The organism is Salinarimonas chemoclinalis (assembly GCF_041514305.1).
Lineage (GTDB): Bacteria > Pseudomonadota > Alphaproteobacteria > Rhizobiales > Beijerinckiaceae > Salinarimonas > Salinarimonas chemoclinalis.
Window position 1 is genome coordinate 1 of the sequence record NZ_JBGMWH010000022.1, and the last position, 52,778, is coordinate 52,778.

39 protein-coding genes are annotated in these 52,778 nt (G+C 71.4%); 17 read left to right on the forward strand and 22 right to left on the reverse strand.

The genetic code is table 11. From position 1 onward, the window contains the following. From AB9M23_RS20515 to scpB, 4 genes are all read left to right on the forward strand, one after another. Positions 1–276, forward strand: a 276-nt coding sequence (locus tag AB9M23_RS20515) for an SPOR domain-containing protein (protein ID WP_372426492.1), incomplete at its 5' end; no start/stop codon positions are given. 194 nt (positions 277–470) lie between these two features. Beyond that, positions 471–1,490 (forward strand): beta-N-acetylhexosaminidase, encoded by a 1,020-nt coding sequence (gene nagZ, locus AB9M23_RS20520; protein ID WP_372426534.1) that lies wholly within the window; start codon positions 471–473, stop codon positions 1,488–1,490. 27 nt (positions 1,491–1,517) lie between these two features. Then, positions 1,518–2,342, forward strand: a complete 825-nt coding sequence (locus AB9M23_RS20525; RefSeq protein ID WP_372426494.1) for a segregation and condensation protein A — start codon at positions 1,518–1,520, stop codon at positions 2,340–2,342. Next, positions 2,339–3,064, forward strand: coding sequence for an SMC-Scp complex subunit ScpB (gene scpB, locus AB9M23_RS20530; RefSeq protein WP_372426495.1), 726 nt, complete (start codon positions 2,339–2,341; stop codon positions 3,062–3,064). The genes AB9M23_RS20525 and scpB overlap by 4 nt, the downstream gene beginning before the upstream one ends. Before the next feature lie 59 nt (positions 3,065–3,123). On the opposite strand, the gene AB9M23_RS20535 is transcribed toward scpB, so the two are convergent. The 8 genes from AB9M23_RS20535 to miaA all read right to left on the reverse strand — a co-directional run bounded on the left by AB9M23_RS20535 (position 3,124) and on the right by miaA (position 12,488). After that, positions 3,124–4,929, reverse strand: coding sequence for an IlvD/Edd family dehydratase (locus AB9M23_RS20535; RefSeq protein WP_372426496.1), 1,806 nt, complete (start codon positions 4,927–4,929; stop codon positions 3,124–3,126). A 290-nt stretch (positions 4,930–5,219) separates the two neighbouring features. Further along, the gene (locus AB9M23_RS20540) at positions 5,220–6,635 is read right to left on the reverse strand and encodes a Do family serine endopeptidase (RefSeq protein ID WP_372426497.1); all 1,416 of its coding nucleotides are present in this window, start codon (positions 6,633–6,635) and stop codon (positions 5,220–5,222) included. Between the two features lie 77 nt (positions 6,636–6,712). Further along, complete coding sequence (gene ilvN / locus AB9M23_RS20545; RefSeq protein WP_372426498.1) at positions 6,713–7,255, reverse strand: acetolactate synthase small subunit; 543 nt, start codon at positions 7,253–7,255, stop codon at positions 6,713–6,715. 14 nt (positions 7,256–7,269) lie between these two features. Then, a complete protein-coding gene (locus tag AB9M23_RS20550) occupies positions 7,270–7,956 on the reverse strand; it encodes a glutathione S-transferase family protein (protein WP_372426499.1) in 687 nt (228 codons plus the stop codon). 458 nt (positions 7,957–8,414) lie between these two features. Further along, positions 8,415–10,196 (reverse strand): acetolactate synthase 3 large subunit, encoded by a 1,782-nt coding sequence (locus tag AB9M23_RS20555; protein ID WP_372426500.1) that lies wholly within the window; start codon positions 10,194–10,196, stop codon positions 8,415–8,417. Between the two features lie 327 nt (positions 10,197–10,523). Then, the gene (locus tag AB9M23_RS20560) at positions 10,524–11,165 is read right to left on the reverse strand and encodes a Shedu anti-phage system protein SduA domain-containing protein (protein WP_372426501.1); all 642 of its coding nucleotides are present in this window, start codon (positions 11,163–11,165) and stop codon (positions 10,524–10,526) included. After that, positions 11,165–11,440, reverse strand: coding sequence for a hypothetical protein (locus AB9M23_RS20565; RefSeq protein WP_372426502.1), 276 nt, complete (start codon positions 11,438–11,440; stop codon positions 11,165–11,167). Before AB9M23_RS20565 ends, AB9M23_RS20560 begins: the two co-directional genes overlap by 1 nt. Positions 11,441–11,537: 97 nt before the next feature. Further along, positions 11,538–12,488 carry a tRNA (adenosine(37)-N6)-dimethylallyltransferase MiaA gene (gene miaA, locus AB9M23_RS20570; protein WP_372426503.1) on the reverse strand — a complete coding sequence of 317 codons (951 nt, stop codon included), beginning with the start codon at positions 12,486–12,488 and terminating at the stop codon, positions 11,538–11,540. 3 nt (positions 12,489–12,491) lie between these two features. Here miaA and serB point away from each other — a divergent pair, with 3 nt between their 5' ends. Further along, entirely contained in the window at positions 12,492–13,424 is a 933-nt protein-coding gene (gene serB / locus AB9M23_RS20575; protein WP_372426504.1) for a phosphoserine phosphatase SerB, read from the forward strand. Positions 13,425–13,446: 22 nt separating this feature from the next. On the opposite strand, the gene sseA is transcribed toward serB, so the two are convergent. Together sseA and AB9M23_RS20585 are read right to left on the reverse strand one after the other, a co-directional pair. Further along, positions 13,447–14,295: a 3-mercaptopyruvate sulfurtransferase gene (gene sseA / locus AB9M23_RS20580; RefSeq protein WP_372426505.1), complete on the reverse strand. Its 849-nt coding sequence runs from the start codon at positions 14,293–14,295 to the stop codon at positions 13,447–13,449. Between the two features lie 30 nt (positions 14,296–14,325). After that, positions 14,326–15,054, reverse strand: a complete 729-nt coding sequence (locus AB9M23_RS20585; RefSeq protein ID WP_372426506.1) for an alanyl-tRNA editing protein — start codon at positions 15,052–15,054, stop codon at positions 14,326–14,328. 286 nt (positions 15,055–15,340) lie between these two features. Here AB9M23_RS20585 and AB9M23_RS20590 point away from each other — a divergent pair, with 286 nt between their 5' ends. Beyond that, the gene (locus tag AB9M23_RS20590) at positions 15,341–16,000 is read left to right on the forward strand and encodes a ChrR family anti-sigma-E factor (RefSeq protein ID WP_372426507.1); all 660 of its coding nucleotides are present in this window, start codon (positions 15,341–15,343) and stop codon (positions 15,998–16,000) included. 72 nt (positions 16,001–16,072) lie between these two features. Here AB9M23_RS20590 and AB9M23_RS20595 read toward each other — a convergent pair whose 3' ends face one another. From AB9M23_RS20595 to fumC, 4 genes are all read right to left on the reverse strand, one after another. After that, positions 16,073–17,593: a sensor histidine kinase gene (locus AB9M23_RS20595; protein WP_372426509.1), complete on the reverse strand. Its 1,521-nt coding sequence runs from the start codon at positions 17,591–17,593 to the stop codon at positions 16,073–16,075. Positions 17,594–17,679: 86 nt separating this feature from the next. Next, positions 17,680–17,961: a ribbon-helix-helix domain-containing protein gene (locus AB9M23_RS20600; protein ID WP_372426510.1), complete on the reverse strand. Its 282-nt coding sequence runs from the start codon at positions 17,959–17,961 to the stop codon at positions 17,680–17,682. Then, a complete protein-coding gene (locus tag AB9M23_RS20605; RefSeq protein ID WP_372426512.1) occupies positions 17,958–18,185 on the reverse strand; it encodes a DUF4169 family protein in 228 nt (75 codons plus the stop codon). The genes AB9M23_RS20600 and AB9M23_RS20605 overlap by 4 nt, the downstream gene beginning before the upstream one ends. Then, complete coding sequence (gene fumC / locus AB9M23_RS20610; RefSeq protein ID WP_372426536.1) at positions 18,182–19,639, reverse strand: class II fumarate hydratase; 1,458 nt, start codon at positions 19,637–19,639, stop codon at positions 18,182–18,184. Before fumC ends, AB9M23_RS20605 begins: the two co-directional genes overlap by 4 nt. A 113-nt stretch (positions 19,640–19,752) precedes the next feature. Between fumC and AB9M23_RS20615 the strand changes: the two genes are divergently transcribed. Continuing rightward, on the forward strand, positions 19,753–21,153 hold the full coding sequence (locus tag AB9M23_RS20615; RefSeq protein WP_372426513.1) for a cytochrome P450: 1,401 nt from the start codon (positions 19,753–19,755) through the stop codon (positions 21,151–21,153). Here the strand turns inward: AB9M23_RS20615 and sfsA are convergent. From sfsA to AB9M23_RS20630, 3 genes are all read right to left on the reverse strand, one after another. Then, positions 21,092–21,862: a DNA/RNA nuclease SfsA gene (gene sfsA / locus AB9M23_RS20620; protein WP_372426514.1), complete on the reverse strand. Its 771-nt coding sequence runs from the start codon at positions 21,860–21,862 to the stop codon at positions 21,092–21,094. The genes AB9M23_RS20615 and sfsA overlap by 62 nt on opposite strands. 242 nt (positions 21,863–22,104) lie before the next feature. Continuing rightward, positions 22,105–25,140: an excinuclease ABC subunit UvrA gene (uvrA, locus tag AB9M23_RS20625; RefSeq protein ID WP_372426515.1), complete on the reverse strand. Its 3,036-nt coding sequence runs from the start codon at positions 25,138–25,140 to the stop codon at positions 22,105–22,107. Positions 25,141–25,364: 224 nt separating this feature from the next. Next, positions 25,365–25,880: a hypothetical protein gene (locus AB9M23_RS20630; RefSeq protein ID WP_372426516.1), complete on the reverse strand. Its 516-nt coding sequence runs from the start codon at positions 25,878–25,880 to the stop codon at positions 25,365–25,367. 316 nt (positions 25,881–26,196) lie between these two features. Here AB9M23_RS20630 and AB9M23_RS20635 point away from each other — a divergent pair, with 316 nt between their 5' ends. From AB9M23_RS20635 to grpE, 3 genes are all read left to right on the forward strand, one after another. Beyond that, positions 26,197–27,450 (forward strand): L,D-transpeptidase family protein, encoded by a 1,254-nt coding sequence (locus AB9M23_RS20635; RefSeq protein ID WP_372426517.1) that lies wholly within the window; start codon positions 26,197–26,199, stop codon positions 27,448–27,450. 99 nt (positions 27,451–27,549) lie between these two features. Continuing rightward, positions 27,550–30,321, forward strand: coding sequence for a [protein-PII] uridylyltransferase (locus tag AB9M23_RS20640; protein ID WP_372426518.1), 2,772 nt, complete (start codon positions 27,550–27,552; stop codon positions 30,319–30,321). Positions 30,322–30,389: 68 nt separating this feature from the next. Continuing rightward, positions 30,390–31,055, forward strand: coding sequence for a nucleotide exchange factor GrpE (gene grpE / locus AB9M23_RS20645; RefSeq protein WP_372426519.1), 666 nt, complete (start codon positions 30,390–30,392; stop codon positions 31,053–31,055). Positions 31,056–31,208: 153 nt separating this feature from the next. Here grpE and AB9M23_RS20650 read toward each other — a convergent pair whose 3' ends face one another. From AB9M23_RS20650 to metZ, 5 genes are all read right to left on the reverse strand, one after another. Further along, the gene (locus AB9M23_RS20650; protein WP_372426520.1) at positions 31,209–32,981 is read right to left on the reverse strand and encodes a SulP family inorganic anion transporter; all 1,773 of its coding nucleotides are present in this window, start codon (positions 32,979–32,981) and stop codon (positions 31,209–31,211) included. Beyond that, the gene (locus AB9M23_RS20655) at positions 32,978–33,445 is read right to left on the reverse strand and encodes a DUF6691 family protein (protein WP_372426521.1); all 468 of its coding nucleotides are present in this window, start codon (positions 33,443–33,445) and stop codon (positions 32,978–32,980) included. Before AB9M23_RS20655 ends, AB9M23_RS20650 begins: the two co-directional genes overlap by 4 nt. A gap of 13 nt (positions 33,446–33,458) precedes the next feature. Further along, the gene (locus tag AB9M23_RS20660) at positions 33,459–33,902 is read right to left on the reverse strand and encodes a YeeE/YedE family protein (RefSeq protein ID WP_372426522.1); all 444 of its coding nucleotides are present in this window, start codon (positions 33,900–33,902) and stop codon (positions 33,459–33,461) included. A gap of 120 nt (positions 33,903–34,022) precedes the next feature. Further along, positions 34,023–34,928: a methylated-DNA--[protein]-cysteine S-methyltransferase gene (locus AB9M23_RS20665; protein WP_372426523.1), complete on the reverse strand. Its 906-nt coding sequence runs from the start codon at positions 34,926–34,928 to the stop codon at positions 34,023–34,025. A gap of 84 nt (positions 34,929–35,012) precedes the next feature. After that, entirely contained in the window at positions 35,013–36,221 is a 1,209-nt protein-coding gene (gene metZ / locus AB9M23_RS20670; RefSeq protein ID WP_372426524.1) for an O-succinylhomoserine sulfhydrylase, read from the reverse strand. Between the two features lie 189 nt (positions 36,222–36,410). Here metZ and AB9M23_RS20675 point away from each other — a divergent pair, with 189 nt between their 5' ends. The 7 genes from AB9M23_RS20675 (at position 36,411) to malQ (ending at position 52,621) form a co-directional block, all read left to right on the forward strand. Beyond that, the gene (locus AB9M23_RS20675; protein WP_372426526.1) at positions 36,411–37,448 is read left to right on the forward strand and encodes a Glu/Leu/Phe/Val dehydrogenase dimerization domain-containing protein; all 1,038 of its coding nucleotides are present in this window, start codon (positions 36,411–36,413) and stop codon (positions 37,446–37,448) included. Positions 37,449–37,714: 266 nt separating this feature from the next. Further along, positions 37,715–41,023: a maltotransferase domain-containing protein gene (locus tag AB9M23_RS20680; RefSeq protein ID WP_372426527.1), complete on the forward strand. Its 3,309-nt coding sequence runs from the start codon at positions 37,715–37,717 to the stop codon at positions 41,021–41,023. Between the two features lies 1 nt (position 41,024). Beyond that, positions 41,025–44,303, forward strand: coding sequence for a maltose alpha-D-glucosyltransferase (gene treS / locus AB9M23_RS20685; RefSeq protein WP_372426528.1), 3,279 nt, complete (start codon positions 41,025–41,027; stop codon positions 44,301–44,303). Next, a complete protein-coding gene (gene glgB, locus AB9M23_RS20690; RefSeq protein ID WP_372426529.1) occupies positions 44,303–46,510 on the forward strand; it encodes a 1,4-alpha-glucan branching protein GlgB in 2,208 nt (735 codons plus the stop codon). The genes treS and glgB overlap by 1 nt, the downstream gene beginning before the upstream one ends. 7 nt (positions 46,511–46,517) lie before the next feature. Beyond that, the gene (gene glgX / locus AB9M23_RS20695; protein WP_372426531.1) at positions 46,518–48,626 is read left to right on the forward strand and encodes a glycogen debranching protein GlgX; all 2,109 of its coding nucleotides are present in this window, start codon (positions 46,518–46,520) and stop codon (positions 48,624–48,626) included. Positions 48,627–48,836: 210 nt separating this feature from the next. Further along, complete coding sequence (gene treZ, locus AB9M23_RS20700) at positions 48,837–50,600, forward strand: malto-oligosyltrehalose trehalohydrolase (protein WP_372426532.1); 1,764 nt, start codon at positions 48,837–48,839, stop codon at positions 50,598–50,600. Continuing rightward, complete coding sequence (gene malQ, locus AB9M23_RS20705) at positions 50,600–52,621, forward strand: 4-alpha-glucanotransferase (protein WP_372426533.1); 2,022 nt, start codon at positions 50,600–50,602, stop codon at positions 52,619–52,621. The genes treZ and malQ overlap by 1 nt, the downstream gene beginning before the upstream one ends. Positions 52,622–52,778 lie beyond the last annotated feature (157 nt).

Sequence of the window (52,778 nt, forward strand, 5' to 3'; positions counted from 1 at the left end):
GCGCCCGCCGCCCAGCCGGCGGCGCCCACGGGCGGCTTCGCGGTCCAGCTCGCGATTCGCGGCTCGGAGGACAGCGCGCGGGCGGCCTTCGCCCAGCTGCAGGGGCAGTACGCCGGCATCATCGGCGACGGCCAGCCGATCATCCGGCAGGCGGTGGTCAACGGCAGCACGATCTACCGCGTGCGCGTCGGCCCCTATTCGCGCGAGCGCGCCACCGAGGCCTGCGACCAGATCAAGGCCGCCCAGGGCGACTGCTTCGTCGCCGCCAACCAGTGACGCGGCCCGCGTCCTCCCCGGAGGGGAGGAGTCCGTGCGAAGCACGGGCGGTGGGGCCGTTCGATCATGCGAGCGAGCGGCATCGCCGCCCTCCCCACCCTCCGGCCTTCGGCCTGCGTCCTCCCCTGCGGGGAGGAATCGGTCGCAGCATGACCTCGACCCTTCCCGCGTGAGGTGATCCCGTGCCCGCGTCCATGATCCTCGGCCTCGCCGGCACCGCCCTCGCGCCGGAGGAGGCCGCCTTCTTCCGGGATGCGGACCCCTGGGGCTTCATCCTGTTCCGGCGCAACGTCGAGAGCCCGGGCCAGGTGCGGGACCTGTGCGCGGCGCTGCGCGACGCGGTGGGGCGCGACGCGCCGATCCTCGTCGACCAGGAGGGCGGGCGCGTGCAGCGGCTCGGCCCGCCGCACTGGCCCGCGCATCCGCCGGCCGCCGTCTACCATCGGCTCGATCGCCCGCTCGACGAGAAGCTCGACCTGTGCCGGCTCGGCGCCCGGCTGATCGCCGCCGAGCTCGCCGACGTGGGCATCGACGTCGACTGCGTGCCCTGCCTCGACGTGCCGGTACCGGGCGCCCACGGCATCATCGGCGATCGCGCCTATGCCGACACGCCGGCCCTCGTCGCCCGCTACGGCCGCGCAGCCGCCGACGGGCTCCTCGACGAGGGCGTGCTTCCCGTGATCAAGCACATGCCCGGCCACGGCCGCGCCGGCGTCGACAGCCACCTCGCGCTGCCGCGCGTCGAGGCGCCTCGGGAGGCGCTCGATCCGAGCGACCTCGCGCCCTTCGTGGCGCTGGCCGACATGCCGCTCGGCATGACCGCCCACGTCGTCTACGCCGCCGTCGACGAAGACGCCCCCGCGACGACGTCGCGGCGCGTGATCGCCGAGGTGATCCGCCGCGACATCGGCTTCGACGGGCTCCTGATGACCGACGACCTCGGCATGAAGGCGCTCGCCGGCGGCTTCGACGCGCGCGCCCGCGCGGCGCTGGCGGCGGGCTGCGACGTCGTCCTGCACTGCTCGGGGGCCATGGACGAGATGCGCGCCGTCGCCGCCGTCGCGCCGGCGCTGGCGGGAGACGCCGCGCGACGGGCGGATGCGGCGCTCGCGATGCGCCGGCGGCGCGCCGATCCGCTCGATCCTGTGGATGCCCGTGCCCGCCTCGCCGCCGCGCTCGCCCCGGCGCTTGCTCCCGAGGCGGGAAGCGGGTGATTCTCTCCCGCCGGGGAGAGAATCGATTTGGGCAACGCACGCACCATCGGCTTCGACGAGGAGGACCGCGCACCCGTCCGCGAGGACGGCGAGCCCGCGCTCGTCGTCGACGTCGGCGGCTACGAGGGTCCGCTCGACCTCCTGCTCGATCTCGCCCGGCGCCAGAAGGTGGACCTGCGCGAGATCTCGATCCTGGCGCTCGCAGAGCAGTACATCGCCTTCGTCGAGGAGGCGCGGCGCCTGCGCCTCGAGCTCGCGGCGGACTACCTCGTCATGGCAGCCTGGCTCGCCTACCTGAAGTCCCGCCTGCTGCTGCCGGAGCCGCCGAAGGGAGAGGAGCCCTCGGCGGAGGAGCTCGCCGCGGCGCTCGCCGATCGGCTGCGCCGGCTCGAGCTGATCCGCGCCGCCGGCCGCGCACTCGACGCCCGCACGCGTCTGGGCCGCGACATCCACGCGCGCGGCGCGCCCGAGCCCATCGCGGTGCGCACCCGTCCGCTCTACGAGGCGAGCCTCTACGATCTGCTGAAGGCCTACGCCGCGCAGCGCCAGAAGCAGGTCGCCTCGCGCGTCACGCTGCGGCGGCGGGTGGTCTGGTCGCTGGCCGAGGCGCGCGAGGCGCTGGAGCGGCTCGTCGGCCATGCGGTGGACTGGATGGTGCTCGACGACTGGTTGATGCGCTATGCGACGACGCCGGCCGAGCGCGCGACGGTGCGGGCCTCGGCGCTCTCGGCCTCCCTCGAACTAGCCCGGGAGGGACGCGTGGCGCTGCGCCAGGAGCGCGCCTTCGGGCCGATCTGGCTGCGGGCGTCCGCCGCGCCGCGGGCGGATGCGATCGCGGAGGCCGCGTCATGAACGCCGATCGCCGCTTCGCCGCGCTCTCCGAGCGGCTCTCCACCGAGATCGCGCAGGCGCGCCGGCATGCCGAGCACCTGCGCATGGCCGAGGCGCTGCTGTTCGCGAGCGCCGTGCCGCTCTCCGAGGCGGAGCTCGCCGAGAAGCTGCCGGCCGGGGCGCGGGTGGCGCGGCTGATCGAGGACCTCGAGGCCTACTACGCCGGGCGCGGGGTCGTCCTCGCGCGGGTCGCCGGCGGCTTCGCCTTCCGTACGGCGGGGGATCTCTCCTGGTTGATGGCGAAGGACGTGGTCGAGCCGCGCAAGCTCTCCCGTGCGGCGCTGGAGACGCTCGCCATCGTCGCCTACCACCAGCCGGTGACCCGCGCCGAGATCGAGGAGATCCGCGGCGTGTCCACGTCGAAGGGCACGCTCGATACGCTCATCGAGGCGGGGTGGGTGCGCCTGCGCGGACGCCGGCGCGCGCCGGGCCGCCCGGTCACCTACGGCACGACCCGCGCCTTCCTCGACCATTTCGGCCTCGACGCCATCGGCGACCTGCCGGGCCTCGAGGAGCTGAAGGGGTCGGGCTTCTTCGACGGCCGCCTGCCGCCCGGCCTGTCCGTGCCGCTGCCGTCGGACGACGACGGGCTGCGCGAGGACGAGGAGCCGCTCGAGGCGGACGACCTGTTCGTGCCGCTGGAGATCGCGGCGGACGAGCGGCCGGACGAGGACGAGTCGTAGGGCCGAGCGCCTCACCGCCCGCGCGGACCGCCGGTCTCCTCTCCGCCGTGGATGGGCTATCAATGGTTGTCGCGCGGGACGCCGAAGGTCGTGGCGATGCGCTGGTACTTCGTCGCGGGCCCGAGCGTCATGCCCTCAGAGAGCTGTCCGACCATGCCGCGCTGGATTTCCTGCCAAGGCGTCTGGCTCGCGGGATGGGGGAAGCCGCCTTTCGCCGCGAGCGCCGCGCGGCGGCGCTCCAGCTCCTCGGCGGGAAGCAGGATGTCGGCGGAGCGGCGGTTCAGGTCGATGCGGACGCGGTCGCCGGTCTCGAGCAGCGCGAGCCCGCCGCCGGCGGCGGCCTCGGGCGAGGCGTTGAGGATCGAGGGGGAGGCCGAGGTGCCGGACTGGCGGCCGTCGCCGATGCAGGGCAGGGCGCGGACGCCGCGCTTGATGAGCGCGCCCGGCGGCTGCATGTTCACGACCTCGGCGGCCCCCGGATAGCCGATGGGCCCCGCCCCGCGCATGATCAGGATCGTGTCCTGGTCGATGCCGAGCGTGGGGTCGTCGATGCGGGCGTGGTAGTCCTCCGGGCCGTCGAACACCACCGCGCGGCCCTCGAAGGCGAGCGGGTCGTCGGGGTTCTCGAGATAGCGCTCGGCGAACTCCTTCGTGATCACGCTCGTCTTCATGATGGCGGACTCGAACAGCGTGCCCTTCAGGTGCAGGAAGCCCGCCTTCTCGCGCATCGGCGCGTCCCAGGGGCGGATCACCTCGCGGTCCCGCGAATGCTTGCCGCGGCAGTTCTCGCCCATGGTGGCGCCGTTGGCGGTGAGCGCGTCCTCGTGGATCTTCCCCGCCGCGATCAGCTCGGCCATGACGGCGGGCAGGCCGCCGGCGCGAAAATACTCCTCGCCGAGGAAGCGCCCCGCCGGCTGCATGTCGACGAGGAGCGGGATCTCGAAGCCGACGCGCTCCCAGTCGTCGCAGTCGAGCGGCACCCCCACGTGCTTGGCGATGGCGTTGACGTGGATCGGCGCGTTGGTCGAGCCGCCGATCGCCGAGCAGGCGACGATGGCGTTCTCGAAGGCCTCGCGGGTGAGGATGTCGGAGGGCTTGAGGTCCTCCCAGACCATCTCCACGATGCGCCTGCCGGTGAGGTAGGACATCTGCCCGCGCTCGCGGTAGGGCGCGGGGATCGCCGCCTGTCCGGGCAGCGACATGCCGAGCGCCTCGGCGAGCGCGTTCATGGTCGAGGCCGTACCCATCGTGTTGCAATGGCCGTTCGACGGCGCCGAGGAGCCGACGATGTCCATGAATTGCTGGAAGTCGATGTCGCCGGCCGCGTGCCGCTCGCGCGCCGCCCAGATCACGGTGCCGGAGCCGGTGCGGCTGCCGTCCATCCAGCCGTTGAGCATCGGGCCGACGTTGAGCGCGATCGCCGGTATGTCGACCGTCGCCGCAGCCATCAGGCAGGCGGGGGTGGTCTTGTCGCAGCCGGTGAGCAGCACGACGCCGTCGAGCGGGTAGCCGTAGAGCACCTCGACGAGGGAGAGGTAGGCGAGGTTGCGGTCGAGCGCCGCGGTGGGGCGCTTGCCGGTCTCCTGGATCGGGTGGCAGGGGAACTCGAGCGCGAGGCCGCCCGCGGCGGTGATGCCGTCGCGCACGCGCTTCGCGAGCTCCATGTGGTGCCGGTTGCAGGGCGCGAGGTCGGAGCCGGTCTGGGCGATGCCGATGATCGGCTTGCCCGAGCGCAGTTCCTCGCCGGTGAGGCCGTAGTTGAGGTAGCGCTCGAGGTAGAGCGCCGTCATGCCCGGGTTGTCGGGGTTGTCGAACCACAGGCGGGAGCGCAGCTCGGCGGGAGAGATGCGGCGGCGCGCGGGCATGGCGTTTCCTCGTGGTTGGTCGTGTTCCGGCGCGGGATCATACGCGGCTCGCGGGCGGTGTCGACCGGTCCCGCGGGCGGGGGCGACGCGGTTCCCTTCTCCCCCGTGGCTCGTCGATCAACACGTCTCCCGCACCTGTCCCGGCCCCGGACGACCTGTGCCGGGGAGACGGCCGCAGGACGCCGACGACCGCTGTCCTTCCCTGTAGGGGACGGTGGCTCGGCGAAGCCGAGACGGATGGGGAGCGCTGAACGCGTGTTCGGCGAAGCCGAAGGGAGGACGCGCGTCCCTCACCCCCGCAGGCGGGTGGTGATGGTGCGTCCGTCGCGGTGGATCGTCAGCTCCCAGCTACCGCGGCCCCTGGCGAGGGCGCTCTCGACGTCTCTGCTCGTCTCGATGCGCACGCGGTTGATCTCGAGGAGCGCGTCGCCCGGCCTGAAGCCGTAGCGGGCGGCGAGCGAGCGGGGCGGGACTTCCGCCACGACGACGGCGCCCGACACCTGCAGGAGCCGCAGTTCGTCCGCCACCGCGGGGGAGAGGTTGACGACGAGGGCGCCGTCCAGCGGCGAGCGGGCCTCGATGCGCACGGGATCGCGCGGCGGATCCTCCGGCGGCGGGATCAGGCGCACCCGCACCTCCGTCTCGCCGCCCCGGCGCAGGACGCGCAGCACGCTCTCGCCGCCGACTCCGGCCAGCGCGAAGCGGTAGCCGAAGGCCTCCGTGTCGGCGATGTCCCGCCCGTCGACGCCGAGGATGACGTCCCCGCGGGCGAGCCCGGCCCGCGCCGCCGGGCCGTCCGGAATCACGTCCGTCACGAGCGCCCCGGCGGGGCGCAGGAGCCCGACGCCCTCGGCGAGATCGGGCGTGAGCGCCTGGAGGCTCGCGCCGAGCCAGGGCCGCTGGACGCGGTCGGCGCCACCCGCCGCGCTCGCGACCACCGCGCGCACCATGCTCGCGGGAATGGCGAAGCCGATGCCGTGCGAGCCGCCCGAGCGCGAGAAGATCGCGGTGTTGATGCCCACCAGCCGGCCGGACATGTCGAGGAGCGCGCCCCCGGAATTGCCGGGGTTGATGGCGGCGTCGGTCTGGATGAAGAACTGGTAGTCCGAGATGCCGATCTGCGTGCGCGCCAGCGCCGAGACGATGCCCTGCGTCACCGTCTGGCCGACGCCGAAGGGGTTGCCGATGGCGAGCACCAGGTCGCCCACCTCGAGATCGGCGTCGTCGCCGAGCGGGATCGTGGGGAAGCGCTCGTCGCCGGCGATGCGCAGCACCGCGAGATCGGTGCGCGGATCGCGCAGCACGATCTCGGCGTCGAGCTCGCGCCGGTCGACGAGGGCGACGCGAACCGCGTCCATGCCCTCGATCACGTGGTTGTTGGTGACGACGAGCCCGTCCGCGCTGACGATCACACCCGAGCCGAGCGAGCGCTGCACGCGCTCCTGCGGCATGCCGCCGAAGGGATTGCCGCCGAAGACGTCGTCCCCGAAGAAGCGGCGGAAGAACTCCTCGCGCGGGTCCGACGGCGCCCGCTGCCGGCTCTCGCCGTAGACGTTGACCACGGCGGGCGCGGCGTCGCGGACGAGGGGGGCGAAGGAGAGCTGGATCTGGGCGGGTCCGTCGGGGACGGCGCGGTCCTGCGCGAGCGCGCCGGAGAGCGGCGGGAGGAGCAGGAGCGCGGCGGACAGGACGGCGCGGAGCAGCATGCGCGGCACGGCTCGACCTTTCTGATTCGGACGGGAATGGCTCGCCGGCAGCCTAGCGCATCGCGACCCGGGTCGCCTCACCCCTCCATCGCCTCCGCGCCGCGGCTCATGGCGGCGACGCCGGTGCGGGCCACCTCGACGAGGCCCACGCCGGCCATCAGCTTCACGAAGCGCTCGATGTCCTCGGAGGCGCCGGTGAGCTCGAAGACGAAGGAGGTCAGCGTCGCGTCGAGCGTGCGGGCGCCGAAGGCGGAGGCGAGCCGCAGCGCCTCGACCCGGTGGTCACCCTCGCCCACGACCTTGACGAGGCACAATTCGCGCTCGAGCGCCTCGCCGCGCACGGTGAGGTCGTCGACCCGGTGCACGGGGACGAGCCGCTCGAGATGCGCCTTGATCTGCTCGATCACGCCGGCCGTGCCGGCGGTGACGATGGTGATGCGCGAGACGTGCGTCTCGTGGTGCGTCTCCGATACGGTGAGGCTCTCGATGTTGTAGCCGCGCCCGGAGAACAGGCCCGCGATGCGCGCGAGCACGCCCGGCTCGTTGTCGACGATGACGGCGAGCGTGTGCCGGTTGACGGCCTCGACGACGGGGGCTGCTGGGTAGTGGGTCTGGTTCATGTCGTGCGTTCCTGTCAGGCGCCACGCCTGCGATAGACCGCGATCGCGGGCTCGTCCACCTCGTCGTGGGCGAGAACCCATTCCTCGTCGAGCGCCGCCTCGCGCCATTCCACGAAGGCGGGCAGCGTGAGCACGGCCTCCATGTAGGCGCGGGTATCGGCGTCGACCGGCCAGGAATAGCCGTCGAGCCGGGTGACGACGGGGGCGTACATGGCGTCCGCCGCCCCGAACCGCTCGCCGAACAGGAACGGCCCGCCGGAGCCGAACCGCTCGCGGGCCTCGCGCCAGATCGCGACGACGCGTGCCACGTTCGCCGCGACGTCCGGGCCGCGATCGCGGTGGGCGTAGCGCCGGCCGAGGTTCATCGGCAGGGCCGCGCGCAGGGGCTGGAAGCCCGCGTGCATCTCCGCCGCGATGGAGCGGGCATAGGCGCGGGCGAGATCCTCGCGGGGCCAGATCTCGCTCTCGGGGAAGAGGTCGGCGAGGTAGTCGATGATGGCGAGCGATTCCCACACGGTCGCCCCGCCGTCGACGAGGACGGGCACCTTGCCCGCGGGGGAGTGGGCGAGGATACGCGCCTTGGTGTCCGGCCGGTCGAGGGGCACGAGCACCTCCTCGAAGTCGAGCCCGAGATGGCGCATCAGGATCCACGGCCGCAGGGACCAGGAGGAGTAGAGCTTGTTGCCGATGAGGAGCTTCATCTGGGTCTCCGTCTCCCCTCTCCCGTTTGGGAGAGGGGCCGGGGGTGAGGTAAGGAGGTATCAGGCTAGACCACGATGAAGGCTTCCGCTGTCAAGTTGCGATTCAGCCACCCGTTTCGGGAGCGCCGGCCACTCTCCTTCCCTGTAGGGGAAGGTGGCTCGGCGTAGCCGAGACGGATGGGGCGCGCGGGACGCGCGTTCCGCGAAGCGGAAACGGGGACGGGCGCAAACGGGGACGTACGCAAACGGGGACGGGCGCAGGATCTTCGGCTCGCCCGGCGCGGCCCGCTTCGGCTTCGCCGAACACGCCTTCGGCGTGCCCCATCCGTCTCGCCGCTGCGCGGCGATCCACCTTCCCCTACAGGGAAGGAAATCGCGGGTCGCGATCATCCGATAGAGCGCCGCGGCTGGTGGAGACGTGTGCATCGACAAGCCCGTCCGGGAGAGGGGAGCCTCGCTCACACCAGCATCTTGCCCTTCTCGTCGATGACCGAGCCGATATCCGTCCCGGTCTCGCCCATGTAGTCGTTGAGCAGCATCTCGTTGTGGGCCTTGCCCGAGGGGATCATCGGGAAGCAGTTCTCGGCCTTGTCGACGAGGCAGTCGAAGATCACCGGGCGGTCGACCGCGAGCATCTCGGCGATGGCGCCGTCGAGCTTCCCGGGATCGTCGCAGCGCATGCCCACCGCGCCGTAGGCCTCCGCCAGCTTGACGAAGTCGGGCAGCGACTCGGAGTAGGACTGCGAGTAGCGCCCGCCGTGCAGCAGCTCCTGCCACTGGCGCACCATGCCCATGTACTCGTTGTTGAGGATGAAGATCTTGACCGGCAGGCGGTACTGCACGGCGGTCGACATCTCCTGGATGTTCATCAGGATCGAGGCCTCGCCGGCGATGTCGACCACGAGCGCGTCGCGGTGGGCGAGCTGCGTGCCGATCGCCGCGGGCAGGCCGTAGCCCATCGTGCCGAGCCCGCCGGACGTCATCCAGCGGTTGGGCGCGTCGAAGCCGAAATACTGCGCCGCCCACATCTGGTGCTGGCCGACCTCGGTCGTCACGAAGGTGTCGCGGCCCGACGCCTTCGTCGCCTCGTAGAGGCGCTGGATGGCGTATTGCGGCTTGATCACGCTGTCCGAGTTGCGGAAGGCGAGGCACTTGCGCGCGCGCCACTCCCCTATCTGGCCCCACCAGGACTTCAGCGCGCCCTCGTCCACCGTCGGCGACATCGAGCGCCACAGGCGCACCATGTCCTCGAGCACGTGGCCGCAATCGCCGATGATGCCGAGGTCGACCTTGACGTTCTTGTTGATCGAGGACGGGTCGATGTCGACGTGGATCTTGCGCGAGTGCGGCGAGAACGCGTCGAGGCGCCCGGTGATGCGGTCGTCGAACCGGGCCCCGATGTTGATCATCAGGTCGCAGCCGTGCATTGCGAGGTTCGCCTCGTATGTGCCGTGCATGCCGAGCATGCCCAGGAACTGGCGGTCGGAGGCCGGGTAGGCGCCGAGCCCCATCAGCGTCGACGTGACGGGGAAGCCCGTCAGCCGCACCAGCTCGCGCAGCAGCTCGGAGGCGTGCGGGCCGGCGTTGATCACGCCGCCGCCGGTGTAGAATACCGGCTTCTTCGCCGCCGCCATCAGCTCGATCGCCTGTCGGATCTTGTCCATGTCGCCCTTCACCTTCGGGCGGTATGTCTTGTGCTGGTTGTCGCGCGGGCGGGCGTAGAGGCCGGTCTTGAACTGGATGTCCTTGGGCAGGTCGATCACGACCGGGCCCGGGCGGCCGTTGGCCGCGACGTAGAAGGCCTCGTGAAGGATGCGCGGCAGGTCGGCGATGTCCTTCACGAGGTAGTTGTGCTTCGTGCAGTGCCGGGTGATGCCGACGGTGTCGCATTCCTGGAACGCGTCCGAGCCGATGAGGTGCGTCGGCACCTGGCCGGTGATGCACACGAGCGGGATCGAGTCCATCAGCGCGTCGGTGAGACCGGTGACGGCGTTCGTCGCGCCGGGACCGGAGGTGACGAGCACGACGCCGACCTTGCCGGACGAGCGGGCGTAGCCCTCCGCCGCGTGCACCGCGCCCTGCTCGTGGCGCACGAGCACGTGCTCGATCGTCTCCTGATGGAAGAGCGCATCGTAGATCGGCAGCACGGCGCCGCCGGGATACCCGAAGATATGCTCGACGCCCTGGTCCTGCAGGGCGCGGACGACCATCTCGGCTCCGGTCATCATCTCGCTCATCACGCTCGTCCTTCGTGTCGTCGTCCGTGGTCGTGTGACGGTTCGGTTGGGGGGGCGGTGTGTCGGGTCGATCTCGTCGTCGATCTCGTCGTCGATCACTCGGAGGCAATAAAAAAGGGCCCGTCGGGGGGCCCTCGTGCGCCATCGCCGGATCGTGCGGGGCTCAGCCCCGCTCCGTCGATGGCGCTCCGATTACGAGAATGATCTTGCGCATGGGGTGCGGATCTCGGCTCGAATTGTGCGTGGGACGTTAGGGGAAGGCGGCGGCGGGGTCAACCGGAAATCTCGGCTTCGGCGCTGCGGCGCATCCCCCGCGATGGTTGCGCCGGATCAGAGGGCACCGCGCTCCATCTTCCTGAGGCCGAGCCAGGACTGAAAATCGTTACAGAGCTCATCGAATGTCAAGAGCGTGAGCGTGAAGCTGTCCGCCTTGACCTTGTTTCGGCGCCACTCCCACCGATCCTTTCGAATCACAGTCGAGAGGGATGTGGAGCGCCCGATCACGAGCACGCCCACGATGTTCGGCCGCTCGCCCCCCAACGCGTCCACGTAGTCGCCGTTCCGACGGTAGTGGTCCAACGCCCAGGTCCAGTCCACGACCTGGCTGAACCCCTTCTCGAAGCGGCGCGCCCACGGATCGACGCCACGCTGACTCTCTTCGAAGATGTGACGGTCGGTGGCACCCTCGAATTCGACCAAACAGATGTTGTCCGTGCCGGCTCGGCGGACCACAAGATCGGCCCTGAAGTGAGGTAGAATACGAAATTCGTGCCCAATGAGGTCACCAATGCCCAGCCGGCTATTGTACAAGCCAACCATTGCGCAGAGATTGGGCCACTTCCTGAAGTTCTTCAGAACTTGTTCGCGTTCCGCGAGATCGGTGTTCGCTTCTAGGAGGTGCTTGAAATCCGCCAGCTCGGCTTCGGCGTCCGCCAAGCTGAACCCATGGCTGACGAACGGAGGCTTCGACATCAGTTCTGCGCGACAACCGATGTGATCACGACCGCATCGCCTTGCTGCTTGAAGATCACACGCAGCTGCCCCACTCGTGCAACGAAAGTGTCGTCCACACCAGCAATTTTCTTCACAGTCGACGCGTCCAGTACGCTCGACTTGACCGTCTCAAGAACGGCGTTGGCTTCACTCTTGTCGAAGGGATACAGAGACGAGATCATGTTCGCGGCAGAGTTGCTGACGAGAACACGTCCGCCGAGCGGGACGCCTTCATGACGCTGTGTGTTGTCCATATGCGCCTCCTGCACCCTCAGCTGACCGCCTCGAACATAGGATGCCGAGAAGCAGGCGTCCACCAATCAGGGAGGAAAGCAGGCGATGCTGCGCCGATCAAGGTGTGACCCAATCTCGCGCCTCCCGTGCCTCCACCCACCGCCACCCCGGCATCGAGTTCCGGAACCACGTCACCTGCCGCTTGGCGTAGGCCCGCGTGTCCGCCTGGCCCTTGGCGATCGCCTCGGCGAGCGACATCCGCCCCTCCAGCGCCGCGATCAGCCCCGGCACGCCGTGGGCGCGCATCACCGGGAGCATCGGGTCGAGGCGGCGGGCGGCGAGGGCGGCGACCTCGTCGAGGGTGCCGGCCTCCATCATCGCGAGGAAGCGGGCGTCGATCCGGGCGCGGATCTCGGCGCGGTCGGGCGCGAGGAAGACCTTCTCCACACCGTCTCCGGAGAGCGGGCCGGGCGCCCGCGTGTCCCAGAATGCGGCGATGGAGCGTCCCGTCGCCGCGTGCACCTCGAGCGCGCGCATCACGCGCAGCCTGTCGGACGGGCGCAGGCGCGCGGCGCTCGCGGGGTCGCACGCCGCGAGGCGCGCGTGCAGCTCGGGAGTCTCGCGGCCCTCGCACGCTGCGCGCACGGCCGCGCGCACGTCGTCCGGGACGGCGGGGATATCGGAAAGACCATCCGTCAACGCCTTGAAGTAGAGCCCCGTTCCGCCGCAGAAGATCGGCAGGCGCCCCTCGGCCTCCACCTCGGACAGCACCGCGGTCGCGTCCGCCAACCAGCGGGCCACCGAGTGGTTCACCGCCCCGTCGACGTGCCCGTAGAGCCGGTGCGGCGCGGCCGCCTCCTCCTCCTTCGTCGGGCGGGCGGTGAGGATGCGCAGGTCGCGGTAGACCTGCATCGAATCGGCGTTGATCACGACGCCGTTCCGGCGCCGCGCGACGTCGAGCGCCAGCGCCGACTTGCCGGACGCGGTCGGGCCTGCGATGAGAAGGGCCCTCACAGCGCTCGTTCCTCCCGTCGAGTTCCTGCCTCCGAGATGCCCCGCGGATCGCACGCCATGACGCACGTCGCAACCCTGATCGCCGGCCCCGGCGCCCGCCTCGACGACACGCACGTCGCGCGCGCGTCCGCACTGCTGCCGGGCGCCGCGCCGCACCCGCTGTCGGAGGGCGTCGCGATCGACATCGCCTTCGCGCCGGGCGCGATCGAGGACCCCAACGTCGCCCCCCTGGGCGAGGCCGTGCTGCTGTCCGACTACGCCAACGCGATCCGCGAGGCGATCGGCGCGGTCGAGGCGGGAATCGACGTCGTGGTCCAGCCGGTCCGACATCGTCGCAAGCGGCTGTTCCTGGCGGACATGGATTCGACCATGATCGGCCAGGAATGCATCGACGAGCTCGCGGACTACGTCGGGCTCAAGCCCGAGGTCTCGGCGATCACCGAGCGCGCCATGCGCGGCGAGCTGCCCTTCGAGCCGGCGTTGCGCGAGCGCGTCGCGCTGCTCGCGGGCCTGTCCGAGACGATCGTGCCGGAGATCGTCGCCGAGCGCATCCGGCTCACGCCCGGCGGGCGGGCGCTCGTGCGCACCATGCGGGCGAACGGCGCCTACACCTGCCTCGTCTCCGGCGGCTTCACGCTCTTCACGGGGCCGCTCTCGCAGGCGATCGGCTTCCACGAGCACCGCGCCAACGTGCTCGTCGTCGAGGACGGCCGGCTCGCGGGGCGGGTCGAGGAGCCGATCCTCGGGCGCGCGGCCAAGTACGCGACCCTCGTCGAGCTGCGCGAGCGCCACCGCCTCGGCGAGGCCGACACGCTGGCGGTGGGCGACGGTGCGAACGATCTCGCCATGCTCGGCGAGGCGGGCCTCGGCGTCGCCTACCACGCCAAGCCCGCGGTCGCCGAGGCCGCCGCCGCGCGGATCGACCACGCGGACCTGCGGGCGCTGCTGTACGTGCAGGGCTATGCGGACGCGGAGATCGTGGGGGAGTGAGTGCGGGCGACCTTCGGCCGCCTCACCCCTCGTCCGTCTCCACCGGGCAATCGTCCCGGCTGCCCCATTCCGCCCACGAGCCGTCGTAGAGGGCGCGGGCGGGGCGGCCGATCTCGGCGAGCGCCAGCGAGAGGATCGCGGCGGAGACGCCCGAGCCGCAGCTCGTGATCACGGGCCGGGACGGATCGACGCCCGCGCGCGCCAGCGCGGCGCGGATGGTCTCGGCGTCGGCCAGGCGGCCGTCGCGCAGGATCTCGGAGAAGGGGACGTTGAGCGCGCCGGGCATCCGCCCCGCGCGCACGCCGGGGCGCGGCTCGGGCGCGTGGCCGGCGAAGCGCTCGGCGGGGCGCGCGTCGACCACCTGGGCCGAGCCGGTCTCGAGCGCGCGCCGCACGTCGGCGAGATCGGCCACCGCGGAATGATCGAGCCGCGCCGTGAAGGTCGCCTTCGCCCGCGGACGCGGCGGCCCCTCCTCGATGGGGAGCCCCGCCGCCGTCCAGGCCGGGAAACCGCCCTCCAGGATCGAGACGTCGGCGGCGCCGAAGGTGCGGAACGTCCACCAGACGCGGGGTGCCGCGAACAGGCCCGCGCCGTCGTAGACGACGATGTGCATGCCGTCGCCGATGCCCATCGCGCCCACGGCCGCGGCGAAGGCCTGGGGGGAGGGGAGCATGTGGGGGAGGTCCACGACCTCGTCACGCACCGTGTCGATGTCGAAGCGCACCGCGCCGGGGACGTGCGCCGCGAGGAACTCGGCCTGCGGGTCGCGCCCCATCGTCGGCAGGTACCAGGAGGCGTCGACGACGACGAGGCCGGGGGCGCCGAGGCGCTCGGCGAGCCAGGCGGGCGAGACGAAGGGCGTGTCTGTCATCGGGCGCTCCTGTGAGACGGGCCGATGATCCTAGCCGGCATCCTCGGCGAGCGCGATACGGACGCGGCGGTTCTGCTTGCCCTTCTTCTGGACGTCGGTGACGAGCACCCGCCCGATCTCGCTCGTGCGCTTCACGTGCGTGCCGCCGCAGGGCTGGAGGTCGATGTCGCCGATGGCGACGAGGCGCACGCGGCCGGCGCCGCGCGGCGGCTTCACCGACATCGTCTTGACGAGGCCCGGGTTGGCGTCGAGCTCGGCGTCGGAGATCCAGCGCTCCGAGACCGGCGCGTCCCGCGCGATCAGCCCGTTGAGCTTCTCCGCGATCTCCTCCTTGTCGAGCCCGGCCTCCGGCAGGTCGAAGTCGAGCCGCCCGTCGCCGTCGCCGATGGCGCCTCCGGTGACGGGGTAGGGGAGCACGACGGAGAGGAGGTGCAGCGCCGTGTGCACGCGCATGCGCTTGTGGCGGACGTCCCAGTCGATCTCGGCGACGACGTCCTCGCCGACCAGATCCTCGCCGACGCCTGGCGCGTCGGGCGCGGGGACGTGGGCGATGGCGCTGCGGTCCTCGCCGTAGACGGCGTTGGCGATCGGGATCGCCGTGCCGTCCTGCCGGAGAAGCCGGCCGACGTCGCCGGGCTGGCCGCCGCCCTGGGCATAGAAGACGGTGCGGTCGAGCACGATGCCCTTCTCCGTCACCGCCAGGACGCGGGCGGTGGTGCGGGTGAGATAGGCGTCGTCGCGGAACATCGGCTCGGTCACGGTGTCGTCCTCCTGCGTGGAGTGCCGCACGCTAGAAGCGGTGCGGCGGGCTGGCAAGCGTGGAGCGCCGACGTCCCGCCGCGGGGCGAGCGTGCGCGCTCGGGAGCCTCGCGCGGGCTCGCTTGCACGAATCCCTCCGATGATCTACGTATTTCGCCCCGACGGGCGGTAATTCATTGTCCGCGATGACGAAATCTGGACCGCCGCGTTGATCCGGGCGTGGATCGGTCGCGTACATCCAAGCGACGCGGCTTTCTGGTTTCTCGGCCGCGCGAAGGTGACTGCAGTGACTCCCACCGGGCAGACCCAGGAACAACCGCTCGATACGCTCCTCGCCGGATACGCGCGCGGCGTGCTGAGCGCGCCGCTGCACACGCTCGTGGCGACGCATCTCGCCATCCGCCCGGAGAGCCGGCGCTTCGTGTCGCTGCTCGAGACCGCGAGCGCCGGCGAGATCGAGCGGCTCGCCCCGGTCCCGCTGGCGGACCGGGACGCCCGGCTCGCGGCGATCTTCGCGTCGGACGAGGAGCCGATCCGCGCCGTCGCGCGCGGCTTCGCGGGCGACGAGGTCGTGCCCTATCCGCTCGCGCGCTTCCTCGGCGCGAGCCTCGCCGACACGCCCTGGCGCACCCTTCTGCCGGGCGTGAAGGAATACCGCGTCGCCGACAACGAGGACGGCGAGGCGACGCTCTACTGGATCCGCGGCGGCCGCAAGATCCCGTCGCACACGCACGAGGGCTCGGAATACACGCTCGTGCTGAAGGGCGCCTTCTCCGACACGAACGGGCACTATCGGCGCGGTGACATCGCCATCGCCGACAGGGACGTCGACCACCAGCCGATCGCGGACGCCGACGCGGACTGCTTCTGCTTCGCCGTCACCGACGCGCCGCTGACTCTGACGGGACCGATCGGCCGCATCGTCCAGAAGATCTTCCGGCACTGACCGCCGCGCTTCCCCCCGCGGCGCCCCGGCTCGCTCCGCTCGCCGTCCTCCGCCCCCATGGGGCGGGAGCGCTCACGCCGCGCTCTTCTTCTCCTGCGCCACCGGCGGCAGCGCGTTCATCACGCGCGAGGCGGGGAGCGTCACGATCACCTCGGTGCCTTCGCGGGGCCTGGAGCGCAGCTGGAAGCCGCCGCCGTGGAGGTCGACGAGGCCCTTGACGATGGGCAGGCCCAGGCCCGAGCCCTGCTCGGCGGTCTTGATCGCCCAGGTGCCGCGGCCGAAGCTCGACATCACGACGGGGATCTCCTCCTCGGGGATGCCCGGCCCCGTGTCCTTGATCGAGACGTATTGCCCGCCGGAGGACGTCCAGCCCACCTTGATGACGATCTCGCCGCCCTGCGGCGTGAACTTGATCGCGTTCGAGAGCACGTTGAGCACGACCTGGCGGATCGCCCGCTCGTCGGCCCAGATCCGCGGCAGCGACTCGTCGACGTGGCTGCGGATCGCCTGGCCCTTGGCCTTGGCGCGCAGGTTCATCATGTGCGCGCAGTCGTCGATGACGTGGGCCAGCGCGATCGCCTCCTCGTTGAGCTCGTAGCGCCCCGCCTCGATGCGCGAGAGGTCGAGGATCTCGTTGATCAGGTTGAGCAGGTGCTGGCCGGACGCGTGGATGTCGGAGGAATATTCCTTGTAGCTCTCGGAGGCGTGCGGGCCGAAGACCTCCCCCTTCATCACCTCGGAGAAGCCGAGGATGGCGTTCAGCGGCGTGCGCAGCTCGTGGGACATGGTGGCGAGGAAGCGCGACTTGGCGAGGTTCGCCTCCTCCGCGCGCCGGCGCGCCTCGTCGGAATTGGCCTTGGCCTGCTCGAGCTCGACGAAGAGCGCGTCCTTCTCCGCGCGTGACAGCAGCGTCGAGACCGCGCTGGCGTAGAGGTGGCGCGCGAGCAGCACGAAGAACACCTGCGCCGAGACGATCATCACCGCGAGCGTCAGGGCCTGCGGCGCCGCCGACCCGAGCGTCGCGAGGCCCACCACCAGTAGCAGCGGCGCCAGCCCGGCGTAGACCGCGGCGGGGATCGTCGCCGAGAGAGTCGCGATGACGGCGGTGACCATCACCGCGCAGAACAGCACGAAGATCCGCATGTCCTCGGAGGGGACCTGCGAGAGCAGCTGGATGAGGTAGCACCAGGCGGCGCCGTGGAGCATCTCGCCGCAAGCGAAGACGCGGCGCCAGACGCCGAGCGTGCGCTCGTCGTCCTCGCTCGCACGCAGATGGTTGCGGGCGAGCACGTTCATGATCGTCATGGCGAGGAGCGTCAGCGCCAGCCAGATCAGCACCGCCCGCATCGGCAGCCAGGTCGTGGCCGCGCCCGCGATCGCCGCGGCGAGCACGTAGAGCGGGATCGCCGCGCCGACGCGATATTGCGCGAACAGCCGGACGAGCTCGGCCTCGAAGGCGCGCTCCAGGCCCGACGAGGACGTCAGCTTCTCGCGCGCGGCGCGCACGTCCTGCGCGACGCGCCGGCGGTGCTTGACCTCGCCGGCGACGCTCTCCGTCTCGCGCCTGTCGTTCTGCCCCGCGATCTCCGCCATGGTCCCCGAGCGCGCACCCACGGGCCGCGCGATCGATTCGCGCGCCCACTCGCGCCCAACCTGCCACCGAATCGTTAAGAGCGGCCTCACGGGCCGGGGGCGGTTCGCTCCGTTTCGGGACGCTCCCCCGCGTCGAGAGGCAGGGCGCCGCGGCGCGCGGCGTCGAGGAGCGCGACGCGGATCGCCGAGGAGAGATTCGCTTCGCCGCGCGCCGCGTCGATTTCGCCGACGAGCCGCTGCACGGAAATCCCGCGCGCCGCCGAAAGCGCGACGAGCGCCTCCCAGAAGGGCGCCTCGAGCGAGACGCTGGTGCGGTGGCCGGAGATGGAGAGCGAGCGCTTCTCGACCGGCCCGGGCGGCGCGGTCACGGTGCCGCGTCCGGCTGGGGCTCGCCGTCGTCGTCGTCGAGGCGAGAGCCCTCGCGGCGATGGCCCTCGAGCCGCCGCGTCTCCTGCTCCCCGCGCGCCGCCTCGGCGACGCGCTGCGCCTTCGGGCGACCGAACAGCACGCGATTCTCCGCGGCGGTCTCGGCCGCCTTCTCGCGGGCCTTGGCCTTGCGCGCCCGGCGCAGGTTGACGATCTCGCCGGTCATCCCGCCGCTCCCCCGAGGCGCGGCCCGATCATCGTCTCGGGGCGCACCAGCGCGTCGAACTCCGCTTCCGTGACGGCGCCCGAGGCGAGCGCCTCCTCGCGCAGCGTGGTGCCGTTCGCGTGCGCGGCCTTGGCGATCTTCGCCGCCACGTCGTAGCCGATCCTGGGCGCGAGGGCGGTCACCAGCATCAGGGAGCGCTCGAGCAGGTCGGCGATGCGCTCGCGCCGCGGCTCGATGCCGACCACGCACTTGTCGGTGAAGGAGATCGCCGCGTCCGAGAGGAGCCGCACGCTCTGCAGGAAGGCGCTCGCGATCACCGGCTTGAAGACGTTGAGTTCGAGGTGCCCCTGCGTGCCGGCGAGCGCGATCGTGGCGTTGTTGCCCGTCACCTGGGCGCAGACCATGGTGAGCGCCTCCGCCTGCGTCGGGTTCACCTTGCCCGGCATGATCGACGAGCCGGGCTCGTTCTCGGGCAGCGCGATCTCGCCGAGCCCGGAGCGCGGGCCGGAGCCGAGCAGGCGCACGTCGTTGGCGATCTTGAACAGGCCCGCGGCCATGGCGGTGAGGGCGCCGTGGGCGAAGACGAGGCCGTCGTGGCAGGCGAGCGCCTCGAACTTGTTCTGCGCCGGGAGGAAGGGCAGGCCGGTGAGGTCGGCGATCGTCATGGCGAAGCGCTCGGCGAACTCGGGATGGGCGTTGAGCCCCGTCCCCACCGCCGTTCCGCCCTGGGCGAGGTCGAGGAGCGACGGCAGCGTCGCCTCGATCCGCGCGGCGCCGAGCTGCACCTGCGCCGCCCAGCCGCCGAACTCCTGGCCGAGCGTCACCGGCGTTGCGTCCTGCATGTGCGTGCGCCCGATCTTCACCACCTCCGCGAAGTCGTCCGCCTTGGCGGTGAGCGCGTCGTGGAGGTGCTGGAGGGCCGGGATCAGCCGGTTCGTGATCTCGAGCACGGCGGCGACGTGCATCGCGGTGGGGAACGTGTCGTTCGAGGACTGCCCGCGGTTGACGTGATCGTTGGGATGCACCGGGTGCTTGCCGCCGCGCGGATGCCCCAGGGCCTCGTTGGCGCGGTTGGCGATCACCTCGTTGGCGTTCATGTTCGACTGCGTGCCCGAGCCCGTCTGCCAGACGACGAGGGGGAACTCGTCGTCGAGCTTCCCCTGGGCGACGTCGGCGGCGGCGTCGGCGATGGCGTCGGCGATCTCGCGGGGCAGCTCGCCGAGCTCCTTGTTGGCCATGGCGGCGGCCTGCTTGACGAGGCCGAGCGCGCGCACCAGCGGGACGGGCATGCGCTCCTCGCCGATGCGGAAGTTCTCCAGCGAGCGCTGCGTCTGCGCGCCCCAGTAGCGGTGGGCGGGCACGGCGATCGGCCCGAACGTGTCGGTCTCCGTGCGCGTCTCCACGCGGGTCTCCGTGCGGGGTTCGGGGTTCGCCCCCGCGTCCTCTCGACCCATCCCAGACGACATGGCGCGGTCTCCTCTCGGCCGATCGAAGCCCCACATGTAACCCGGGACGGGCCCGCGCGGCACCCCCCACCCGGAGCCGCCGATCCGCCCACGGAGAGCGCATGGACGAGCCGATCCTCGCGAGACCCCGCTTCCGACCGCCCGCGCCGACGCCCGGGCGCTCGCCGCCGGACCTGTTCGCCTTCCTGCGCCAGGCCCGCGACAACCCGCTCGCCACCTGGACGAAGGAGCACTTCGAGAAGCCCGTCGTCTACGGCAAGGGCGTGCTCGGGCGCGTCATGGTCGTGAGCGAGCCGCGCGCGATCCGCCGGGTGCTCGTCGAGAATGCGCAGAACTACAAGAAGGACCAGCTCACCCGGCGCGTGCTGGCGCCGGGCCTCGGCCAGGGCCTGTTCACGGCGGAGGGCGAGGACTGGCGCGTGCTGCGCCGCACGCTCGCGCCGATGTTCTCGCCCCGCCGGGTCGCCTCCTTCGGCGCGCCGATGGCGCAGGCCGCCCACGTGCTCGGCCGCCGGCTGGTGCGCCGCGAGGGCCGCACCGTCGACGTCGCGGTCGAGACGACGCGGCTGACGCTCGACGTGCTCGAGCGCACGATCTTCACCCACGGCCTGAAGCAGGACCCGGACGCGCTCGGGCGCGCCATCACGCAGCTCTTCGCCGCGATCGGCCCGGTCGACCCGCTCGACGTGCTCGGCCTGCCCGAATGGCTGCCGCGGATCGGGCGCATCCGGGCGCGCCCGGCGATCGACTTCTTCGCCCGCGTCGTCGACGCGCTGATCGGCGAGCGCCGCGCCCTCGTGGAGAGCGGCGAGCCGGCGCCGCAGGACCTGCTGACGCTGCTGCTCGGGGCGCGCGACCCCGAGACGGGCCGGGGGCTCGACGACCTCGACGTGCGCGCCAACATCGTCACCTTCATCGGCGCGGGCCACGAGACCACGGCGAACGCGCTCACCTGGGCGCTCTACCTCGTCTCGCAGGCGCCCGACGTGCGCGCGCGGCTCGAGGCGGAGGTCGACGCGGTGGCCGGCGAGGCGCCCGTCGCGGCCGAGCACGCGGCGGCGCTGCCCTACGCGAAGGCCGTCGTCGAGGAGACGATGCGGCTCTACCCGCCCGCCGCCTTCATGAGCCGCGAGGCGATCGCACAGGACCGCGTCGCCGGAATCCGGCTGCCGGCGGGGTCGATCGTGATGATCGCGCCCTGGGTGCTGCACCGCCACGCGCTGCTCTGGGACGACCCCGCCGCCTTCGATCCCGACCGCTTCCTCGGCGCGGCCCGCGCGCGGATCGACCGCCACGCCTATCTGCCCTTCGGCGCCGGCCCGCGGGTGTGCATCGGCGCCACCTTCGCGCTGCAGGAGGCGGTGCTCGCGCTCGCCGAGATCGTCCGCGTCGCCCGCCTCGACCTCGCGCCGGGCACCCGCGTCGAGCCGGTCCAGCGCGTCACGCTGAGGCCGCGCGAGGGGATGCCGATGCGGGTGAGCCGGCGGCGCCGAGGGGCATGACGACGGGGATCTCCCGCTCCACCAAGATCTCCTGCGGCGTCACCCGGCACACGAACGCGTGCGTCTCCACGCCGGCCTCCCGCGCTCGCGCCCAGGCCGCGGCGTAGGCCGGGTCGATGTCGGCGGCGGGCGTGAATCGGTCGGCCTCCATCTGCACGATGGTGACGAGGGCGGCGCGGGCGCCGGCGCGGACCATCGCGGCGAGTTCGTCGAGATGGCGGGCGGAGCGCGCGGCGATGCAGTCGGGGAACTCGGCGAGGCCGTCCTCGCGCATCAGGTGGCAGTTCTTCACCTCGAGATAGAGCGGCGCCACGCCGTCCCCCTCGAGCAGGAAGTCGACGCGGCTGCGGCTGCCGTAGGCGACCTCGGGACGCACTCGGGCATAGTCCCGGAAAGGCGCCAGCGCGCCGGCCGCCAGCGCCTCCGCGACGAGGCGGTTGGGCGTGGCGGTGTTCACGCCCACGAGCCGGGGCGCGCCCCCGCGCATCGGCGCGGCCTCGACGATCTCCCACGACCAGGCGAGCTTGCGCTTGGGGTTCGTCGACGCCGACAGCCACACGCGCGCGCCGGGCTCGGCGAGCCCCATCATCGACCCCGGGTTGGCGACGTGCGCCGTCGCCTCCGAGCCGTCGGCGAGCACGACGTCGGCGAGGAAACGCTTGTAGCGGCGGATCAGGCGGGCTTGGACGAGGGGGGCGGGAAAGTGCATGGGCGCAGTGGTAGCGCGGCGGGGTGGGGGAGGGCAATGGAACCGCCGACAGGCTTCCTCCCCGCAGGGGAGGAGTCCGTGCGCAGCACGGGCGGTGGGGCCGTTCGATCGCGCTGGCGAGCGGCATCGCCGCCCTCCCCACCCTCCGGCCTGCGGCCTCCCCTGCGGGGAGGAGGCGGTCGGCGGCCTGCATCGCCGTCCGGATCATGCGCCGACGCGAATTCTCCCCGGAGGCCGCGCACTCACTCGGCGGCCTGGCGCGCGGCACGCTTGCGGGCGGGCTTCGCTTCCGCCCCGGCCGCCTTTCCGACGCCCTTCTTGCCCGCCGCCTTCGTCGCCGTCTTCCCGGCCACGTCCTCCGTCGCCCCTGCTCTCTTCATCGGCCGCCGCGACAGCACCTCCGCCAGGAACCGCCCCGTGTGGCTGTCCTTCGCCGCGGCGATGTCCTCCGGCGTGCCCTCGGCCACGATGCGGCCGCCGCCGTCGCCGCCCTCGGGGCCGAGGTCGATCACCCAGTCGGCCGTCTTGATCACCTCGAGGTTGTGCTCGATGACGACGACGGTGTTGCCCTGGTCGGCGAGCTCGTGCAGCACCTCGAGCAGCTTGGCCACGTCGTGGAAATGCAGGCCCGTGGTGGGCTCGTCGAGGATGTAGAGCGTGCGGCCGGTGGCGCGCTTCGAGAGTTCCTTCGACAGCTTCACGCGCTGCGCCTCGCCGCCGGACAGCGTGGTGGCCTGCTGGCCGACCTTGACGTAGCCGAGCCCGACGCGGGCCAGCGTCTCCATCTTCTCGCGGATGGACGGCACCGCCTTGAACAGGTCGCGCGCCTCCTCCACCGTCATGTCGAGCACGTCGGCGATGGACCGGCCGCGATACTTCACCTCCAGCGTCTCGCGGTCGTAGCGCTTGCCCTTGCAGACGTCGCAGGTGACGTAGACGTCCGGCAGGAAGTGCATCTCGATCTTGATGACGCCGTCGCCCTGGCAGGCCTCGCAGCGCCCGCCCTTGACGTTGAAGGAGAAGCGCCCCGGCTGGTAGCCGCGGGCCTTCGCGTCCGGCAATTGCGCGAACCACTCGCGGATGGGCGTGAACGCGCCCGTGTAGGTCGCCGGATTCGAGCGCGGCGTGCGGCCGATGGGCGATTGGTCGATGTCGATGACCTTGTCGAGGTGCTCGAGCCCCTCCAGCCGGTCGTGCGGGGCGGGGTGCTCCATGGCGCCGTTGAGCTTGCGCGCGACCGACTTGTAGAGCGTGTCGATCACGAGCGTCGACTTGCCGCCGCCGGAGACGCCGGTGACGCAGGTGAATGTGCCGAGCGGGATGGCGACGTCGATGTTCTTGAGGTTGTTCCCCCGCGCGCCGACGACCTCGAGCGCGCGCCCCTTCTGCCCCTTGCGGCGCATCTTGGGCGTCGCCACCGCCATCTCACCGGTGAGGTACTTGCCGGTGAGCGAGGCGGGGTTCGCCATCACCTGCGCCGGCGTGCCCTTCGCGATGACCTGCCCGCCGTGGATGCCGGCGCCCGGCCCGACGTCGACGACGTAGTCCGCCTGCAGGATGGCGTCCTCGTCGTGCTCCACCACGATGACCGTGTTGCCGAGGTCGCGCAGGCGCTTCAACGTGCCGAGCAGCCGCTCGTTGTCGCGCTGGTGCAGGCCGATCGAGGGCTCGTCGAGCACGTAGAGCACGCCGGTGAGGCCCGAGCCGATCTGCGAGGCCAGCCGGATGCGCTGGCTCTCTCCGCCCGACAGCGTGCCCGAGGCGCGCGAGAGCGTGAGGTACTCGAGCCCGACGTCGAGCAGGAAGGTGAGCCGCTCGCGGATCTCCTTGAGGATGCGCCCGGCGATCTCCGTCTGCTTCGCGTCGAGCTGCTGCGGCAGGGCCTCGAACCAGGCCCCGGCCTCGCGCACGGACAGCCGCGTCACGTCGCCGATGTCGCAGCCGGCGATCTTCACCGCGAGCGCTTCCGGCTTGAGGCGCTTGCCGCCGCAGGCGGCGCAGGGCGTCTCGGACATGTAGCGCGAGATCTCCTCGCGCGCCCAGTCGCTCTCGGTCTCCTTGTAGCGCCGCTCCAGGTTGGGGATCACGCCTTCGAAGGGCTTGCGCACCTCGTAGGCGCGCAGGCCGTCGTCGTAGGCCATCTTCACCGGCTCGCCGCCGGAGCCGTGCAGGATCACCTCGCGCGCCTTCGCTGGAAGGTCCCGCCAGGCGACGGTCGTCTTGAAGCCGTAGTGCTTGGCGAGCGCGTCCAGCGTCTGGCCGTAATAGGGCGATGTGGACTTCGCCCAGGGCGCGATGGCGCCCTTGCGGAGCGTGGCGCTCTCGTCGGGGACGATCAGGTCCGGGTCGATGCGCATCTCGTGGCCGATGCCGTCGCAGGTCGGGCAGGCGCCGAAGGGGTTGTTGAAGGAGAAGAGCCTGGGCTCGATCTCGGGGATGGTGAAGCCGGAGACCGGGCAGGCGAACTTCTGCGAGAACACCAGGCGTCGCGGCGCGCCGGTCTCGTCCTTCTCGTCGGCCCACTCGATCACGGCGATGCCGTCGGCGAGCTCGAGGGCCGTCTCGAGGCTCTCCGAGAGCCGCGCGCCGATGCCCTCGCGCACGACGAGCCTGTCCACCACCACGTCGATGTCGTGCTTGAACTTCTTGTCGAGGGTCGGCGCGTCCGCGATCTCGTAGTAGGACCCGTCGATCTTGACGCGCTGGAAGCCCTTCTTCTGCCACTCGGCCAGCTCCTTGCGGTACTCGCCCTTGCGCCCGCGCACCACCGGCGCGAGCAGGTAGAGCCGCGTCTTCTCGGGCAGCGCCAGCGTCCGGTCGACCATCTGCGAGATGGTCTGGCTCTCGATCGGCAGCCCCGTGGCGGGCGAGTAGGGCACGCCGACGCGCGCCCAGAGCAGCCGCATGTAGTCGTAGATCTCGGTGACGGTGCCCACCGTCGAGCGCGGGTTCTTCGAGGTGGTCTTCTGCTCGATGGAGATGGCCGGCGAGAGCCCGTCGATCTGGTCGACGTCGGGCTTCTGCATCATCTCCAGGAACTGGCGGGCGTAGGCCGAGAGGCTCTCGACGTAACGCCGCTGGCCCTCCGCGTAGATCGTGTCGAAGGCGAGCGACGACTTGCCCGAGCCCGACAGCCCCGTGAGCACGACGAGCCTGTCGCGCGGGATCATCAGGTCGACGTTCTTCAGGTTGTGCTCGCGCGCGCCCCGGACGGAGATCACGCGGGCGGTCGGGTCGCCGGCGCGGGCACGGTCGAACAGATCGTCGAGATCGGACATGCGGAGAGGCTCGTCGAGTGGGAGCGGGCGGGGACCGTGCGCCCCCGCGGACCGCGTCGATATAGTGCGTCGTCGTGCGGGCGCCATCGCCGGCGCCGACGCGGTGCCATGCGAATCGTGCACGTGACGCCGCACCTCTCTGCGGGCCGTCGCGACACTAGAACGAACCCGGTACGGATGCAATGTGGGCGACGTCTGTGGTGCGCCTGCGCGGCGCGCCGCCGCTACCAGCCGGTTCGCTCGGAGAACCGGCGCACCATCTCCGGCAGCTCGTCGGCGGACAGTCCGAACGCCTCCGAAAAGCCGATGAACGCGGCATAGGCGATCGCACCGTGCGCGAGCACGATCCCGCCGGCTCCGAGCACGAAGACGCCCGCGATCGCGGCGAAGCGGCCGGTCGCGGGCCGCGGCATCCAGCGGTGGGTGCGCAGATACGCGAGAAACACGCCGAAGGTCCTCATCAACATGTAGATCGCAGCACCGAGGAGCACCACGAAACCGATCCGGTCGGAGATCGGCGCGACATCCGTGAAGGGCGCTTCGTTCCGCAAGGCATCGTGCAAACGCGTGAAGAACCCCGCCAGCATCAGCAACGCGCCGATGATGAGGAACTGCACGCGGGAGTGCATTGCGATGAAGTCGGACAAGGCCTTGGCCGATTCGAACGCCCGGGTCTTGTAGACGGGGATTGTCGGCCCCGACGCGCCAGCCGGCGCCTCCGAATGACGCAAGTCCGCCATCTATTGATCTCCCATCTGGGATTGCGCACCCTGAGATAGCTTAAAAGTGTGACGTCTACAATAACGAAGCATTGCGATGGCGCCGCGTGCGGATGCCGGGGAAGGCGCTGCTCCGCGCGCCGACCCGACGGCCGCAGCGTTGCCCGCGCGCCACAGGGGCGACGCGCCGCACCCGCCGTGCTCGCCGATCCGTGACTTGCCTTAATTCGGCCTGTCGATCATCGTTCGGTAACCGTCACGCAGCATCCTCGCGAAGCCGCGTGCGCCGGCTCATACCGGCACGCGCCCCGCCCTGCACGAGAGACGACACCGCCCGATGATCACCCGCCGCGCTCTTCTCGCCAACGGCTCGCTCGCCCTCGCGTCCCTCCTCGCCGCCCGCTCGGCCTCCGCCCAGGGGCTGCAATACGCGCAGTACCAGGCGGAGTGGGCCCAGAACTACGACGCGGCCACCCGCACCCGCGTCGAGCGGATCGATACGCCGATCCTGTCGCCGCAGACGCTGGCGGCCACCGAGGAGATGATCGCGCGCTACGCCGACATCGTCGCCCGCGGCGGCTGGGGCCGGATCGGCGACGAGCGGCTGGGGCTCGGATCGCGCTCGCCCGGCGTGGTGGCCCTGCGCCGGCGGCTGATCCAGTCCGGAGACCTCGATCCCGCGGCGGGCTCTGCGGACGCCTACGACAGCTTCGTCGAGGCGGCGGTGCGGCGTGTCCAGAACCGCCACGGCCTGACGCCGACGGGCGCGGTCAACGGCGCGACCGTCGTGTCGCTGAACGTGCCCGCGGACGTGCGCCTCCAGCAGCTCGAGCTCAACGTGGTGCGCCTGCGCGCCTATTCCGGCAGCCTCGGCGACCGCTACGTCATCGTGAACATGCCCTCGGCCACCGTCGAGGCGGTGGAGAACGGCGTCGTCGCGAGCCGCCACGCCGCCGGCGTCGGCAAGATCGACCGGCCGTCGCCGATCTTCAACTCGCGCATCACCGAGATCAACTTCAACCCGTTCTGGACGGTGCCGGCCTCGATCATCCGCCGCGACCTGATCCCGCTGATGCAGCAGAACCCGTCCTACCTGACGGACAACCGCATCCGCATCTTCACCCACCGGGGCGAGGAGATCGCGCCGGAGGCGGTGAACTGGTTCTCCGACGAGGGCACGCGCTACGTGTTCCGCCAGGACCCCGGCGGCGAGTTCAACTCGCTGGGCTTCGTGCGCATCAACATGCCCAACACCGAGCAGGTCTACATGCACGACACGCCGGCCCGCGGCATCTTCGGCGACGACTTCCGCTTCGTCTCGTCGGGCTGCGTGCGCATCCAGAGCGTGCGCGAGCTGGTGGTCTGGCTGCTGGCGCAGGAGCAGGGTTGGGATCGTGGGCGCATCGACGACACGTTCCGCTCCGGCGAGCGGGTCGACGTGCGCCTGGCGCGGCCGGTGAACAATTACTGGACCTACATCACCGCCTGGGCGACGCCGGACGGCACGGTCCAGTTCCGCGACGACATCTACGAGCGCGACGGCATCGCCGGCGTCCCGATCGCCCGCGCGCCGGGCTCCGAGGACGGCTGACCGGAGGACGGCGCGGCGTTGCCCGCGCCTCGAGACGGCGCCCCGGGGGAGGGGACCTCCCCCGTTCCCCGCCCGCCGCGCCCGTGCTAACACGGGGCCATGCCGCAGCCCGCCCTGCCAGAGTCCCTCTCCGCCGTCCTCGCGGATCTCGCCGCCGATCCGCCCGACGGGTCCGGTGACCTTCGGGCGCGGCTCGTGCCGGCGCTGCGCGCCGCGATCGACGCGGGCCTCGCGCGCGAGGACGAGCGGCTCGTCGCCGAGCGCAACGGCCTCGCCTGCGCGGCGCGCATCTGCGCAATGATGGACGGCGTGGTGCGCGTCGTCTTCGAGGCGGTGACGCGTCATCTCTACCCGCTGGAGAACCCCTCCCGGGCCGAGCGGCTGGCGATCGTCGCCACCGGCGGCTACGGCCGCGGCACGCTCGCGCCGGGCTCGGACGTCGACCTCCTGTTCCTGCTGCCCTACAAGCAGACCGCCTGGGGCGAGAGCATCGTCGAGGCGATGCTCTACGTCCTGTGGGACCTCAAGCTGAAGGTCGGCCACGCCACCCGCTCCGTGGACGAGTGCGTGCGCGAGGCGCGCGCCGACATGACGATCCGCACGGCCCTGCTCGAGACGCGCCTCCTGCTCGGCGAGGAGCCGCTCTACGACGAGCTGACCCGCCGCTTCGACGCGGAGGTGGTGGATGGCACGGCCGCCGAGTTCGTCGAGGCCAAGCTAAAGGAGCGCGACCGGCGCACGGGCCGCGCGGGCGCCTCGCGCTACCTCGTCGAGCCGAACGTGAAGGACGGCAAGGGGGGGCTGCGCGATCTCAACACGCTGTTCTGGATCGGCAAGTACGTCTACCGCGTGCGTGACCCCAAGGAGCTCGTCGCCGCGGGGCTGTTCACGCTCGAGGAGTTCCGGCTGTTCGCGCGCTGCGAGGAGTTCCTGTGGCGCGTGCGCTGCCACATGCACTTCGTCACCGGCCGCGCCGAGGAGCGGCTGACCTTCGACCTGCAGCCGAAGGTCGCCGCCCGCATCGAGTATTCGGACCGCGTCGGCCTCTCGCAGGTCGAGCGCTTCATGAAGGCCTACTTCCTGCGCGCCAAGGACGTGGGCGACCTCACCGCGATCGTCTGCGCGGCGCTGGAGGCGCGCCACGCCAAGCCCAAGCCGATGCTCGACCGCGTCATCGGCTCCTTCCGCCGCCCGAAGGCCAAGCGCCTGCAATCGGGCGACTTCGTCATCGAGAACGAGCGCATCACGGTCAAGGACGCGAGCGTCTTCACCCGCGATCCGGTGAACCTCGTGGCGCTGTTCTGGCATGCGGACCGCAACGACGTCGCCATTCACCCGGACGCGAGCCGGCTCGCCACTCGCCAGCTCAAGCTCGTCGGCGCGGAGGTGCGCCGGGATCCGCGGGCCAACAAGCTCTTCCTCGAGATACTCACGTCCCGCAACGCGCCCGAGAGCGTGCTGCGGCGAATGAACGAGGCGGGTGTGCTCGGCCGCTTCGTGCCGGATTTCGGACGCATCGTGGCGATGATGCAGTTCAACATGTATCACCACTACACGGTGGACGAGCACCTGATCCGCTCGATCGGGCGGCTGGCGGATCTCGAATCCGGCCGGCTCGACGCCGACCATCCGCTTTCGCACAAGATCATCCACACGATCCAGCACCGCCGCGCGCTCTACGTGGCGCTGTTCCTGCACGACGTCGCCAAGGGGCGCGAGGAGGACCACTCGATCGCCGGCGCGCGCATCGCCCGCAAGCTCGGCCCGCGGCTCGGGCTGACGCCGGCGGAGGTGGAGACCGTGGCCTGGCTCGTCGAGCACCACCTCCTGATGTCGACGGTCGCCCAGAGCCGGGACCTGTCGGACCCGCGCACGATCCAGGACTTCGCCGGCATCGTGCAGACCATGGAGCGGCTCAAGCTGCTGCTGCTGCTGACGGTCTGCGACATCGGCGCGGTGGGGCCGGGGGTCTGGACCGGATGGAAGGGCGAGCTCCTGCGGACGCTCTACTACGAGACGGAGATGGTGCTCGGCGGAGGCGCGGCGGAGATCGAGCGCCCCCAGCGCATCCGCATGGCGATGGAGCGCCTGCGCGCCGAACTCGACGGCTGGCCGGAGGCGGATTTCGAGGCCTACGCCGCGCGCCACTACCCGTCGTACTGGCTCAAGGTCGACCTGCGCTACCGGGTCAAGCACGCGAACTTCATCCGCGACGCGGAGGCCCGCGGGGAGACGGTCGCCGTCTCCTACGAGACCGACGCCTTCCGCGGCGTGACCGAATTCACCGTGCTGTCGCCGGACCATCCCCGGCTCCTCGCCATCCTCACGGGCGCCTGCGCGGCGGCGGGGGGCAACATCGTGGACGCGGCGATCTTCACCACCGCCGACGGTATGGCGCTCGACACGATCTTCGTCTCGCGCGCTTTCGAGCGCGACGAGGACGAGCTGCGTCGGGCCGAGCGGGTGGCGCGCTCGATCCAGCGCGCGCTCAAGGGCGAGGTGAAGATCGCCGATCTCGTCGACGGGCGTCGCCAGCCGCGGGAGCGGGTGCGCGTGTTCGACGTCGTGCCCGAGGTGATCATCGACAACGCGCTCTCCTCGCGCCACACGGTGCTCGAGGTGACGGGCCTCGATCGGCCGGGCCTGCTCTACGACCTCACGACGGCGCTGGGGAAGCTCAACCTCAACATTGCCTCGGCCCACATCGCGACCTTCGGCGAGAAGGTGGTGGACGTGTTCTACGTCACCGACCTCACCGGCGGGAAGGTGACCCAGGCCGCGCGCCAGAGCGCCATCCGAAAGGCGGTGATGGACGTGCTCGCGCGCGACCGCGCCGCACGCCCCAAGGAACCCGCGCTCGCCCGCGCTTGATTCACGGCGCGTGCGGCCTGATATGAGGGTCGTCTGCGCCCACCGGTTGACGAAACGAAGCGGATCCCATGACCCGAGAGACATCCCAGCCGACCTCCCATCAGGCCTCCCGTCCCGAGAACCCCGAGAACGACGCTCAAGACGAGCACGCCCGGGTCGACGCGACGGCCGCCGCCGCGCACCCGCTCGACGCCGCTGCGGCCGTGCACGCGATGGAGGGGGGCCCTCCGGGCGGGCCGACCGGCCGGGTCGCGGAGCTCGAGGCCGAGCGCGATGCGCTCAAGGACAAGCTCCTGCGCGCGCTCGCGGACGTCGAGAACATCCGGCGCCGGGCCGAGCGCGAGGTGGCGGACGCGCGCACCTACGCCAAGACCAACTTCGCCCGCGACATGCTCAGCACCGCCGACAACGTGCGCCGGGCGCTGGAGAGCCTGGGCGACGCCCGCGAGGGCCTCGAGGGGCCGGCGAAGACGCTCGTCGAGGGTATCGAGCTCACCGAGCGCGACCTGCTCCACACGCTCGAGCGCCACGGCGTGAAGAAGCTCGACCCCGTGGGCGACAAGTTCGACCCGAACCTGCATCAGGCCATGTTCGAGATCCCCGACGAGACCAAGCCCTCCGGCACCGTCGTCCAGGTGGTCCAGACCGGCTACGTCATCGGCGAGCGCTGCCTGCGCCCGGCCATGGTCGGCGTCTCGAAGGGCGGCCCGAAGGCGACGAACGGGGAGGGGTGAGGGGCGGCGGTTCCTCCCCGGAGGGGAGGAGTCCGCGCGGAACGCGCGGGCGGTGGGGCCGTTCGACAGCGAGGCGAGCGGCATCGCCGCCCTCCCCACCCTCCGGCCTTCGGCCGTCGTCCTCCCCTGCGGGGAGGTTGCGGGTGCCGACCCTCACGCCGCCGCGCTCTCCCCGCGCGTCGCCGCGCGCGTCAGCGTGGGGGAGAGCGCCAGCATCGCCTGGTGCTGGGTGAGGAAGACGCGGCCCGTCAGGTGCTCCAGGAACCGGCTGCGGGCGAGGCGGTCCGTCACCGGACCCTTCACCTCGGAGAGGTGGAGCGCGATGCCCTGCGCGTCGAGCCGGTGCATGATCAGCTCGAGGCTCTCGAGCGCGCTCATGTCGATCTCGTTGATCGCGGTGCATTGCAGGACGACGTGGGCCAGCGCCGGGCGCGCCGCGACCTCCTCGAGCACGAATTCCTCCGTGGCGCGGGCGTTGGCGAAGTGGAGGCTCTCGTCGATGCGCAGCGAGAGCACCCGCTCGTCGGTGACGACCGCGTGGCGCTTCACGTTGCGGAAATGCTCCGTGCCCGGAACCTGGCCGACGACGGCGATGTGCGGGCGCGAGGTGCGCCACAGCAACAGCGCGATCGACAGCACGACGCCCGTCACGATCCCCGCCTCGACGCCGAAGCCGAGCGTGACCACGATCGTCGCGAGCATCGGCGCGAAGTCGTGGCGCGAGTAGGTCCAGGCCCGCTTCAGCGCGCCGAGGTCGACGAGGCTGAGCACGGCGACGACGATCGTCGCGGCGAGCGTGGCGATCGGCAGATGGTGGAGGAGCGGCGTCAGGAACAGCGAGGCGAGCGCGATCCCCAGCGCCGTGTAGGCGCCGGCGGCGGGCGTCTCTGCGCCGGCGTCGAAGTTCACCACCGAGCGCGCGAAGCCGCCCGTCACCGGGTAGCCGCCGGAGAAGCCGGAGACGACGTTCGCGGCGCCGAGCCCGATCAGCTCCTGGTTCGGCACGATCGACTGGCGGCGCTTCGCGGCGAGGGTCTGCGCGACGGAGACCGATTCGACGAAGCCGATCACCGAGATGAGCAGCGCGGGCGCCAGCAGCGACAGGAACAGGCTCGTCTCCACCATGGGGAGCGAGAGCGGCGGCAGGCCGGCGGGGATCGCGCCGACGACGGCGACGCCCTTCTCCTGGAGGTCGAGCGCGACGACAGCGAGGATGCTGGCGGCGACGGCGATCACCGGCCCGCCGCGGGCGACGAGGCCGGCCGCGTAGTCCGACAGGCCGAGCCGGCGCAGGGCCGGCTTCAGGCCGGAGCGCACCCAGAACAGGAAGACGGTCGCCGCGACGCCGATGGCGAGGGTCCAGGGGTTCGTCTGCGGCAGCGCCGCCAGGAGCGACGCGCCGACCTCCACGAGCGTGTGGCCGCCGGCCTGGACGCCGAGGATGTGCTTCAGCTGCGAGGCGGCGATGATCAGCCCCGAGGCGGTGATGAAGCCCGAGATCACCGGGTGCGAGAGCAGGTTGGCGATGAAGCCGAGCCGGAAGACCCCGAGCAGCACCAGCATGAAGCCGGACATCAGCGCCAGCGCCGCCGCGGCGACGACGTATTCCGCCGTGCCCGGCGTCGCCACCTCCGACACCGCGGCGGCGGTGAGGAGCGAGATCACCGCCACCGGCCCCACCGCCAGCGCCCGGCTCGTGCCGAAGATCGCGTACGCGACGAGCGGCAGGATCGAGGCGTAGAGCCCCACGACCGGCGGCAGGCCCGCGAGCAGCGCATAGGCGAGTGATTGCGGGATCAGCATGATCGTCACGATCACGGCCGCGACGAGATCGCTCGTGAAGGTGCGCGCGTCGTAGCGCCGGCCCCAGTCGAGGATCGGCAGGACGCGGGCGAGGCCGGTCGGACGCTTTGCAGAGGTGGTCATGACCGGCTCGTGCGCGAGGCCTCGCCGCCGCGGCCGGGGGCGCCGGAGGTGGCGCGGGATTCGCGCACCTTCACGCCGGCCCACAGTCCGAGGATCATGGCCGGGACGAAGACGAGCGTGCCCGGCTCCATCAGCGGCAGCGCCGTGATGGCCGGCCCGGGGCAGAAGCCGCCGATGCCCCAGCCGACGCCGAACACGACAGCGCCGGTCAGGAGCCGCCCGTCGATCAGCCGTGTGCCCGGGAGGTCGAAACGCTCCATCAGCAGCGGTGCGCGCCGGCGCAGGACGAGGCGGAAGCCGATGAAGGTCACGAGCACCGCGCCGCCCATGACGAAGGCGAGGCTCGGGTCGAAGGTCCCGAAGAGATCGAGGAAATTGAGCACCTTGGCGGGATCCGCCATGCCCGAGACGACGAGGCCGACGCCGAAGAGGAGGCCCGCGAGGAAGCCGACGAGGCTGCGCATGGTCTTCCCTCCCTCAGCCGATCACGTGACGCAGGACGAACACCGTCGCGATCGCCGCCGCCATGAAGGTGAGCACGGCGACGAGCGAGCGCGGTGACAGCCGCGCGAGGCCGCACACGCCGTGCCCGGAGGTGCAACCGGAGCCGAGCGCCGAGCCGAAGCCGACGAGGAGGCCGGCCAACGCCATCACCGGCAGGTCGTCGGAGACGGTCTGACGGACCGGCTCGCCTGTCGCGAGCCACACGAGCGGTGCTGCCGCGAGAAGCCCGCCGAGGAAGGCGAAGCGCCAGTTCCGGTCGGCGGCGGGCACCGCGACCGTGCTCATCGCGCGCGCGGCGACGCCGATGATTCCGGCGATGCGGCCGAGGAAGAGCATGAGGAGAACGGAGGACAGGCCGATCAGCCCGCCGCCGACGAGGGCGGCGAGGGGGGTGAACTCGGTGGGGGAGGATGGCACGGGGGAAATCTCCGGAAGGCGAGACTCGTTCGTCGGGGCGCCCGGATCGAGCCTCCCCATGCCTCCCATCTATGAGTATAATCTAATTTAGTCAAGCCTAAATAATATCGCGACGATCCCTCACACGATCCGCGCCGCCTCCCATCCGAGGATCGCCTGTTTGCGGGTCAGCCCCCAGTGGTAGCCCGTCAGCGCGCCCGAGCGGCCGAGAACGCGGTGGCAGGGCACGACGAAGGAGATCGGGTTGCGCCCGACCGCCGCGCCGACCGCGCGGGCCGCCGAGGGCTTGCCGATGGTCTGCGCCACGTCGGAATAGGTCGTGGCGCGGCCGAAGGGGATGCCGAGCAGGGTGCGCCAGACGCGCACCTCGAAATCGGTGCCGATCAGCACGACGTCGAGGGGCTGGTCGGGACGCCAGCGGCCCGAATCGAAGACGCGCTCGGTGTAGGGCGCGGTCACCTCCTGGTCGGCGACCCACGTCGCCCGCGGCCAGCGCCGGCGCATGTCGGAGAGGGCGGCGGAGCGATTGCCCTCGTCGACGAAGCCGAGCCCGGCGAGGCCGCGGGGCGTCGCCACCACGATCGCTTCGCCGAAGGGGGAGGGGTGCCAGCCGTAGGAGAGCGTGAGGCCCGCGCCCTTGGCCTTGTAGTCGCCCGGCGTCATCGCCTCGTGGCTGACGAACAGGTCGTGCAGCCGCCCGGGTCCCGACAGGCCGAGCTCCAGCGTCGTGTCGAGCACGCTCGCGGAGGAGTCGAGCAGGCGCTTGGCGTTGTCGAGGGTGATCGCCTGGAGGAAGGCCTTGGGCGAGAGGCCGGCCCAGCGGCGGAAGAGGTGGTGCACGTGGCTCGTCGAGAGGCCGACGTGGTCGGCGATCGCCTCGAGCGAGGGCTGGTCGCGCCAGTTCTCGGAGATGAAGGCGATGACGCGGCGCACCACGTCGTAGTCGGCGCACAGCACGGCGGGGGTCGCCGGCGCGTCGGCCGAGCGGTCGAGATCGGGATCTGTGACGTGGGCGATGTCGAGCATGGCGAGCGGGCTCCTTGCACCTCGCGACCCTACGGCCGTGGCCTTGCCGGCGACACCCGAAAACGCCGGACCCCGCCGGTGCCGTCAGCCCGCCGCCACGGCGGCCGCGGCCCGCGCGGCGTTCAGGACGTCGGCGACGAGATCCTCGGGATGCTCGAGCCCCGCGGAGAGGCGCAGCATGCCCTCGCCGATCCCCATCGCGGCGCGCTCCTGCGGCGTGAAGCGCTCGTGCGTGGTCGTGGCCGGGTGGGTGACGAGGCTCTTGGCGTCGCCGAAATTGTTCGACACCTTCACCACCTCGAGCGCCCGGCCGAAGGCGAAGGCGCCGCGCTTGCCGCCGGCGACGTCGAGCGCGAGGACGGTGCCGCCGCAGGTCATCTGGCGGCGGCAGAGATCGTGCTGCGGCGAGGAGCGCAGGCCCGGATAGCGGACCCGCTCGATGCCCGGCGCGCCCTCCAGCGCCTCGGCGATGGCCAGCGCGTTCTCGGCCTGCCGGCACACGCGCAGGGAGAGCGTCTCGAGGCTCTTGAGCATCACCCAGGCGTTGAAGGGCGAGAGCGCCGGCCCGGTGTGCCGCAGCCAGGGCTGGATCCGCTCCTCGATGAAGGCCTTCGAACCGAGCACGATGCCGCCCAGACATCGCCCCTGCCCGTCGATGTGCTTGGTCGCCGAGTAGGTGACGACGTCCGCGCCGAGCGCGAGCGGGTTCGAGACGGTGGGGATGCCGAGCGCGTTGTCGACGACGAGGATCGCGCCCGCCTCGCGCGCGATCCCTGCGATCGTGGCGATGTCGACGAGGTCCATCGTCGGGTTGGCGGGGCTCTCGAGGAAGATCGCCGCCGTCTCCGGCCGCACCGCGGCGCGCCAGGCGGCGGGGTCGGTGCCGTCGACGAAGGTGGTGGTGATGCCGAACTTGGGCAGGATCTCGGCCAGGACGAAACGGCACGAGCCGAACAGGACCGAGCCCGAGACCACGTGGTCGCCCGTCTTCAGCGGCCCCATCAGCGCCGCCGCGACGGCGGCCATGCCCGAGCCGGTGGCGCGCGCGGCCTCGGCGCCCTCGAGCGCGGCCATGCGCTCCTCGAACATCGCGACCGTCGGGTTGCCGAAGCGCGAGTAGACGAACCCCTGCGCGCCCTTGGCTTTGAAGCGCGCCTCCGCCGTCTCCATGTCCGGGTAGACGAAGCCCTGGGTGAGGAACAGCGCCTCGGACGTCTCGCCGAACGGCGAGCGATGCGAGGCGGCATGGACCGCCAGGGTTTCCGGGCGGAGCGGGGGGCGCTGAGCAGTCATCGGACGGTCATCTCGTTCTGTATAACGAACGCTCCAACGTTTGCCGGAACCCGCGCCCGAGCGCAAGCCCGAATCGGGGCGTTTCGTTTCCCCCGCACGATTGCGTCGAGCGAACTTCGGAACACTTGTGCGTGCGTCGGAACGGGGGCACGGTCCCGGCGGTTTCGCACAGCGAGGAGGACCCGACGCGTGCCCGTATTCGCCCATCCCGAGTTCGACGGCCACGAGCGCGTCCTGTTCGCGCACGATGCCGAGACCGGCCTGAAGGCCATCATCGCCGTGCACTCGACGCGCCTGGGTCGCGCCGCCGGCGGCTGCCGCATGTGGCCGTACGCCGGCGAGGAGGAGGCGCTCGCGGACGCGCTGAGGCTCTCGCGGGGCATGACCTACAAGAACGCGGTGGCGGGGCTCGATCTCGGGGGCGGAAAGTCCGTCATCATCGCCGACCCGCGCACGGACAAGACACCCGCGCTGATGCGCGCCTTCGGCCGCGCCGTGGATGCGCTCGGCGGGCTCTACACCACCGCCGAGGACGTTGGGGTGAGCGTCGAGGACATGGAGATCGTGCGCGAGACGACCGCGCACGTGGCCGGCCTCGCGAGCGGCCCGCACGCCTCGGGCGATCCCTCGCCCGTCACGGCCCGCGGGGTGTTCGAGGGCCTGCGGCGGGCGCTCGCGGTGGCGACGGGCTCCGACGCCCTCGGCGGGCGCACCGTCGCGGTGCAGGGCCTCGGCCACGTCGGCCGGCACCTGTGCGCGCTGCTCCACGGGGCCGGCGCGCGCCTCGTCGTGGCCGACATCGACGCGGCGCGCCTCGCGGATGCCGCGCGCAGCTTCGACGCCCGCGTCGTGGCGCCCGACGAGATCGTCGCCGTGGAGGCGGACGTGTTCGCCCCCTGCGCGCTCGGCGGCGTGCTCGACGACGTGACGATCCCGCGGCTCGGGGCGCGGATCGTGGCGGGCGCGGCGAACAACCAGCTGGCGCGGCCCGAGCACGCCGAGATGCTGCACGCGCGGGGCATTCTCTACGTCCCGGATTTCGCGCTCAACGCCGGCGGCATCATCAACGTCGCCCGCGAGATCGAGCGGCGCACGGATGCAGGCTGGCTCGAGGAGCGGCTCGCCGCGATGGTGGCCAACATCGAGGCGATCCTGCGCGAGGCGCGGACGAAGAACGTCTCGCCCAACGGCGTCGCCGAGGCCTTCGCACGGCGGCGCCTGGGATGAGCCGAGGCCCGCGACGGCCCGCCGCGGGGTTGCGCGACGGGCGTCCTCTTGCTTAGCTTCGGCGAGCCCGTGGGAACCCGCGCCTAGGCGGGGTGTTGACCCGCCACCGGAAGAGCCCGCATCCGCCGGGCTCGCGACGCGCGAAACGAGATGTCGACCTCCGGGCGCCGCCGCCCGTCACCTTTCCGCGCGCGCGGTCCTCGCGCGTGCCACGCCAGCCGACGACGACGGCGCCGACACGAGTACGAGCGAACACGCGAGGGACGATGGCCGAAACCCCCATCCTGAAAGCGCCGCGCATCTACTACATGCACCACCGGCTCGTCGGGCCGCTCGGGCGCTTCGTCGACCACTTCGACCGGGTGCGCCGCCTGGGCTTCGACCACGTGCTCCTCTCGCCGATCTACGCCCCAGGGCGGGCCGGCGACGTCTTCTTCCCCGCCGATCACGACGCGGCCCACCCCGGCCTCGAGACCGACTACGGCGCGGCCGACGTGATTCGCTGGCTCGTCGACGAGGCGGGCGCACGCGGGCTCTCGGTGATGCTCGATATCGCGCCGCAGAGCTTCGCGCTGGAGCACCCCTTCGTCGAAGCGGCTCCGGACTGCTTCACCGTGCGGCGCGAAACGCCGATGGGCATCATCGACCCGCGCCATCCCGCGAGCCCGCAGGGCACCGCGATGTCGCGCATCGCCGACGCCTGCGGCGATCGGCTCGCGCAGTTCTGGACGCCGAGGCTCGCGGCCTATGCCGAGAGCGGCGTGGCGGGCTACCGCGCGCTCAAGCCGGCCGCGCCGACGGCGGGCCTGTGGGGCCGGTTGATGACGGCGGCGCGCGACGTGAAGCGCGACACGCTCTTCGTCGCCGACACGACGGGCGTGCCCCGGCCCGACATCTTCGGCCTGCGGGGCGTCGGCTTCGACCACACGCTGACCTCGCTCGCCTGGTGGGACTACCGCGCCGGCTGGTACCTGGAGGAGCACGAGGCGCTCGCCTCGATCGCCCCACCGATCGCGACCGTCGAGGCGCCCTTCGCCACGCGGCTCGCCGAGCGCGTGCGCGACAATCGCGGGCTTCGTCCGGCCTACGACCGGGCGCTCCACGCCGCCGCCGCGCTCGGCTGCGGACTGCTCGCGCCGATGGGCGTCGAGGTCGCCGCGCGCCGGCCGATGGACGCCGTGGTGTCGACGCCGGAGGACTACGACCGCGCCGCCGCCGAGGCGCCCTTCGACCTGACGGAGATGGTCGAGCGGGTGAACCGGCTCGTGGCGAGAACGCCGCTCCTGCGCGAGCGGCCGATGCTGCGCCCGCTCACCGGCCCCTCCGCGCGCGTCACCGGCTTCCTGCGAACGGCGCGCGACCCGCGGATCGCCGAGGAGGCGCTGCTCGTCGCCGTCAACCCGGACCTCTACGAGCCCAACGACGTCTTCGCGGCGAAGCTGCGCGGGCAGATGGGCGGCACGTTCGGCGCCTTCGCCCCGGTGGAGGCGGGCGCCTCGGACGTCACCGCCTCGGCGGGGGACCTGATCGCGCTCCATCCCGGCGAGGCCTTCGTCGCTCGTGCCGAGCGTGCGGCGCCCGTGAAGGTCGGCCGCCAGCCGGGCAAGCGGGCGGTCACGACGGCGGCCACCAAGTGGCCGCGCATCCTCGTCGACAACCTCGCGCCTTCCGTCGACGAAGGGCGCTACGCGGTCAAGCGCGTCGTCGGCGATGTGATGGTCGTCGAGGCCGACGCGCTGATGGACGGTCACGAGGTCCTCGGCGTCGAGCTGCAATGGCGCGCCGTCGACGAGGACACGTGGCGTCGCGCGCCGATGGAGCCGATCGGCAACGATCGCTTCCAGGGCATGCTCTTCCTCGAGCGCATGGGCCGGCACGAGTACGTCGTGGAGGCGTGGCACGACGTCTACCGGACCTTCTGCCGCGACCTGACGAAGAAGTTCGACGCCAACGTGGACTACCAGCTCGACCTGATCGAGGGCCGCCAGCACCTCGACGCCGCCCGCAAGCGGTCCACCGGCGAGCTCGCCTCGGGGCTGGAGGAGATTCTCGCGCGGTTCGATCGTGCCGAGGGCGACGACCGCGTGCACGTGCTGCTCGCCCCGCAGGCGCGCGCGCTGATGCGCGAGGCGGACGACCGTCCGCATGCGTCCCGCTCGTTCGTGCAGCCGATCGAGGCCGACCGGACGCAGGCGCATTTCGCGAGCTGGTACGAGTTGTTCCCCCGCTCGATGAGCGGCGACGTCCATCGCCACGGCACGCTGCGGGACGTGATCCCGCACCTTCCGCGGGTGCGCGACATGGGCTTCGACGTGCTCTACTTCCCGCCGATCCACCCGATCGGCAGGAAGAACCGCAAGGGCAAGAACAACACCCTCACGCCGGGCCCGGACGATCCCGGCTCGCCCTACGCCATCGGCTCGCCGGAGGGCGGACACGACGCGCTGCATCGCGAACTCGGCACGTTCGAGGACTTCCGCGCGCTGCGCGAGGCGGCCGAGGAGCACGGGCTCGAGATCGCCCTCGACTTCGCCATCCAGTGCTCGCCGGACCATCCGTGGCTCCGGGAGCACCCGGGCTGGTTCGACTACCGACCGGACGGCTCGATCAAGTACGCGGAAAACCCGCCCAAGAAGTACGAGGACATCGTCAACGTCGACTTCTACAAGCCGGACGCCGTTCCGGACCTGTGGACGACCCTGCGCGACATCGTGCTGTTCTGGTGCAAGGAAGGCGTGCGCACTTTCCGCGTCGACAATCCGCACACCAAGCCGCTACCGTTCTGGCAATGGATGATCGCCGACGTGAAGGCGCAGTACCCGGATGCGATCTTCCTGTCGGAGGCGTTCACGCGGCCGAAGATGATGTACGGGCTCGCCAAGCTCGGCTTCACGCAGTCCTACACCTACTTCACCTGGCGCAACACGAAGTGGGAGCTGCAATCCTACTTCGAGGAGCTGGCGACCGAGGCGCCCAAGGACTTCTTCCGCCCCAACCTGTTCGTCAACACGCCGGACATCAACCCGTACTACCTCCAGAGTTCCGGGCGCGCCGGCTTCCTCGTGCGCGCCTGCCTCGCCGCGACGCTCGGCGGGCTGTGGGGCGTGTATTCCGGCTTCGAGGTGCTCGAGGGCGAGCCCGTACCGGGCAAGGAGGAGTACAAGGATTCGGAGAAGTACGAGATCAAGGCGCGCGACTTCTCGATGCCCGGGAACATCGTCGCCGACATCACGCGGCTCAACCGGATCCGGCGCGCCAACCCGGCACTGCACACGCACACCAACACGCGTTTCTACAATGCATTCCACGACGAGATCCTGTACTGGGGCAAGCCCTCCCGCGAGGGCGACGACATGATCCTCGTCATGGTCAACCTCAATCCGCACGTGGCGAACGCCTGCGATTTCGAGGTCCCGCTCTGGGAGTTCGGCCTGCCCGACGACGGCGCCGTGATGGTCGAGGACCTGATCGCGGACCGCGCCTTCGTCTGGCACGGCAAGACGCAGCACATTCGCCTCGACCCGTTCGACCATCCCTTCGTCATCTGGCGTATCCGACCGCATCAGGGGGCATGACTTGGCGCGCAAGAAGTCGCTCATCACGAACACCGATCCGCTCTGGTACAAGGATGCGGTGATCTATCAGCTGCATGTGAAATCGTTCTTCGATTCCAACAATGACGGGATCGGCGATTTCGAGGGGCTGCTGCAGAAGCTCGACTACATCACCGAGCTCGGCGTCACCTGTATCTGGCTCTTGCCGTTCTACCCGTCGCCCCGGCGCGACGACGGCTACGACATCGCGGACTACCGCAACGTCCATCCGGAATACGGCAAGGCGCGCGACTTCAAGCGCTTCGTCGAGGAGGCGCACGCGCGCGGCCTGCGGGTGGTGACGGAGCTCGTGATCAACCACACGTCCGACCAGCACCCCTGGTTCCAGAAGGCGCGCCGGGCGAGGCCCGGCTCGGCGGCACGCGACTTCTACGTCTGGTCCGACGACGACAAGAAGTATTCCGGTACGCGGATCATCTTCCTCGACACCGAGAAGTCGAACTGGACCTGGGACCCGGTGGCGAACCAGTACTTCTGGCACCGCTTCTACAGCCACCAGCCGGACCTCAACTTCGACAACCCGAGGGTCTTGAAGGAGGTCTTGTCGATCATGCGCTTCTGGCTCGACATGGGCGTCGACGGGCTGCGGCTCGACGCGGTGCCCTATCTCGTCGAGCGGGAGGGCACGAACAACGAGAACCTTCCCGAGACGCACGACATCCTCAAGAAGATCCGCGCCGAGCTCGACGCCGCCTACCCGGACCGCATGCTGCTCGCCGAGGCGAACCAGTGGCCCGAGGACACGCAGGACTATTTCGGCGACGGCGACGAATGCCACATGGCGTTCCACTTCCCGCTGATGCCGCGCATGTACATGGCGATCGCGCAGGAGGACCGCTTCCCGATCACCGACATCATGCGCCAGACGCCGGAGATCCCCGAGAAGTGCCAATGGGCGATCTTCCTGCGCAACCACGACGAGCTGACGCTCGAGATGGTGACCGACAAGGAGCGCGACTACCTCTGGAACACCTACGCGTCGGAGACGCGCGCGCGCATCAACCTCGGCATCCGCCGGCGCCTCGCGCCGCTGCTGCAGCGGGACCGCCGGCGCATAGAGCTGATGAACTCGCTTCTCCTGACCATGCCCGGCACGCCGGTGATTTACTACGGCGACGAGATCGGCATGGGCGACAACATCTTCCTCGGCGACCGCGACGGCGTGCGCACGCCGATGCAATGGTCGCCGGACCGCAACGGCGGCTTCTCGCGTGCGGACCCCGCGCGGCTGACGCTGCCGCCGATCCAGGACGCGCTCTACGGCTACGACCGCGTCAACGTCGAGAGCCAGGAGCGCGACCCGTCCTCGCTGCTGAACTGGACGCGCCGCATGCTCGCTGTGCGAAAGCAACATCCGTCCTTCGGGCGCGGCACGATCCGCTTCCTGAGGCCGGCGAACCGCAAGATCCTGGCCTACCTGCGCGAGCTCGACGGCGACACGATCCTGTGCGTGGCCAACGTCTCGCGCCAGGCCCAGGCGGTGGAGCTCAACCTCGCGGAGTTCGCCGGGCGCACCCCGGTCGAGCTCTCCGGCGGCGCCTCCTTCCCGCAGGTGGGGCAATTGCCCTACCTGCTCACGCTGCCGCCCTACGGCTTCTACTGGTTCCAGCTCTCGCAGACGGTCGAGCCGCCGCAATGGTCGACGGCGACCGCGGGCATCGAGCCCGAGCACCTGACCTTCGTGGTGCGTCGCGGCGTCGCCGAGGTGGTCGAGGGCAAGGCCCGCGACACGCTCGTGCGCGACGTGCTGCCGGGCTATGCGCCGCACAGGCGCTGGTTCCAGCGCAAGGACCAGGCGATCGAGACGGTGGAGCTGACCGGCGCGATGCCGCTGCCGGGCGCGGGCAAGGACATCCTGATGTCGCTCGTCGAGATCACGACGGCGGCCGGCGCGGAGCGCTACGCCCTGCCGCTCGCGATCTCGTGGGACGACGAGCAGCCGGCGCCCTTCGCGCCGCAACTCGCGATGGCGCGCGTGCGCATGGGCCGGCGGGTGGGCTACCTCACCGACGGGTTCACGATGCCGGGCTTCGCCCGCGCGCTGACGTCGGGTCTCGCGGAGGAGAGCGTGCTGCGGACGGAAACGGGCGAGATCCGCTTCCGAGCGACGTCGCACTTCGCCGCGCACGCGCCGGAGGCCGACGCCGAGATCGAGTGGCTCACCGCCGAGCAGTCGAACTCGACGCTGATCGTCGGCCGCCGGGCGGTGTTCAAGCTGCTGCGCAAGCTCACGTCCGGCGTCCATCCGGAAGCGGAAATGAGCCGCTACCTCACCGAGAACGGCTTTGCCAACGCGCCGCCGCTGCTCGGCGAGGCGGTCCACGTCGCCGCCGACGGCACGCCGACGACGCTCGCCATCGTCCAGGGCTTCGTGCTCAACCAGGGCGACGGCTGGCAGTGGACGCTGAACTACCTCGACCGAACGATCGACGAACTCTCGGCCCACACCGAGGAGGACGAGGAGGAGAACGGCCACCGCTTCGAGACCTACGCCGCCTTCGCCGGCAACCTCGGCCGGCGGCTCGCGGAGATGCACGCGATCCTCGGCCGCGAGACGGACGATCCGGACTTCCGCCCCGAGACCGCGGACGCCGCCGAGGCGGAGCGGGTGCGCGCGAGCGTGAGCGGTCAGCTCGCGGCGGCCTTCGCCGCGATCGAAGCCTACGGCGCGTGGGAGAACGAGGAGGACGCCGCGCAGGCGCGCCTCCTGCTCGACAACCGCGAGCGGCTGCTCGCCCTCGTCGACGAGAAGGCCGCCGCTCTGGCCGGCACGCGTCGCATCCGCGTCCACGGGGACCTGCATCTCGGGCAGGTGCTGGTAGCCGGCAGCGACGTGATGATCATCGACTTCGAGGGCGAGCCGGCCAAGCCCATCGCCGAGCGCCGGGCCAAGGCGAGCCCGTTGCGCGACGTGGCTGGCGTCATCCGCTCGTTCGACTACGCGGCCTCGAACCTCAAGAAGCACCGCCATACCCCGCAGGGGCCGATGACGGAGGCGCGCGGCGCGCAGCTGCGCTCGCTCTTCCGCCGGGTCGCCGAGGACGCCTTCCTCGCCGGCTACGCCGAGGTCGACCCGGACGGCATCCCCAACCCGGCGCTCCTCGACCTCTTCGTGCTCGAGAAGGCGGCCTACGAGATCACCTACGAGGCGGCCAACCGGCCGGCGTGGCTGGACGTCCCGCTCAACGGGTTCGCCCACGTGGCCGAGCGCCTGCTCAACGCCAACGAGGAGCCATCCTGATGACCCAAGCCACGCACGCACCGGAGATCGAGGGCGTCGAGGCCGCGGCGATGGAGGCGCTCGCCGGGCGCCTCACCGATCCGTTCGCCTTCCTGGGCATGCACGACACGGGGCAGGGCCCCGCGGTGCGCGCCTTCCTTCCCGGTGCCGAGGCGGTCGAGGTCGTCTCGCGCGAGAACGGCGAGACCCTCGGGCGCTTGAACCAGGTGCGCGAGGGCCTCTACGCCGGGCTCGTCTCACGGCGCGAGCGCTACATGCTGCGCGTCACCTGGCCCGGCACGGTCCAGGAGACCGAGGATCCCTATTCCTTCGGCATGGTGCTCGGCGACCTCGACCTGCACCTGTTCTCCGAGGGCGCCCACTGGGACCTCGCCGAGCGCTTCGGCGCGCAGCCGACGACTCACGAGGGCGTGGAGGGCGTCGCCTTCTCCGTCTGGGCGCCCAACGCCCGGCGCGTCTCGGTGATCGGCGACTTCAACTCCTGGGACGGGCGGCGCCATCCGATGCGGCTGCGCCATTCCGCCGGGGTGTGGGAGCTGTTCGTGCCGCGTATCGGCCCGGGCGAGCGCTACAAGTACGAGATCGTCGGCAAGCACGGCGAGACGCTCCCGCCCAAGGCGGATCCGCTGGCGCGCCGCACCGAGACGCCGCCGGCCACCGCCTCCATCGTCGCGGCGCCCCACGCCTTCCGGTGGACGGACGAGGAGTGGATGGCCAAGCGCGGCGCGCGCCAGGCGCCGACGCGGCCGATGGCGGTCTACGAGGTGCATCCCGCCTCCTGGCTGCGGCCGGAGGGCGAGCCCCAGGGCACGCTCGACTGGGACCAGCTGATCGACACGATGATCCCCTACGTCGCCGACCTCGGCTTCACGCACATCGAACTGATGCCGATCATGGAGCATCCCTTCGGCGGCTCCTGGGGCTACCAGCCGCTGTCGCTGTTCGCGCCCTCGGCGCGCTACGGCACGCCGGAGGGCTTCGCGCGCTTCGTCGACGCCTGCCACCGCGCCGAACTCGGCGTCATCCTCGACTGGGTGCCCGCCCACTTCCCCACCGATCCGCACGGGCTCGCGCGCTTCGACGGCACCGCGCTCTACGAGCACGAGGACCCGCGGGAGGGCTACCACCAGGACTGGAACACCTACATCTACAACATGGGCCGCAAGGAGGTGGAGGGCTTCCTCATCGCCTCGGCGCTGTGGTGGACGGAGACCTTCCACGTGGACGCGCTGCGCGTCGACGCGGTGGCGTCGATGCTGTACCGCGACTACTCGCGGGAGCACGACCAATGGATTCCCAACCGCTTCGGCGGGCGCGAGAACCTGGAGTCGATCGAGTTCCTCAAGCGCATGAACCAGGTCGTGCAGGAGCGCGCGCCCGGCGCGATCACGATCGCGGAGGAGTCGACCGCCTTCCCCGGCGTCTCGCAGCCGGTCTCGCAGGGGGGCCTCGGCTTCTCCTACAAGTGGAACATGGGCTGGATGCACGATACGCTGCACTACATCCAGCGCGAGCCGCTGTACCGCTCGTATCACCACAACGAGCTGACCTTCGGGCTCGTCTACGCCTTCTCGGAGAAGTTCGTGTTGCCGATCTCCCACGACGAGGTCGTGCACGGCAAGGGCTCCCTCATCGGCAAGATGCCCGGCGACGAGTGGCAGAAGCTCGCCAACCTGCGCGCCTATTTCGGTTTCATGTGGACGCATCCCGGCAAGAAGCTGCTCTTCATGGGCTGCGAGATCGGCCAGCACCGCGAGTGGAACCACGACGGCGAGATCGAGTGGGCGCTGCTGAAGAACCACAGCCATGCCGGCCTGCAGATGCTGGTTCGCGACCTCAACAAGCTCTATTCGCGCGAGCCGGCGCTGTTCACGACGGACGCGGAGCCCTCGGGCTTCGAGTGGATCGTGGGCGACGACACGCAGAACTCCGTCTTCGCCTACCTGCGCCGCGGGACGGGGGACGCCAAGCCGCTCCTCGTCGTGCTCAACATGACGCCGGTGCCGCGCCACGAGTACCGCATCGGCGTGCCCGAGGGCGGCACCTGGAGCGAGATCCTCAACACGGACGCGCAGATCTACGGCGGGACCAATCTCGGCAATGCCGGGGCGGTGCGTACGGAGGCGATTCCCGCGCACGGGCGGAGCCATTCGGTCGGTATCACGTTACCCCCGCTCGCGGCGGTCGTCTTCCGCCATCAGGCCTGAGGAATCCATGCCCCTTCTCCCCGACCGGCTCTCTCCCGGCTCCGCCTATCCCCTCGGCGCGACCTGGGACGGGCTCGGCGTGAACTTCGCCGTGTTCTCGGCGCATGCCGAGCGCATCGAGCTGTGCATCTTCGACCCGACCGGCCGGCGGGAGATCGCGCGCTACGACCTGCCCGAGTGGACGGACGAGGTCTGGCACGGCTACCTGCCGCACGTGAAGCCGGGGCTGCTCTACGGCTTTCGGGCGCACGGGCCCTACGAGCCCCAGCGCGGCCACCGCTTCAACCCCAACAAGCTCCTCGTGGACCCCTACGCCAAGGCGCTCCACGGGGAGACCCGCTGGACGGACGCGCTGTTCGGCTACCGCGTGCTCTCGCCGCGGGCGGACCTCTCCTACGACCGGCGCGACAGCGCGCCGGCGGTGCCCAAGGCCGTCGTCGTCGACGACTCGTTCTCCTGGGGCGACGACCGGGCGCCGAACGTGCCGTGGTCGGAGACGGTGATCTACGAGGCGCACGTGAAGGGGCTCACCAAGCTCCTCGACGACGTGCGCATCCCCGAGCGCGGCACCTATTCCGCGCTCGCGCACCCCGCCGTGATCGAGCACCTCAAGAGGCTGGGCGTCACCTCGATCGAGCTCCTGCCGATCCACGCCTTCCTCCAGGACCGGTTCCTGCAGGAGAAGGGGCTGACCAACTACTGGGGCTACAACACGCTCTCGTTCTTCGCCCCCGAGCCGCGCTACATCATGCCGGGCGGCGACAACAACGACCTGCGCATCGCCATCCGCCGCCTGCACGCGGCCGGGATCGAGGTGATCCTCGACGTCGTCTACAACCACACCTGCGAGGGCGGGGAGCTCGGGCCGACGCTCTCCTGGCGTGGGCTCGACAACTACAGCTACTACCGCCTGCTGCCCGACGACCCGCGCCACTGCATCAACGACACGGGCACCGGCAACACGATGAACCTGTCGAACGCCCGCGTTCTGCAGATGGTGATGGACTCGCTGAGGTACTGGGCGACGTCCTACCGGGTCGACGGCTTCCGCTTCGATCTCGGCGTGACGCTGGGCCGCGAGCCGCACGGTTTCGACCCCGGCGCGGGCTTCTTCGACGCGCTGCGGCAGGACCCGATCCTCTCGCGCAAGAAGCTGATCTCCGAGCCCTGGGACATCGGCCCGGGCGGCTACCAGCTCGGCCACCATCCGCCGTCCTTCGCGGAGTGGAACGACCGCTTCCGCGACGGCGTGCGGCGCTACTGGAAGGGCGACGGCGGCCTGCGCTCGGACCTCGCGGCGCGGCTCTCCGGCTCGGGCGACCTCTTCGACAGGCGCGCGCGGCGGCCATGGGCCTCCGTGAACTTCGTCGCCGCCCACGACGGCTACACGCTGGCCGACATCGTGGCGTACGAGGAGAAGCACAACGAGGCCAATGGCGAGGACAATCGCGACGGCCATTCGGACAACCACTCCCGCAATTGGGGCGTGGAGGGACCGACGGACGATCCCGACATCCTCGCCGTGCGCACCCGCGTGATGCGCTCGCTGCTCACGACGGTCTTCGCGGCGCTGGGCACGCCGATGATCCTCGCGGGCGACGAGTTCGGGCGCACGCAGGGCGGCAACAACAACGCCTACGCCCAGGACAACGAGATCTCCTGGCTCGACTGGAGCGTGGCGCGCTCGGACGCGGGCGAGGCGCTCACCGCGTTCACGGCGCGGCTCGCGGCGATCCGGCGCGAGCACCCGATCATCCGCTGCCGGCGCTTCCTCTACGGCCAGGAGATCGCCGAGGGTATCCGCGACCTCGACTGGTTCGACGAGAACGGCGGCACGCCCTCGCCGGAGGACTGGAACGACCACGAGAAGCGCGCGCTCGTCATGCGCCGGGCCATGCGCCGCGACGACGGCGCGATCGAGATCGTCGCCTTCCTGCTCAACGGCTCGGACGAGACGATCCGCTTCACGCTCCCCGGTCCCGCCGACGGCTGGCGACTCCTGATCGATTCCGCCGACCCGGACCGCCCCGAGGAGAGCCTCGGCGAGCCCGCCTACGAGGTGCTCGACCGCGCCGCGGTCCTCGTCGCCGCGACGATCCCGGCGGAGGGTGGGTGATGAGCGCGCCGGCACGCCGCACCTGCGTCCTCCCCGGAGGGGAGGAGTCCGCGCGCAGCGCGGGCGGTGGGGCCGTTCGACCGTGCCGGCGCGCCGGCCCGCCGCCCACCCCACCCTCCGGCCTTCGGCCTCCGTCCTCCCCTGCGGGGAGGAGACGTCCACTTCATTCGCGAGTCGACTGACCCGAACCCTCCGACGAGGACACCCCCGATGGCCCGCCATTCACACCCCACGCTCTGGGGCGCGAGCCTGGTCTCACCCGGTCGCACGCGCTTTCGCCTGTGGGCGCCGATCCAGCGGCAGCCGCACCTCGTGATCGAGGGGCGCGCACCCGTGCCCATGGAGAAAGAGGACGCCGGCTGGTTCGCCGTCGAGGTCGATTGCGGTGCGAGCACGCCCTACCGCTACCGGCTCGACGACGGCCTCGCCGTGCCCGACCCCGCCTCGAAGGCGCAGCGCGGCGACGTGCACGATCCCTCGCTCGTGGTCGACCCGCACGCCTACGCGTGGAAGAACGACGCCTGGATGGGCCGGCCGCTCGAGGAGCTCGTGCTCTACGAGGCGCACCCGGGCCTGCTCGGCGGCTTCGACGGGATGCGTGCCCACCTCCCGGCGCTGGCCGACCTCGGCGTCACCGCGCTCCAGCTGATGCCGATCGGGGCGTTTCCCGGTGCGCGCAACTGGGGCTACGACGGCGTGCTGCCCTACGCGCCGGATGCCGCCTACGGCACGCCCGACGACCTCAAGCGCCTCGTCGACGAGGCCCACGGGCTCGGGCTGCAGGTCTTCCTGGACGTCGTCTACAACCATTTCGGGCCGGAGGGGAACTACCTCCACGCCTTCGCCGAGCCCTTCTTCCGCGACGACGTCCAGACGCCCTGGGGCGCCGCGATCGACTTCCGCCGCCGGGAGGTCCGCCGCTACTTCGCCGACAACGTCCTGATGTGGCTGATGGAGTACCGCATCGACGGCCTGCGCTTCGACGCCGTCCACCAGATCCGCGAGAAGGACTGGCTCGACGAGATGGCCGCCGAGGTCCGGCGTACGATCGAGCCCGGGCGACACGTGCATCTCGTGCTCGAGAACGAGGAGAACGATCCCGGCCATCTCGCGCGCGACATCGATGCGCAGTGGAACGACGATTTCCATCATTGCGTTCATGTGATGCTCACCGGCGAGGACCAGTCCTACTACGGCAACTACAGCCGCGACACCGCGGGCAAGCTCGCGCGCGCGTTGAAGGAGGGGTTCGTCTACCAGGGGCAGGCCCCCGAGAACGGCGAGGGCGGCCCGCGCGGGGCGCCGTCGGGGCACCTGCCGCCGACCGCCTTCGTCAGCCACATCCAGAACCACGACCAGGTCGGCAACCGCGCCTTCGGCGACCGGCTCGCCGCGCTCGTCGCGCGCGAGGCGCTCGACGCGGCGGTCGCGCTCCACCTGCTCTGCCCGCAATTGCCGATGATCTTCATGGGCGAGGAGACCGGGGCGAAGGACCCGTTCCTGTTCTTCACGGACTACCACGACGCCCTCGCCGACGCCGTGCGCGAGGGGCGGCGGCGCGAGTTCGAGGCCTTCCCGGAATTCGCGGATCCGCAGACCCGCGCACGCATCCCCGACCCGAACGCGCCCGAGACCTTCGCGCGCTCGCGCCCGAAGGTGGCGGGGGAGGGCGGCGACGCGGCCGTGCTCGCGCTCTACCGCCGCCTCCTCGCAGCACGCGCCGAGCGGATCGCCCCACGGCTGAAGGGGGCGCGGGCCGAGGGCGCCGAGGTCGTCGGCGAGAAGGCCGTCGTCGGGCGCTGGCGCATGGGCGACGGTGCGCGGCTGACGCTGCTCGCGAACCTCGGGGCGATCCCCGCGCCGCTCGGGGGGGCGTCCGTGCCCGAGGCCGAGCCCTTCGTCGTCGTCGGCGCGCCGCTCGCCGATGGCGGCATTCCCGCCCACACCACCATCGCCTGGCTGGAGGCCGCCTGATGGCCGACGCGCTCCACGCGCTCGCCGAGGAGGCGGGCCTGCACATCCATTGGGACGACTTCAAGGGCCGCCCGCAGCAGGTCTCGCCGGAGACGCTGCGGCGGGTGCTCGCCGCGATGGGCCTCCCCGCCCAGAGCGACGGCGAGGTCGCCGACAGCCGCGCGCGCCTGCGCGAGGAGGCCGGCGCGGGGCTCGCCTTCCTCACGACCGAGGTCGGCCAGCCCACGCCGCTGCCGCCCGCGTTCGCGCAGAGCGCCGTCGCGGTGCTGCGCCACGAGCACGGCGGGCGGCACGAGATGCGCCTCGCCCCCTCCGCCGGCGGCATGAGCCTGCCGCCGGTGCTGGAGCCCGGCTATCACGGCCTCGAGATCGGCGACCATCATCTCACGCTCGCGGTCGCGCCGGAGCACGGGGTGCGGGTGGAGGACGCCGCGGGTGGGCGGCCGATCTTCGGCATCGCCGCGCAGATCTATTCGCTGCCGCCGCGGGCGGGGGAGGAGTTCGGCGACTTCGGGTCCCTCGCGACTTTCTGCGAGGCCGCCGGGCGGGGCGGCGCCGACGTCGTGGCGATGAGCCCGTCGCACGCCGGCTTCGCGGCGGACGCGACGCGCTTCAGCCCCTACTCGCCCTCGACGCGCCTGTTCCACAACGTCCTCTACGCGGACCCGACGGCGGTGTTCGGCGACGCGGACCTCCCCGGCGAGGCGCCGCCGATTGGCGACCTCGTCGACTGGGAGGCCGGTGCGCGCATCAAGCTCGCGCGGCTGCGGGCGCTCTACGAGCGCTTCGCGGCGTCGGGCGACGCGCGGCACCGGGCCGACTTCGCCGCCTTCCGCGCCGCCGGCGGCACGCTGCTCGAGAACCACGCCCGCTACGAGGCGCTGCATGCGCATCTCGGCGGCGCGGGCTTCCACGACTGGCCGGAGCCGTACCGGGACCCCGGCAGCGCCGCCGTCGAGGCCTTCTGCCGCGCGCACGTGGACGAGGTCGTCTTCCACGCTTTCCTGCAATGGCTCGCCGAGCGCTCGCTGTCGGACGCGCAGGCGCGGGCGAAGGGCGCGGGCATGGCGATCGGCCTCGTCGCGGACCTCGCGGTGGGCATGGACGGCGGGGGCAGCCATGTCTGGTCGCGGCGCGAGGACGTGCTCGACGGCCTCTCCATCGGCGCGCCGCCGGACCTGCTCGGGCCGACGGGCCAGGACTGGGGGCTCACCAACTTCTCGCCCCGCGCGCTCCAGGCGACGGGCTTCGCGCCCTTCCTCGCCACCCTGCGCGCGGCGCTGCGCTGCGCCGGCGGCGTGCGCATCGACCACGCGATGGGGCTTCGACGCCTCTGGGTCGTGCCGCAGGGCATGACGCCCCACGAGGGCTGCTACATCTCCTATCCCGAGGAGGACATGCTGCGGCTCGTCGCGCTCGAGTCGCATCGCTCCGGCGGGCTCGTGATCGGCGAGGACCTCGGCACGGTGCCGCCCGGCTTCCGGCCGAAGCTCGACCGCGCCGGCGTGCTGGGCATGCGGGTGCTCTGGTTCGAGCGCGACTGGCACGGCGGCTACACGCCGCCCGACGCCTACGCCCGCCACGCCGCCTCGATGACGACGACGCACGACCTGCCCACCGTGGCCGGCTGGTGGCGCGGCAACGACGTCGCCTGGCGCGCGCGCGTCGGCCACGGCGACGCGTCCTTCCACGAGACGCAGCAGGCCGAGCGCGACGCCGATCGCGGGAGGCTGTGGGACGCCTTCGTCGCCGCCGGCACCGCCGCGGGGGACCCGCCGCCGGTGGAGGAGACGGACGCGGTCGTCGACGCCGCGCTCGGGTTCGTGGCGCGCACGGCGTCCGACCTCGCGATCCTTCCGGCGGAGGACCTGCACGGCCTCGTCGAGCAGCCGAACCTGCCCGGAACCCTCGACGAGCACCCGAATTGGCGCAGACGGCTCCCGCCCGCCGCCCTCGACGACGCACAAGCCCGCCGCCGCCTGGCGCTGCTGGCGCAGGCGCGCCCGCGGGGGGAGAGATGAGCCGGGCCGTCGCGAAGGCCGCGACGCGGTTCCCCTCTCCCTCGTGGAGAGGGGCTAGGGGTGTGGGGCGTGAACTGCTCTGGGGCGGCCGATGCCGTCCTCCGAGACCGGCCGCCGCCGACGGCCTCCGAGGACGGCATCGACCGAGGCGCGCAGT

Excerpts from the sequence above, each read along its gene's own strand:
- grpE (WP_372426519.1), top strand. The coding sequence starts at position 30,390 with ATGACCCGAGAGACATCCCAGCCGACCTCCCATCAGGCCTCCCGTCCC.
- AB9M23_RS20605 (WP_372426512.1), bottom strand. The coding sequence starts at position 18,185 with ATGACCGGCGAGATCGTCAACCTGCGCCGGGCGCGCAAGGCCAAGGCC.
- scpB (WP_372426495.1), top strand. The coding sequence starts at position 2,339 with ATGAACGCCGATCGCCGCTTCGCCGCGCTCTCCGAGCGGCTCTCCACC.
- AB9M23_RS20655 (WP_372426521.1), bottom strand. The coding sequence starts at position 33,445 with ATGCGCAGCCTCGTCGGCTTCCTCGCGGGCCTCCTCTTCGGCGTCGGC.
- AB9M23_RS20680 (WP_372426527.1), top strand. The coding sequence starts at position 37,715 with ATGGCCGAAACCCCCATCCTGAAAGCGCCGCGCATCTACTACATGCAC.
- AB9M23_RS20650 (WP_372426520.1), bottom strand. The coding sequence starts at position 32,981 with ATGACCACCTCTGCAAAGCGTCCGACCGGCCTCGCCCGCGTCCTGCCG.
- sfsA (WP_372426514.1), bottom strand. The coding sequence starts at position 21,862 with ATGCACTTTCCCGCCCCCCTCGTCCAAGCCCGCCTGATCCGCCGCTAC.
- serB (WP_372426504.1), top strand. The coding sequence starts at position 12,492 with ATGACGCACGTCGCAACCCTGATCGCCGGCCCCGGCGCCCGCCTCGAC.
- fumC (WP_372426536.1), bottom strand. The coding sequence starts at position 19,639 with ATGGGTCGAGAGGACGCGGGGGCGAACCCCGAACCCCGCACGGAGACC.
- AB9M23_RS20630 (WP_372426516.1), bottom strand. The coding sequence starts at position 25,880 with ATGGCGGACTTGCGTCATTCGGAGGCGCCGGCTGGCGCGTCGGGGCCG.
- AB9M23_RS20565 (WP_372426502.1), bottom strand. The coding sequence starts at position 11,440 with ATGGACAACACACAGCGTCATGAAGGCGTCCCGCTCGGCGGACGTGTT.
- AB9M23_RS20560 (WP_372426501.1), bottom strand. The coding sequence starts at position 11,165 with ATGTCGAAGCCTCCGTTCGTCAGCCATGGGTTCAGCTTGGCGGACGCC.
- nagZ (WP_372426534.1), top strand. The coding sequence starts at position 471 with ATGATCCTCGGCCTCGCCGGCACCGCCCTCGCGCCGGAGGAGGCCGCC.
- AB9M23_RS20665 (WP_372426523.1), bottom strand. The coding sequence starts at position 34,928 with ATGCTCGACATCGCCCACGTCACAGATCCCGATCTCGACCGCTCGGCC.
- uvrA (WP_372426515.1), bottom strand. The coding sequence starts at position 25,140 with ATGTCCGATCTCGACGATCTGTTCGACCGTGCCCGCGCCGGCGACCCG.
- AB9M23_RS20535 (WP_372426496.1), bottom strand. The coding sequence starts at position 4,929 with ATGCCCGCGCGCCGCCGCATCTCTCCCGCCGAGCTGCGCTCCCGCCTG.
- AB9M23_RS20635 (WP_372426517.1), top strand. The coding sequence starts at position 26,197 with ATGATCACCCGCCGCGCTCTTCTCGCCAACGGCTCGCTCGCCCTCGCG.
- AB9M23_RS20550 (WP_372426499.1), bottom strand. The coding sequence starts at position 7,956 with ATGAAGCTCCTCATCGGCAACAAGCTCTACTCCTCCTGGTCCCTGCGG.
- AB9M23_RS20595 (WP_372426509.1), bottom strand. The coding sequence starts at position 17,593 with ATGGCGGAGATCGCGGGGCAGAACGACAGGCGCGAGACGGAGAGCGTC.
- AB9M23_RS20615 (WP_372426513.1), top strand. The coding sequence starts at position 19,753 with ATGGACGAGCCGATCCTCGCGAGACCCCGCTTCCGACCGCCCGCGCCG.
- glgB (WP_372426529.1), top strand. The coding sequence starts at position 44,303 with ATGACCCAAGCCACGCACGCACCGGAGATCGAGGGCGTCGAGGCCGCG.
- sseA (WP_372426505.1), bottom strand. The coding sequence starts at position 14,295 with ATGACAGACACGCCCTTCGTCTCGCCCGCCTGGCTCGCCGAGCGCCTC.
- metZ (WP_372426524.1), bottom strand. The coding sequence starts at position 36,221 with ATGACTGCTCAGCGCCCCCCGCTCCGCCCGGAAACCCTGGCGGTCCAT.
- AB9M23_RS20540 (WP_372426497.1), bottom strand. The coding sequence starts at position 6,635 with ATGCTGCTCCGCGCCGTCCTGTCCGCCGCGCTCCTGCTCCTCCCGCCG.
- treZ (WP_372426532.1), top strand. The coding sequence starts at position 48,837 with ATGGCCCGCCATTCACACCCCACGCTCTGGGGCGCGAGCCTGGTCTCA.
- malQ (WP_372426533.1), top strand. The coding sequence starts at position 50,600 with ATGGCCGACGCGCTCCACGCGCTCGCCGAGGAGGCGGGCCTGCACATC.
- glgX (WP_372426531.1), top strand. The coding sequence starts at position 46,518 with ATGCCCCTTCTCCCCGACCGGCTCTCTCCCGGCTCCGCCTATCCCCTC.
- ilvN (WP_372426498.1), bottom strand. The coding sequence starts at position 7,255 with ATGAACCAGACCCACTACCCAGCAGCCCCCGTCGTCGAGGCCGTCAAC.
- AB9M23_RS20640 (WP_372426518.1), top strand. The coding sequence starts at position 27,550 with ATGCCGCAGCCCGCCCTGCCAGAGTCCCTCTCCGCCGTCCTCGCGGAT.